Genomic DNA, 57,671 nt, shown 5'->3' on the forward strand with positions numbered 1-57,671 from the left:
CGGGCAGGACCGTTTCAGCCACAGTCGGGCACCCCTGCACAACCCCGATGCGGGGGTGGTCGTCTGGTTGTTCGGCGACCGGGGAGACCTCGATGATGACCTCGAGCACTGGATCGCGGCCGCCGGAGGGCCGACCGTCGCGGAGCGGATGATGGTCGCCCTGAACTTCACCGCACCCGGTGCCCTCGAACGGGCCCGCGCCTCGCTCGCCGGTCTGGGATACGATTCCATGCCGGTCGTCGAGGCCGATCCCCGGAATCCGGAGGACATGGTCCGGCTCGTCACCGCCGCCATTCGACTGACGGAGGAGCACTGATGGCTGAACACGATCGGGCCTCCGGCCCGCGGCACCGCCGGATCCGCGGCCGGGAACTCGGTGCCAATGAGATCGCCCGGGCGGCGCTGCCGTATCTCTCGACGATCCGTGAGGAGGTGAGTGGCGTACGTGCCATCGTCCTCGGCACCGGTGACGGCATCCACGTCTGCTCACTAGGTATGGGTGGCCCCGAGGACGCGGCACGACTCTCGGCCCTGAACTCCTCCATGTTCGGTGTCGCCGGAGCCCAGGTGCAGCTGATGGGGCACCCGGATTCCGCCGGCGGGGAGACCGTCGTCGCCGTCACCATGCCCGGGGAGATACTCATCGTGGTGAGCATTGTCTATGAGCCGGTGGGAAATCTGCTGCTCTGTGTGTCGGCGGAGGACACCCAGCTCGGGATGGCGATCCACCAGACCCGCCATGCCGCCGATGAGCTGGCCGCCTGGCTGTCCGAGGACTGACCGGCCGCCCACTATCCGGGGATCTACAGCATCTTCCCGTGGACGTCCCATCCTTCGGTGAGGACGAGGCCGAGTATGAACAGTGGCCATTCCGTGCGGTTGCGCAGCTTCCTGACGGTCGGTTCGTGGCGGCCGACGGAGGCGTCGCCTGTATCGGGGGAGATGGTCATGGTGTTCCTCTCGCCGACGGTCTCCTGCCGGAGGGGCGGCCACCACGTCGGTGGCAGGAGTTTGGGGTGTGCCGTTCAGGCGGGCCCGGGTTGGGGTGCGTCGCCGTGGCGGTCGCCGGTCGCGGGATGACCAGGGTGAGAAAAAGCCCGTGCCACAGGATGATTCCTGTGGCACGGGCTTCGCACTGCGGAGGATAGGGGATTTGAACCCCTGAGGGATTGCTCCCAACACGCGTTCCAGGCGTGCGACATAGGCCGCTAGTCGAATCCTCCAGACAGATCACGACAGGTTCCCCGTCATGTCTGCGGTGTACTATACCCAAAACCAGTGCGCCGAACAAAACCCGCTCCCGGCTTGGGGCTTCAGCTACTCGTGGGTTACCCTGTGGGAAGGACCCCGTGCGGCGTACATCTTGTGAACTCCCCCAGGGCAGGAATGCAGCAAGGGTCAGCGAGCTCTGACGGGTGCGCGGGGTCCCCTTAAACGTCGCGAAGCGCCGTATCCCTCCCGGGGTGCGGCGCTTCTTTTCGTCTCCGGTCGCCTTCCCGGCGGGTGCTCCAACCGTGGTGTACCCGGACACCGGCGGCTACAGTGGACCCCAAGACACCGCCGTCGGATGAGACGGAGCCCGGGGCCGGTGTCAGGAACGTTTCACATCCATTCACCGCGGAAGGTTGCACCCATGACGTTGCAGGATCTCGATGCGAAGGCTCTCGCTGACTTCACCGAGGAGGTCTCGGCGAAGTACGAGGAACTCAAGGCCCGGAACCTGAAGTTGGATCTGACCCGCGGTAAGCCGTCGGCGGAACAGCTCGACTTCTCCGAGGAGCTCCTCGGCCAGCCCGGTGCGGGAGAACACACCACCGCCGACGGCATCGACGTCCGCAACTACGGGGGACTCACCGGAATCACCGATATCCGCTCGATCTACTCTGAGCTCCTCGGAATCCCTGTCGACCGGATCTGGGCCGGTGACGCGTCCTCCCTGAACATCATGTACGACCTGATCCTCGCGTCCTACGTCTGGGGGAACAATGACTCGGAGGCCCCATGGAAGGACCTCGACAAGGTCCGCTGGATCTGCCCGGTCCCCGGCTACGACCGTCACTTCACCATCACCGAGCACCTCGGCTTCGAGATGGTCACCGTACCCATGACCGACGAGGGCCCCGACATGGACGCCGTTCGGGAACTGGTCAAGGACCCGTCGGTCAAGGGCATGTGGACCGTACCGGTCTTCGGCAACCCGACCGGCATCACCTTCTCCGGGAAGGTCTGCCGCGAACTCGCCGAGATGGAGACCGCGGCGAAGGACTTCCGCATCGTGTGGGACAACGCCTACGCGATCCACACCCTCACCGATGAATTCCCCGTCATCCACAATGTGCTCGAGCTCGCGGAGAAGGCCGGAAACCCGAACCGCTTCTGGTTCATGACGTCGACCTCCAAGATCACCTTCGCAGGCGCCGGCGTGGCCTTCTTCGCCTCATCGAAGGAGAACCTCGACTGGTACGGAACCCACGCCGGTGTGCGTGGTATCGGCCCGAACAAGGTCAACCAGCTCGCCCATGCCCGCTACTTCGGTGACGCCGACGGCGTCCGCGCACTCATGCGGAAACACGCCGCCTCACTGGCGCCGAAGTTCGCGACGGTCCTGGACATCCTCGAGTCCCGGCTCGGGGAGCACGGCGTCGCCACCTGGACGAAGCCCGAGGGCGGCTACTTCATCTCCCTCGACGTCGTTGACGGAACCGCATCTCGGGTGGTCCAGCTCGCGAAGGACGCCGGAATCGCACTGACCGGTGCCGGTTCCTCATTCCCGCTGCACAAGGACCCCGACAACCGGAACATCCGGCTCGCCCCCTCGCTGCCGCCGGTCGAGGAACTCGAGGTCGCGATGGACGGCGTCGCCACCTGCGTACTGTTGGCGGCGGCCGAGAAGTTCGCCGACTGAACCGACCCCTATACTCGTCTCACCGACATGTGACGGTGCGACGAGAAGGGGGAGGACCCGGTGGACCTCAGGGAGACGACCTACTGGATCAACGACCTCATTCCGGGGTCCCTCGAGGTGCACCGCATAGGTGACTTCCACATCGGTTCCGGTCTCCTCGATTCCGGCGAACGCCTAGCCACCACCCTCGACTTCGGGCGGGTGGACACCGGGCTGATCACCGACATGGACAGCATCGCCGAATCTGCGAACGATGATGTCCCGACGGAACCCGGGGATCTGGATGCCCGCCCCGTCGACGTCCGCAGCGAGGTGTTCGCCGTCGCAGCCGGTGGACACGACTGCCTCGACCGCGTCGTCGCCGCGACCGCCGCTTTTCTCCGGGATTCCGCGGGCCGGGTTCCCGCAGCACCGGGACAGCTGCTGCCGGGCGTCGGGGTGCTCGGTGGGCTCGTCGCGGAACAGGACATCACCGTGCGTCACGGGCTCCTCGTCGTCCCCTACGTGTGGGCGAAGGGCGTGCCCCGCATGATGGAGAAAGCCGGTGAGGTCAGTACCGACGGCGACCCGGCCACACAGCCGGCGAACGCACGGCTCACCGTCCTGCTGCAGCTCGTCCTGCTCACCGACGACGAATTCTCCTACGCCAGGACCTACGGCATTCCCGCCCTGCAGCAGGCCATGGTCGAGCAGGACGTCAACCTCCTCGATCTGGGGCGCTGAACTGAGTCATCCCTCCGCCGGTAGGCTGGGGGAGTGGCTCTCTATCGCAAGTACCGTCCCGCAACGTTCTCCGAGGTAATCGGCCAGGAGCACGTCACCGATCCGCTGAGCGTGGCGCTCGACTCCGGTCGAATCAACCACGCCTACCTCTTCTCCGGCCCGCGCGGCTGCGGAAAGACGTCCTCCGCGCGGATCATGGCCCGGTCGCTGAACTGCGCCGAGGGGCCGACCTCCACGCCGTGCGGCACCTGCAACTCATGCGTGTCCCTCGCGCCGGGCGGACCCGGCAACCTCGACGTCACGGAACTCGACGCCGCCAGCCACAACGGCGTCGACGACATGCGCGAGTTGCGCGACCGGGCGCTCTACGCGCCGGCGGAGTCCCGCTACCGGGTGTTCATCATCGACGAGGCGCACATGATCACCACCGCGGGTGCGAACGCCCTGCTGAAGATCGTGGAGGAACCCCCGGCGCACCTCGTGTTCATCTTCGCCACCACGGAGCCCGAGAAAGTCCTCGGCACCATCCGGTCCCGGACCCACCACTACCCGTTCCGGCTCCTCACCCCGCCCGCCATGCGCAGCCTGCTCGAACGCACCTGCGTCGCGGAGGGCGTCGAGGTCGAGGACGCCGTGTACCCGCTCGTCATCCGCGCCGGTGGCGGCTCCCCGCGCGACTCCCTGTCGGTGATGGACCAGCTGCTCGCCGGTGCCGGGCCCGACGGCCTCACCTACGACATGGCCGTGCCCCTGCTCGGTGTCACCGACTCCTCACTCATCGACGCGGCCGTCAACGCCCTCGCTGAAGGTGACCGGGCGACGATGTTCCGCACCGTCGCCGACGTGATTGAAGCCGGGCACGATCCCCGCCGATTCACCTCCGATCTTCTCGACCGGCTCCGCGATCTCATGGTTCTGCAGGCGGTGCCGGACGCCATCGACATGGGACTCGTCGACGTTCCCGCGGCACAGGTGCCGGTGATCACCGAGCAGGCGTCGGCGTTCGGGGGTTCGGCCCTGGCGCGCCTGGCGTCCCTGGCCAACGACGGGCTCGACGAGATGAGGGGGGCCACCGCCCCCCGGCTGCTCCTGGAGATCCTCTGCGCGCGCATGCTGCTTCCCGCCGGCACCGACAGCGTAGCCGGGGTCAGCCAGCGCCTCGATCTCGTCGAACAGGGACTCAACCAGCTCCCCGATGCGCCACCAGCCACCCGGGCGGCGGCGCTCGCCGCCACGAATCAGGAACAGAGCAGGCAGCAGTCCGAGGCCCCCGGATCCGCCGACGCGGAACCGCAGAGCCAGCCCCGGACACCGGTCAGCGAGGGTGCCCGCCGGGCGCGCGAAGCAGCCGAGAGGCTCGCCCGTCGCGGCTCCGGAGGACAGCGTCAGACCCCGCAACCGACCCCTCCGGCCGACGCCACGGCACAGGCTCCCGCCCCGGAGGCGGACCCCAAAAGGAAACCGGAGCCCCGGCACACCGACACCCCTGCCGCCGCCTCGCCGCAGTCCGAACCCGGCCCCGAGATGGATGCCGCGGACGGCGCGGAGCGGCGGGAAGGTCATCCCGATTCCGACCCCGTGGAGAAACAGTCCGGTCCGGCGGAACCGCAGCCTGAATCCGAATCCCGTCCCGGCCCGGCGCACGAGACACCGGCGCGCCAGTCGGAGCAGCGAACCGGATCAGACTCCGGACCCCGGGCGGAGTCACGGCGGACCGCACAGCCGGAGCGGGAGACGCTCTCCCCGCAAGCAGATATTCCCACGCCCGCAGCAGAGCACACCTCGTCCGGTGCCGCGGAAACGGGTGGCGCCGAACGGGACCCGGACATCTCGGACAGCACCCGGGCGAAGGACCCCGTGGAACTCGTGCGGCGCAACTGGGCGCAGCTCCGCGCGGCCATCGGCGCGAGCAACAAGGTCGCCGAGATCATGCTCACCGAGGCCAGGGTTCTCGGTGTCCGTGGTGAAACCCTCGTCATCGGTCACAACACCGGGGCGCTCGCTACACGGCTCAACGCCCCGAGCAACAACGGCGCGATCGTCGCAGCACTGAAGAACGAGCTCCAGCTCGATCTCGAGGTCGAGTGCGAGGTGGGGACCGCCCCTTTTGACCCGGAGTCCCGGGCCCCACGGGATACCTCTGTCCAGAAGCCACCACAATCCCGGTCCGATGCGGGGCCGGAACAGCAGACGCACCCGGAACCGGCACCGGAACCGCGGGAAACCCCGGAACCGGCACCGGAATCGCGGGAAACCCCGGAACCGGCACCGGAACCAGCTGCCGCGCCTCGACCATCCGATGGCGACCGGCCGAGGGACCGGTCACCCCGGACAGATCCCGATACCGGCGGCTGGGGAACACCCGCGCCGCTCGGTGGCCCGGAACCGGAAACCGACGTGGACACCGGCCGCGCGGGAGACCCGGAACCGAAACCGGCGGAACAGGTCCGCCGCCCCCAGGCGGATGCCGGAGAGCGGCCCTGGGAACAGGTGATCAACCGGGTCAGCCAACGCCGGGCGGAGCGCCCCGCACCGCGGGAGGGCACGCACAGCTTCAGCGGTGGAGTGCCGCTGCCACCCGAACCCTTCGACGATGATCCGCCGGTACCCGACGATCCCTACGGCTATCCGCAGGATGAGGGGATGCCGGAGTCCGGGGTCCAGGCACCGCGACAGTCGGCCCCGCCGCGGCAACCCGCCGCCCGTCCGACGGATACACCGATGCCCGGCTCCACCCCGCCCGGAAGTGGGACCGACGAGGAGGAAGAGGACATGCTCCGTGAGGCTGCCGCCGGACCCGGCACCCTCGACCGGCGGACCGCGAGGGACGTAGCGATGGATCTTCTCGCCGACGAGCTCGGCGCCCGCCAGCTCTAGAGCGGATCCGCGCCCGACGGGTAGACTGCGCACGGACGGTCGCCGGATCTCACCGGGGCCCGGGAAAGCGTGCGCAGCGCCGCACACCGACGAACACACCAGGAAGGTCAGCCAATGACTCAGCCCGACATGAACCAGATTCTCCAGCAGGCCCAGGAGATGCAGGCCAAGCTCGAAGCCGCCCAGCAGGAGATCCTCGCCTCCAGCGTCGTCGGTGAGGCCGGCAACGGCCTGGTGAAGGCCACCATGACCGGCAACGGCCAGGTCACCGCCGTCACGATCGACCCCAAGGTCGTCGACCCCGAGGACATTGAGACCCTCCAGGACCTGATCGTCGGCGCCTACGATGACGCCCACCGCAAGGTCGCGCAGATCGCCGAAGAGAAGATGGGCCCGCTGTCCCAGGGATTGGGTGGCGGCGACTTCGGTGGCCTGATGGGCTGACGGTCCACGCTTCACCCGACACCCACGCACCCCGCAGCAGTCGGGGGCGTGGGTGTCGTCGTTCGTCCGGACCCGGCCACGTGCCGGGGCCGCGTGCTTTGGCCGCCGCCTGTGACGGCCGTAGTCTGATCGGGGTGGCCGACCCGCAACCGGGCCTGCCCCTGCCCATGGCCTCCGAGTAGGAAAGAGACGCGCCGGTGTTTGAAGGACCGCTCCAGGACCTCATCGATGAGCTGTCCCGGCTCCCCGGGGTGGGACCGAAGTCGGCGCAGCGCATCGCTTTCCACCTGCTCACCGTCGACCCTGAGGACGTGACCCGACTGCAGAACGCCCTCGGCGCGGTTCGCGACGGGGTGGCGTTCTGTCGTATCTGCTGCAATATCTCCCGGGAGGCGGTGTGCCGGATCTGTGCGGACTCGGGCCGCGACCGCGGACTGATCTGCGTGGTGGAGGAACCGAAGGACATCCAGGTCATCGAGCGCACCGGTGAGTACAACGGGCGGTACCACGTGTTGGGGGGAGCACTGGACCCGTTGGCGAACGTCGGGCCGAAGAATCTGAACATCTCCCCACTGCTGCAGCGCATCGGCGGGGTGCTGCCCGATCGTGAACTGGCGGATTCGACCCCGGAGGAGCCGCAGTTCGACGACGCGCCGGAGATCACCGAGGTGATCCTCGCTACCGACCCGAACACCGAGGGTGAGGCGACGGCGTCGTACCTGGCGCGTCTGCTGCGGGACTTCCCGGGACTGACGGTCTCGCGACTGGCTTCGGGCATGCCGCTGGGCGGGGACCTGGAGTTCGTCGACGAACTGACGTTGTCCAGGGCACTCAGTGGCCGGTTGACGCTCTAGCGAAGACGTTCCGCGCGCAACCTGTCGACGATGTCGAGGTGCAGTGGGGCCAGGTCGATGAGCTCGATCCCGAGAGCCCGGGCGAGGATGAGGTCGGCGAGCTGCGGGTTCCTGGCTAACGCCGGACCGTGCATGTAGGTGGCGATGACGCTGCCCTGCACGGCGCCCTCCGCGCTGGTCTGCGCGTCGGGGTCCTCCGTACCCGCGGCACCCGCTGCGTCGCAGTTTCCCACACCCCGGGTGACGGTTCCCAGGGGGCTGGCGTCGGGCCCCAGGATGGTTGCGCCCATGTGGTTCTCGAAGCCGGTGAGCGGCTGATCGAGCGCCGCCGTGAAACCCGACCCGGTCGGGGTCGAAGAGACCTCGCCGATGGTGCGTTTCGCCAGCGAAGATGTCGTCGCGTCCAGGAGACCGACTCCGTCGACGGTGCGCCCCGCCGCCCGGAAGGACGTGCCCAGGACCTGCAGGCCCGCGCAGATGGCGAGGATCGGGCGTCCGGCGTCCGCCGCGCGGCGTAGGCCACCGTCACGGATGAGGTGCTCCGCCGCGAGGATCTGGGCGGTGTCCTCGCCGCCGCCGAGGCAGTACGCGTCTAGGCTCTCCGGAACAGGCGTGCCGAGGGAGATGGTGTGGATCTCCGCGTCGATGTCGCGCATGCGGGCACGTTGCCTGAGGACGAGGGCGTTGCCGTCGTCCCCGTAGGTGCCCAGAACCTCGGGGAGTATGAGACCGATGGTCAGCTGGGTCATTTCGGGTCCTCCGTGAGTCTGGTCAGGGCGCGGCGCAGGTCGCGGAAGGCGGTGTAGTTCGCCAGCACCTCGACCCTCCCCTCGGGGCAGGCGCGGATCGCGTCGACGGTGTTCTTGACCAGAGTGTGGTCGATGTCCGCGTAGGTGAGCCGGACCGCCAGATCGGTGCCGCGTTCACCGGCGGCGACGACGGAGAGTTCTCCGAAGTCCTCGAAGCGGACGTCCCAGATCCAGGAGAGGTCCTCGCCGTCGGCGACCTGGCCGTTGACGGCGATGACGAGGCCGTCCGCGGAGCGGTCGACCATGCTCAGTGCCTCCTGCCAGCCGGCGGGGTTCTTCGCCAGCAGCATGTGCACGTCGCGACCCTCGAACCGGATGGTGGAATAGCGCCCGGCGACATTGTCCACGGCCTCCACCGCGGGGAGTGCCTCCGCGACGGGGACACCGTAGCGTTCCGTGGCCGCGGCGATGGCCTGGGCGGCGTTGCCGCGGTTCGCCGTACCGGGGAGGGTGAGGTTAACCGGCAGGGTCTCACCGTCCGGACCCGTGAGGCCGTCACCGGTGATCGTCCACGTGGGTGTGGGGCGGCGGAACTCGCGGCCGTCGGCCAGCGGCTTGACCGCGTACCAGTCCTCGCCCTCGCGCACGATGTGTCCGCCGGTGCGCGGGCAGGAGACGGAGTCCCCGTGCCAGCCGTTTCCGGCGGCGACCCAGACGACGTTCGCTGCGTCGTAGGCCACGGAGGTCATCAGTACGTCATCACAGTTGGCGATGACGGTCATGTGCGGATTGTCGGTGACGCACTGACGCAGGGCCCGCTCGATGGAGTTGATCTCCCCGACCCGGTCCAGCTGGTCGCGGGTCAGGTTGAGCAGCACCAGACAGTCGGTGCGGAGTCTGCGCGTCACACCCGGCACGTGCAGCTCGTCGCACTCGAGGACGATGTGGCTCGCGTCGTGGCCGGAGAGCAGTGCCGAGATGATGCCGGCGTCCATGTTGTCGCCGCCCTCGTTGGTGACCACGTCGAACCGGGTCCGGAGCGCGGTGACGAGCATGCGGGTGGTGGTGGATTTGCCGTTGGTGCCGGTGATCAGGGCGACGGGGCGGCCTTTGCCGAGCCCCTCCATGATCGCGGGATCGATGGCGCCGGCGACGAGGCCGCCGATCATGCCGCCTGCACCGCGCCCGGTGGCCCGTGACGCCGCCGTCGCCGCCGTCGCCGCGAGGGTGGCGAGGTTGGTGCGCAACCGTTTCACGGGTGCTGGGAGGTTGAGTTTCATTCTGCCGAGTCTACCGCCCGGCTCACTTCACCCCCGAGTGCCCGGCACGATGTCCCCGGCGACGATCTCAAGGAACGCGGAGTCGCTGATCAGCGGTATGCCCTTTCGCGCGGCGTGCATCGCTTTACCGGAGAGTTCGACCGTCTGGTTGCACACGACGAGGCTCGTGGCCCGGGTCAGCTTCTCGGAGTAGTTGAGGTTCGCTCCGACCGCCGCGGCGATGATCTCGTCCGGGTCGGCCGCGATCTCAGGAGAGACGACGATCTCCATGCCCTCGGTCAGTGGCCTGCCGCGTTGCCAGGGGCCGGGGTTGGCGAAGCGACGTTCGGCGTCGGCGGCATCGACCCGTAGATGGCTGCGCTGCAGGCCGAAACGGTCGCCGTGCAGGTTGCCCGGGTCCAGGCGTGCGAAGGGACTGCCCTCGTCGAGGGCCGCAGGGCCACCGTAGGCGTCGAAGAAGAACTGTGCGATGAGACGGGTGTCGGTACGCGTGTGCTCGGATTCGCGGACATCCGCCCGTTCCACGGACGCCACCGGCGTCGGCGCATCCAGGCCGAGCGTGCGGGCGACACCCCGGATGCGGGTGTCATCGAGCCGGATGGACCGCCGGCGGGCCGTTGCGAGTGTGTCGATGATCGCCACGGGCTTCGGGACGTGACCGGGTCGCCGCTTGCGGCCGCGGGCCCGCCGCCCACGGTTGGTCCGGTTGGTGTTGCTCCGGATGGCGCGACGGGACTCGGACACGATGAAACCCCACACGCGGGGCGCATTGTGCACCAGGAGGGTGCGGCCGTCGATGAGCCTGGTCACCGAGCGCAGGATGTTGTCGAAACGCTGGCCGGCGTCTATCTCCGCGGGGCTGAGTCCGTGGAGATGGAGTGGTCCGGGGTCCGTACCCGGGTCCAGGACCGCGTGGTAGGTGTCGACCTCCTCCCCTGCGGATGTGTAGGTGACGAGATCGATGGCGACGAGACGTGCGGTGCTGGGATGGATGCCCGTGGACTGGATCGCGGCGACGACGTAGGGTGCGGCGGAGATCTCCGCCGCCCGATCGCGCTGGCGCTGCGCACGGTCCCGGTTGCCGCCGGAGCGTTCGTCCGAACTGTCTGGGGTCTCTGGCCTCGTCGTTGTCATTACCTCCATCTTAAGCTGATCGGTGGTGGGGTCGCGCGGGCGGCCGGGGTTCGTGGCTAATCTGGATACCATGACCCCGACGAGTCCCTCCCGCCGACCGGTACGCCGCATCGGTCGCAAAACCGGCCCGAAGCCGAGTTTCACGGTTGATGATGTCGTCGACGCCGCCCTGGAGATCGGTATCGCGCGCTTCACACTGGCTCAGGTGGCGAATCGGATCGGGGTGTCCACCTCCGCGGTGTACCGCCTGTTCGACAGCAGGGACGATCTCGTGCACGCCTGTCTCGCCCGCGGGGCGGCATCGATGGAGTGGCCGAACGGCAGCCCCGATTCCTGGCAGGAGGTTCTGCGCGAGTGGGCCGAGACCTCGTGGGAGGCGTGCGAGCGGTACCCGGGTCTCGATGAGGTGCTGTTCACCTTCCCCGGTGCGTTCCGGCACGTTCAGGGTGTGGCGCGCTCACTGATCAAATCCTTGTGTGGGTTCGGGTTCACCGAACCCCAGGCACTGTTCGCCCTGGACTTCATCGGGGACACCGTCATCTCCACGCATCTCAGTATCTCCACGCTCAGGAATCCGGGGGAGGACGGACGGACCGGGTTCGAACAGATGGTGGCACTCGAGCAGGAGGATGACGTGTTCAAGCCCCAGGAGTCGTGGATCGGTCGGGGGTTCCTGGATGCAAAGCTCGACTTCATCATCGCCGGTCTGGAGGAGCGACGCCCGGAGGTGTAGAAGTTCCGACACGACCTGTGGAATGGGCGACGCCCCGCTTCCGGCTGGTGGCCGGGGCGGGGCGTTTCGTGGCGTGTGGGTGGCGCCGTCGGGTTCTGCAGGGAGCGGTTACGCTCCGGTGAAGGCGGGGTTCTTCGCGTTCGCCCGGTTGACGGCCGAGGTGATGGCCTTCAGGGATGCGTACGTGATGGAGCCGGCGATGCCGACGCCCCAGACGCGGGTGCCGTTGACGTCGGCGTAGACGTAGGCGGCGGCCTCGGCGTCGTCACCGGCGGTGCGGGCGTGCTGGCTGTAGTCCTGCACCTCGACGTCGATACCCAGGGACTCGAGGGCGTTGGCGTACGCCGCGACGGGACCGTTGCCGTGCCCGGTGACGGTCTGCTCCTCACCGTTGTGGATGACGTGCGCGGTCACGGTCGCCTGGTCGTTCTCGGTCTCGGCGGCGTCGACGCGGACGGAGATCTGCTCCAGCGGGGCCTTCCTGTCCAGGTATTCACCGGCGAAGATGTCCCACATGTTCTTGGAGTTGACCTCGCCGCCCTCGGCGTCGGTGACGGCCTGCACTGTCGCGGAGAACTCGACCTGCATGGGGCGTGGCAGCGCGATGCCGTGATCGGTCTTCATGATGTAGGCGACACCGCCCTTGCCCGACTGGCTGTTGACGCGGATGACGGCTTCGTAGGTACGGCCGACGTCGCGGGGATCGATGGGCAGGTACGGAACCTCCCAGACGGATCCGCGCAGTTCCTCGGGAGAGACGTCGGTGTGCGTGGCACCCGCGCGGACACCGGCGGCCATCGCGTCCAGGCCCTTGTTGATGGCGTCCTGGTGAGAACCGGAGAACGCGGTGAACACCAGATCGCCGCCATAGGGGTGACGCTCGGGCACGCGGAGTTGGTTGCAGTACTCCACCGTGCGGCGAATCCGGTCGATGTCCGAGAAGTCGATCTGCGGGTCGACGCCCTGGGTGAACATGTTCAGGCCCAGGGTGACCAGGCAGACGTTGCCGGTGCGCTCACCGTTGCCGAACAGACAGCCCTCGATGCGGTCGGCGCCGGCCATGTACCCCAACTCGGCTGCTGCGACACCCGTACCCCGGTCGTTGTGGGGGTGCAGGGAGAGGATGACGGAATCGCGCTTAGCCAGGTTGCGGTGCATCCACTCGATGGAGTCGGCGTAGACGTTCGGGGTGATCATCTCCACTGTGGAGGGCAGGTTCAGGATCACCGGGTTCTCTGGGGCCCCCTCCAGGACATCGACGACGGCGTCGCACACCTCCTTGGCGTAGGCGACCTCGGTGCCGGAGAAGGACTCGGGGGAGTACTCCCACCGCCAGTTGGTGCCCGGGTAGTCGGCGGCCAGGGACTTGACCAGTTCCGCAGCATCCGTCGCCAGCTTCTTGATCTGCTCCTTATCCTTGCGGAACACCACGCGGCGCTGCAGCTTCGAGGTGGAGTTGTAGAAGTGCACGATGACGTTCTTCGCGCCCTCGCACGCCTCGAACGTGCGGCGGATCAGGTGCTCACGGGCCTGTACCAGTACCTGGATGGTCACGTCATCCGGGATGCGGTCGTTCTCGATGATGTCGCGGACGAAGTCGAAGTCCGTCTGGGAGGCGGAGGGGAAACCGACCTCGATCTCCTTGAAGCCCATCTCGACCAGCAGCTCGAACATGCGGCGCTTGCGTTCGGGGCTCATCGGGTCGATCAGGGCCTGGTTGCCGTCACGCAGATCCACCGCACACCACTGCGGTGCCCTGGTGATCCGCTGGTCCGGCCAGGTACGGTCCGGCAGGCTGATCGGTTCCACCTCCTCGTGGAACGGCTGGTAACGGTGGATCGGCATATCGGAGCCGCGCTGCATGTTCCACGGGGCCTGCCCCTCGGCGCGCGGGCCGGAGGGGGTGTTGATGTCAGCGGGCGCTGCGATGAATGCGTCGGAGGGTGCCATGTGAGTTCAGTCCTTTGCTGGGCCCTTGCGCAGGGCCGGTCGGGTGTGGGTGGAGAAGTCACGACCGGCGGCAGAGCTGTACTCCGCGACGGGGTGCCGGTCGTGTCAGACCTTGTTCCACCCGCCGCGGCGGCTAAGGAGAAGTGCTCGCTGCATGGGGACACGCTACCTCAGAACCGCGAATTTGGGAGGCTTATTCCACCATATGGACATCGGGGTCCTGCCGATGTCGGATACATTCACCGTCTGAATGCTCGTTTTCCCTTTTCCGGACCACTTTCCTGGATCTCGGTAGGGAATCTCCCGGCGGCAGCGCTCAGGCGCGTGGACGGCCTGTAATCCGAATGCGGGTGTGGCGCGGGGGTGGTGTCCTTGAGTGGATGAACAGTGTTCCGCTCGGGTGTGTCTGATTACGGGGCGTTGTAACCGGCGTTAATCAAAACCGGATCGGGAGTCTTGGTGCCTCTGTGGTCCGGGTGGTGAAAAGACAGTGGGGAACAAGATCCTCCGGGGAAACCGGTAGGGAACGGGGAGCGGCGGAAATGGGGACCACGGACGGAAGAAGCCTGCATGGGGAAGGGAATATCTTCGGATGCAGCTGGAATGAAAGGTGGATGATCCCCCGGGCGGGGTTGCCGGGGCCCCGGAATGGATGAGGGCCCGGTCTCAGGCGGATCCGGTGGAGGCCCGGACCCAGTCGATGAGCGCGACATAGGCGTCAATGGCGGCGGATCCGGTGTCACGGAGCCCCTCGACGACGACGGGGATGGGAATCGGGATGAAGATCATGGTTCTCCTAGTGTTCACGGTATCGGTGTACCGGGCCGGCTCCGCTGATCGGTGGCGCCCGGGACGTGTTGACTGTCGATCTGATCCTATCGTCTCCGCACAGTCTCATGTGGCGACCTCATCTTTTCTACCCGACGCCTCGTCTGGACAGTGCGAACGTCGAGACGACCATCGCGAGCAGCGCCAGGCCCATCCATGTCCAGCTGATCCCGGAGACGGCGAACTTCTCCCCGAGGACCGCGTAACCGAGCGCGAACGCGAAAATCGGCTCAGTCACGGTCATCGCGGGCAGGGACTGGCGTAGGGCGCCGGCGTTGAAGGAGGACTGCTGGACAGCTGTCCCGAGTACCGCTCCTCCGAGCAGCGCGTAGGACTCCCAACTGGTCAGGATGCCCACGAAACCCTGGTGGACGAAGATGTCGACGAAGGCCTTGGAGAGTACGGCCACGTATCCCATCACACCCCCCGTGACCATGCCGAGCAGTAGCGCCTTCTGGCGTCGGACACGGGTGTACGCGAGTCTGTCGATAAACAGGAGAAGCACTCCACCGACGGCGAGTGCGGGGAGCCAGCGGTTGAGCGGGGGTTCCAGTAGACCCGGTGTCGGTTTACCGAGGACGACCAGGACAGCGACCGCGACGGTGAGGACGAGCGACCAGAATGTCTCGGCTTTGCTGACACGTCTTCCGTCGTACAGGGCGGACATGGGGAACGTGAACATCAGGGAGAGCACGAGGACCGGTTGGACCACCAGCAGTGTGCCGAAGCCGAGGGCGGCGATCTGCAGTGCGTAGCCGGCCAGCGCGGCGAAGGTGCCGGCCCACCACAGGGGGCGGGAGATGACCGCGATGATCGGGGCGCTCCGGATGGTGGTGCCGTCGCCCGGGGCCTCTTCAGCGATACGGTGCCGGATGACGGTTCCCCAGGCGATGGTCAGTGCGGAGGCGAGGGCGAACAACACTGCGATGACGTTGCTCTGCACCCGTTACACGCTAGCGGAGCCGCTTGCGACAGCATGTATCCCACGGTCCGAGTGTGTGATTTTCGTCGTGGCGGCACTGTTCACCCTGATCGAGGTCGCATGGTTGCCGTGCGCCGGTGGCGGGTCGGTGTGGTGCCGCCTTGTACGATGGTGTTGACTATTTCGTAACAGACATGAAACCCGAGAGGTGACGCGGTGGCACTGGTCGTTCAGAAATATGGTGGTTCCTCGTTGGAGAGCGCCGAGCGCATCCGGCGTGTGGCTGAGCGGATCGTCGCCACGAAGAAGCAGGGGAACGACGTCGTCGTGGTCTGTTCGGCCATGGGGGACACCACGGATGAGTTCCTGGATCTGGCCGCACAGGTCAATCCGGTTCCCCCCGCGCGAGAGATGGACATGCTGCTCACCGCCGGTGAGCGCATCTCCAACGCACTCGTGGCCATGGCCATCGAGTCCTTCGGTGCGAAGGCACAGTCCTTCACCGGGTCACAGGCCGGCGTGCTCACCACCGAGCGTCACGGAAACGCCCGTATCGTCGACGTGACCCCCGGTCGCGTCAGGGAGGCCCTCGATGAGGGCTGGATCTGTCTCGTCGCGGGATTCCAGGGTGTCAACAAGGACACCCGTGACGTGACCACGCTCGGTCGGGGCGGTTCTGACACCACTGCGGTGGCTCTCGCCGCCGCTCTCAACGCCGATGTCTGTGAGATCTATTCAGATGTCGACGGCGTCTACACTGCGGATCCCCGCATCGTGAAGAACGCCCGCAAACTCGATCAGCTGTGCTTCGAGGAGATGCTCGAGCTCGCGGCGGTGGGGTCCAAGATCCTGGTGCTGCGCAGCGTCGAGTACGCCCGTGCATTCGGCGTCCCGATCCGGGTACGCTCGTCCTACAGCAACGACCCCGGCACACTCGTGACCGGCTCAATGGAGGATATTCCCGTGGAAGAAGCAGTTCTCACCGGCGTCGCAACCGACCTCTCCGAGGCAAAGGTCACCGTCCTCGGAATCCCCGACTCCCCGGGAGAGGCCGCCCGGGTGTTCCGCGTACTCGCGGACGCCGAGATCAACATCGACATGGTGCTGCAGAACATCTCCTCCCTGGAGGACAACCGCACCGACATCACCTTCACCTGCCCGCGTGCCGACGGGCCGCGGGCGATGGAGCTGCTGAAGAAGCTCCAGTCCGAGGGCGCCTGCGAGAACGTCCTGTACGACGACCAGATCGGTAAGGTCTCCCTCGTCGGTGCAGGGATGAAGTCCCACCCCGGCGTCACCGCCGTGTTCTGTGAGGCCCTGCGCGACTCCGGCGTCAACCTGGAGCTCATCTCCACCTCGGAGATCCGCATCTCGGTGCTCATCCGCGAGACCGACGTCGAGACCGCGGCACGCGCCCTCCACGACGCGTTCGAACTGGGCGGCGACACCGAAGCCACCGTCTACGCCGGTACCGGGCGCTGAAAAATATCCGCTTCACCGGCCACCGAGGGTCTCCCCGGACCGGCCGTCACCATGTAGCACTAAGGAGTTTCTGATCCCATGACCACCGTCGCCGTCGTCGGCGCAACCGGACAGGTCGGCCGCGTCATGCGCGCCATCCTCGAGGAGCGCGACTTCCCGCTGGACAACGTACGTTTCTTCGCCTCCGCCCGCTCCGCCGGCACCATGCTGCTGTTCCGTGGCGAGGAGATCGAGGTCGAGGACCTCGCCGAAGTGACCGAGGAGTCTCTGAAGGGGATCGACATCGCGCTCTTCTCCGCGGGCGGATCCACCTCGAAGAAGTACGCCCCGGTGTTCGCCGCGGCAGGCGTCACCGTGGTGGACAACTCCTCCGCGTGGCGTAAGGACGACGAGGTCCCGCTGATCGTCTCCGAGGTAAATCCGGAGGCCAAGGAGAACGTGGTCAAGGGAATCATCGCGAACCCGAACTGCACCACGATGGCCGCCATGCCGGTGCTCAAGCCGCTGCACGACGCCGCAGGCCTGAACCGGCTGCACGTCTCCTCATACCAGGCTGTCTCGGGTTCCGGTATCGCCGGGGTGGAGGCTCTGGCCAACCAGGTCGCGGAGGTCGGCTCCCGTTCCACCTCCCTGGCCCTCGACCCATCGGCCGTCGCCCCCGCGGACACCGACCCCTACGTCGCCCCGATCGCGTTCAACGTGGTGGCCCTCGCCGGCAACTACGTCGACGACGGCAGTGGTGAGACCGACGAGGAGCAGAAGCTGCGCAACGAGTCCCGGAAGATCCTGGGTATCCCCGAGCTGAAGGTCTCCGGTACCTGCATCCGTGTCCCGGTCTTCACCGGACACACCCTGACCATCCACGCCGAGTTCGACCGGTCCATCACCCCCGAGGAAGCGACCCGTCTTCTCGAGGGTGCGCCCGGAGTCACGGTCGTCGATGTGCCCACCCCGCTCGCCGCCACAGGTGGCGACGACTCCCTCGTCGGTCGGATCCGTCAGGATCAGACCGTCGACGACAACCGGGGTCTGGTGCTCGTCGTCTCCGGCGACAACCTGCGTAAGGGGGCGGCCCTGAATACCGTCCAGATCGCGGAGCTGCTGGTCTGATCACTCTCTGATCTGAAGCGCCGTTCCTCACCGGAGCGGCGTTTTTCCGTCCGTCGGCATTAATTTAGATGCTGCTGAAAACGGCGCTCCATGAAATGAGTCTCCCGTGCTATCCATATTTTTCTTAATGACACTATTAAGGTTGTCGACGGGGGACAGATTTCGGTGCAGCCGGCGTTTCGAAAGATCGAGTATTTTAACTTCCGCCTAAACATAGAGGTGAAGGGGTTGTGAGAGGTGATTTTCGAATTCTTTCACCAGATGGAATCCGCTTGATATCTCCCGGGTGGATGTAACATCTTGGCGCTGAAGGGGATAGAAGCTATGATAATGCATATAAATTCGTGTCATATCCCCCGGCTGCACATTATGTGTAGCACAGCAATAACATCCGCTAAGCAAAACAAATAGCGGAACAAACACTTTCCGACGGATCTTCTCCGTCCGCAAAGTGCGGGGACAATTGAACGAAAGCAATCGGACCGCCAGTCAGTATCGGCGGACACGTCGAAAGGCACAGAAACTTTGAGTGAGCAACAGGACCGCAACTTTTTTGCGGACGGGGTCACCTTCATGATGAAACGAGCCCTGGTGCTGGTTTCTGTGGTGGCTCTGCTGATCGCTATCGTGGCAGTGCAGATGTCCCCCCGGAACGCCTCCGCGGATGAGGTTCAGGCCTCTGACCGTACCGAGGCGGTGACCGTGGACGTTGAGTCCGGGCATCAGACCCGGGCTTCCGAGGGGAACGACGTGTCTGATGTGCCGCAGGCCGATGACGGGGAAGTTGGAACGGAAACAGGCGATCTCCCTGATAATGAACCGTCGGTCATCGACACCGCGACCGAACTCAACGCGCCGGAGCTGCAGACACCGAAGCCCGCCGAGCGTCTCCCGCAGGAGTACGAGGACGCATTGGCGAACTGGCCGGCGGATGAGGCCTCGGAGTTCCGGGAATACTATCTCGCACACCCGGATGAGCTTGAGTTAATCGATGTGAAGCGTCTCATTCGTGAGGACCAGCCCGTGGTACAGAGATTCGACGTCCGGGCAGCGGGCAATGCCGCGTTACACGACCCCTCCAAGGAATGCGGTCTGAAGATCGCGATCATCACCGACGTCTCCTCGAGTGTCAATGAAAATGATCCGAATGGTATTAGCCAGATTAAACGGGCACACAACGAAGTCATAGATCAGCTGACTGGAACCAACACGACCCTGGGTCTATATAACTTCTCCACTCATGCAGGAACTATTCCCGATGCTCAATTCGGTCCGAAGGAATTGACGGCTGAAAACGCGAAGCTTGCAAAACGATCGGTGAATAATCTCTCCGCGTCCGCCCGAGACAATGGCAACACAAACTGGGAAGAAGGTCTGTCCCAGGTTGAGGGGAAAAGCTACGATGTGATCATCTTCATCACGGATGGCTTGCCCAATGATCCTGGAGCTGGTACCGACGTTCATGCCGATACGTATTCTCTACTCAAAGCCCAGCAAGTTGCGGACAAGCTCGTAAAAGCTGGATCAAACATCATCCCAATATTTGTCGGAAAAAATGATGATAATTTACTTGTCTACCCTGCGTGCAGTGGAAAGATATCTAGGGGTGACTGCACCAGTGTTGGGTGGCCAGGCTATACAGGTGTCAATGATTCCGGAATCAGCGAGCAGTCGGCTTTTCTGGACCCGACCAATCGCCCTGCCGGAGTCGTTTATAAAGAATTCGTTCGCCAATCTGAAGAAGAAGTAAGCATTAGTAGTGTGAGATGTAATTCCGGATGGGCGGGAAACTCAGATTTCGGAAAAGTGTATAAGAGTAATGCCTGCTACAGGGGCTCTTCCAATAACTATGTTGTCACAACTGCTCGTTCTACCCCGGAAAAAATGACGGCATCGTTGTCGCCGAAAAATGAAGCTACCCTGCTGGGGGGATTCGGCGAGCTAACCGCTGCATTGAAGAAGCGTATTCAGGGATGTGACTCGCCGAAGATCGCTTTCGAGAAGTATGTCAAGACAACGGACCCGGATGCTCGGCCGATGGAGGCCGACACCAAAGGTGATGCTGTCGATCTGGGTAACGACAACGACAACGGTAGATTTAGCCAGGATTTCGTGGTCACCAACAAGGGTGCCTCGCCCATCGGGTACTTTGAACTCACCGATAAGCAGCTGGAGGTTCCTTCTTCCGGGAACGACTCACTGTCTCTCGACGGCCTGACCTGTTCCGGCGCCGAGGTGAACCTGTCCTCCGACAAGAAAACCGCGAGGATTACACCGAATAATCCCGTGTCCGAAAACCAGAGTGTCAGGTGCACCCAGACCCTCGACATCGACAGCGTGACGTTCAGGAACGTCGACGACCCCATGGCTGCGAATAAGTTCTTCGGCAATGAGGCAACTGTCACAGCGAAAACCAGTGCTCAATCCACCCAGGCGACGACAGTCAAGGATACGGCTTGGGCTAAGGCGCAGCCGGATCTCCAGATCTTCAAGAGCTACAACCCCGGCACGCCGCGTACCATCACCGGAGAAGTCGGACAGCAGTTCACCGCCGACTACAACATCATCCTCACAAACAACGCCTACGTGGAGGGTAGTTATCCCGCGATCATCGACACTCCCAAGCCGGCCCCCGGTCTGAAAATCGTGTCCATGAAAGCGTTTGACAGGGAAATAGATCAAAATTCGACCGGTAATCTGTCCGCGCAGCAGAAGATCCTCCGGGATGGTTCCGCCGACCTGACGCACGAAAGTGGCAACTCCTGGAAGCTGGCTTCCGGAGATCTCCTTCCGTTCAATCCCAGATCCAAGGGCCAGGTCAGACTCCGGGTCACCTATGAAGTTGCGAGAGTTCTCCAGGGCGAGGAAGCGGAGAAGTACCTCTGCAAGAACGTCCGTGGCGAGGCGAACAACGGCACCGGCCTGAACAACACGTTGGACGTGGAGACCGGACGTGGACTCACACCGGTCGGCGGATCCACCCGAGACGTGTGTTACTCGGTTCTTCGCGCCGATACAACCGTGATCAAGAAGATCAACGGTGCAGGGGACCCGGTCAACCCCGCGTACGGGGTCACCGAACAGAAAGCGGGCAAGACCGTCGACAACCCCGAGAATAAGGACAGCTTCAGTGTCTCCTACGTGATCCGGAACGACAGTCGAAGCGGCCGGAAGTACTCTGCCGCCCGTCCGAATGCTGATCTTCCACCGTCGGACATCGTGTCCGTCAACCTGGCGGATTACGCCTTGGACGACGCGGGCAACCGGACCGACGACAAAGTACAGGTTAATGGACTCAGCTGCGCGGGTGACGGTTCGACGCAGGCGCGCGGAACATACGACGCCGAGAGTGACACCGTCACCTTCGATCCCGCGCTCCCCGCAGGCGAATCCGTCACCTGTACCGGAACGGTCCATCTGCAGGATCTCGGATCACACGTCTACGGTGGGGTCCACGGCGACGAGGTCGCCGTCACACCGACCTACAGACTCAACGTAGGACAGACTCCGGGCGAAATACCGTCCAATGATGACTCGGATGAGATGACCGTGACCGGACCGGAGGAATCGGATAAGGCATGGGTGAAGTTCCCCACCTCTTTCAACATCAAGAAGTACGGGGTCTCCGACTCCGTCGTGATCAAGGGGCAAACGGGGGAGACCTTCGAAGCGACCTACCGTGTCACGGTCGACAACAGATCGGCAGCCCCGGGAACACCGAAGTCGATCATCGAATCACCTTCCCCGATGGAAGGGGTGAGGGTCACATCGATCCACGCCAGGAACACTGACGGTTCCAACAACAAACTGCTCAAAGACACAGGTTCCGTCGAATTCGACGAATTGAATAACGGAACGTACAAGTTGGACTCATCGAACTTCAACAGTGTTCCCGGTAGCGCCGGGGGCAACACGGACACTGGCGCGACGATAGACGTCATCGTTGCATACGAGGTTGCCGCGGATAACGGAATTGTCGCCACATCCGACTATCTCGAGTGCTCCACCGACAATCAGGGCAGCCACGGTCTCGCAAACTCCGTTCAACTCGAAGGTGATCAGACCACAGGCTCCGCATGTATCGATCTGTTGATTCCCCGTATCGAATTGGAGAAACTCATCAACGATGAAGACGCGGACTCGCAGGACACCGCGGCGGCAATCATCCCCGGCGCTCCGACCGTGAAAATATCCTACCGGGTGACCAACGGTGGAAAAGGTACTCTCGTCAAGTTCAGTATCAACGACCGGTACGGCGAAGAGGCTGGTAGCGGTCGAAGCATGAACATGAGGGAAACACTGGAGTGTGACAAGAATGCAGACGTGAGGGTGAGTGGATCCAGCGGCGTCACCGTGCTTCCCACAGCGGCACTCGGTGAAGGTGAATCCATCACCTGCTGGTGGAATGCCGCGAACCCTTCTGCCATGCAATACCGTACTGACGGCTACCACGTGGACACCGCCACCGTGACCGCGACATTCCAGAAGAGTAATCAGCAAGGCGCCATCGACGACATCCAGGCCTCCGACTCCGCCTGGGCCATCCAACTGAAGTCCCTCGACGGAAAACTGCCGAAATCCGGAGGTCTCGGTATCGCACCCTTCGGGTTGGGCGCACTGATCCTCTTCGCCGGAGCACTGTTCATCTCCCGCAGACAGCGAAAGGCCTGATTCCGTGAACGCACCCGTATTCTTCAGGCAACGTGCAGGACCAGATGTTGCCGGAACCGCACTCGAGTTCAGGTAGATTCATCCGGCCCGGTGGTACAAGACCGGTCCAGCAAGACACGAGCGAAACGATCGCAAAAACCCAGCCCATTTGGGCAGGCCCCTCAGGGGCACAGAAAGGCAATATCATGAAGAACAACACCCGCACGCTCCGCGCTGCGACCCAGGCCACCGTCATCGCGCTGGCTTTCGCCACCGCATCCATCGGCGCCCCCGCCGCATTCGCAGACGAGCCTGAGCCCGAGACGAACGTCCCGGCCGCCGCTCCGGTCTCTAGCCTGGACGCCAATCACGATGTGACGTTCACGATCCACAAGCGGGTCAACGCCGACAACCAGCGGAAGCCGGACGGAACCGCCGCTGATGAGAGCAACATCGGTGGCAAGCCGATCGCGGGCGTCGAATTCACGATCCAGAAGATCAACAAGGACATCACCAAGCAGTCCGAGTTCAACGAAGTTGCAGCTATGACCCCGGAGGTGGCCGCGGAAAATGTCACCGGTGACGCCATCAAGAAGACCACCGGAACCGACGGCGTCGCGACCTGGACGAAGTCCGTCGACAACATCGGAGTCGGCGCATACCTGGTCACGGAGACCAAGGCTCCGAAGGGCGTTTCCAAGGCTCGCCCGTTCATCGTGTTCCTCCCGATGACCAACCCCGACGGTTCCGGCTGGAACTACAATGTCGTCGCGTACCCGAAGAACTCGAAGATCGAGGCGAGCAAGTCTCTCGCAGACAAGAATGCGGAGAGGGCCAACGCCGGAGACACCTTCGACTACCAGATCGACACCGCACGCCCCACGGCGGACACCGCGAAGAAGAATCAGTACATCAGCTACTTCGCTGTCGAGGACACTCTCCCCGAAGAGGTCGTCCTCGCGGATGGCACTACGGCCGAGAAGAAGGTCCGCGTCACGGTCGGTGACACCGACTACACGATCGACGACGATTTTAAGGTCCAGAAGGAAGGCGCCAAGGTGACGGTCGTCTTCACCAACGCAGGTCTGAAGAAGCTCATGGCAGCTGCCCCGGACTCAAAGGTCAAGGTCCTCATTCCGGTCACCGTGCAGAAGGTCGGCGCGACCGACGGCAAGGCATTCAACACTGCCAGCGTCGTGTTCGATGTCAAGGACATCACCGATCCCGCCAACCCGGACAGCGACGACGACAACCCGAAGAACCCGGGCAAGGATGACGGAGATGTGCCGACCAAGCCCGAAGACCCCGGAACAGGAACCACCAATGAGGTTCCCGCCCGCTGGGCGAACCTCGTGATCAAGAAGGTTGGCGAGGACGATAAAGTCCTTCCCGGAGCCACCTTCAATGTGTACCGCTGCACCGATGCCAGCAGCCTCATCGGGGAGAAGCTGACCATCGATGGTAAGGACGCATGGACCACAAATGATCAGGGTGTCGCCACCGTGGAATCCGTCCGGGTTCCCGATAACCAGGAAGGCGGCGGAGTGGACTTCAAGTACTGCCTCGTCGAGACCCAGGCGCCGGAGGGCTACGAGCTTCTGGTCAACCCCGTCGTCGTTGAGATGACGGCAACGTCCGTTGACAAGGACGAGGACAAGACCTCTCAGGAGGCGGAGGTCGTTAACCTCAAGTCCACGTCCTCGAAGCTGCCCTCCACCGGTGGCGCCGGTGTGGGCCTGCTGATGGCACTCGGTGCCTCGATCCTCGGGCTCGGTGCGTTCGCCGCGAAGCGCGCATCCCGCAAGTCCTAGTGACCCTGCGTCACTGAACCCTCGGTTCCGCCGGTCTCGGTGGAACCGAGGGCCCGTGGGTACCGCTATCTCGCCGTACCCACGGGAGAAGGCTCGTGGGGAGCCTCTGATCCCCACCACTTTTAGTTGGTTCACTGATCTGGAGTAGTTGATGGCGCAAGAAGTACTTACCGAAGTCTCGGCCGGAGAGAACTCCGCGGACAAGCCCGGGAGAAAACTTTCCGCGATCCTGCTCCCGATTCTCCTGGTCATCGCGGGTGTGGCCATCCTGATCTACCCGGTCGTGTCCACACAATGGAACAACTATCGCCAGGCGGACGTCGCGAGACGCTACTCGGAGGTCATCCAGGAGCAGAGCCCCGAGAAACTCAGCGAACAGGTTGAGCGTGCCCGCCAGTACAACAACGAGCACATCAACGGACCGATCCTGGATCCCTGGCTCGCCCGAGTGAGCGAAGACAACGCTGCGTATCAGGAATATCTGGATCAGTTGAACACAGATTTCGCGATGGCGCAGATCGTCGTCCCCAAAGCCGAGATCAATCTTCCGGTCTATCACGGTTCCGACGACCGGACCCTCGAGAAGGGCGTGGGGCACCTCTTCGGTTCCGCCCTGCCCGTCGGCGGAGAGGGGACCCACGCGGTTCTCACCGGCCACACCGGATTGACCAACGCCACCCTCTTCGACAACCTCACCAGGCTGAAGGAAGGGGACGCCTTCTACCTGAATACCTTCGGTGAGCGGATGAAATACCAGGTGGACCAGATCAAGGTCGTTCTGCCGGAGGAGGTCGACGATCTGCGCGCGGTCCCGGGCCGGGATCTCGTCACCCTGGTCACCTGCACCCCCTACGGGATCAACTCGCACCGACTCCTGGTCCGCGGGACACGGGTCCCCCTTGATCCGGCCGAAGAGCACGAAGCCTTCCGGGAGACCGGAGGCATCGTGTGGCAGTGGTGGATGATCGCGGCCATCGCCGCAGCAGCGCTCGCGCTGATCTTCCTCTTCGTCTGGCTCTGGAGGGCATTGTTCGGCTCGAGGGCCACGACCCGCGGTAGGCACGCCGCTTCACGTAATGACGACAAAGAACCGGTGAAACAGTGAAATCTGCATCGACGATGAAAACACGTACGGCCGCCGTCCTCCTGGCTGCGACACTCTCGGCGGCAATGGTCCCCTCGGCACACGCGGAGGTCGTCACCGGCAACGACGCGGGACTGTCGGTTGACGGCATCCAGGCCGGACGCTCCGTCCAGCTGACCATCCACAAGGCGGCCCCCAACCCGTTCAACGATGTTCCCCCCGGAGAGCTCCCACCGGGCGGAGTCGCCGGCGCCACCTTCACCCTGGAACGCCTCGGCGGCTACTCACTGGGAGACCCGCTGGTGTGGGACAGTTTCAGGACGCTCAGTGTCGAAGACACAGAGTCCGCGGAGGTTCTCGACCGTTTCTCCGCTGTGACGGACACCGACGGGAACGCCGTATTCAGCGATCTCCCCCAGGGGCTCTATCGGGTACGGGAGACGCCACCCGCCGATCCGTCGAAGGAATTCCGGATCTCGGCACCGTTCCTCATCACTCTTCCGGTCGCGGATGCGGAGGGCAGTTCCTGGGCCTACGAGGTCACCATCACGCCGAAGAACAAGCCCCACGAGCCGATTCCGGGATCGTCAGGAAGTTCGTCCGGTGGGATCATACCCATCCCCGTACCGATCCCCGTTCCCGGCCCCGGAGGTTCATCGTCCGGCAGCACCGACACCTCCTCCGACGGCCCCTCCTCCACCACGGAGCCCGGTGGCGGCCCCGCGGTGGATGAGACGGGCCCGTCGAAAGGTATCGCGAGTTATCTCCCCAACACCGGAGCGGACGTTCTGGCGATCTCCCTGATCGGTATCCTGTCGATGGTCCTCGGTTTCTTCCTGCTCCGCCGCAGGCGGACCTCCGGAGAATAGGTGGGTGAGTCCCCCGCGGACTCACCGGTCAATCGACCGCGCGGGCACATCCCATCGGACGTACTTGCGCGGTCGCTCCATCGGCGGTCGCAGCATCGGTACGCCGGTGGTGACGGTCAGTTCACGTGCTCGGTGACCGTGGCCGAATCATCGTCATCCAGCACCGCAGCGGCTATGTCCGCGCGCGCCCGAGCGACCCGGGAACGGATCGTGCCCGTACGGACGCCGGCGATCTTCGCGGCCTCCTCGTAGGTGTAGCCGAGCACCTGGGTGAGGATCAGAGCCTCACGGCGATCCTCGGGGAGGGCGTCGATCAGCATGCGCGCGTCGACCCACTCGGTCCACGAATCAGAGCTCGCCGCCCCCGCGGCCGCGTCCTGATACTCGACCGCGGACTTCCGGGGGCGGGCCATGTCGTGGCGGATGTTGTCCACCCAGACGCGACGCGCCAGAGAGAGGATCCAGGTACGGGCCGAGGACCGCGCGGCGAACCGGGGGAGTGCGCCCATGACACGGAGATAGGTCTCCTGGGTGAGATCGTCGGCGATGTCGGGGCCGCCGAGGTGTGCGAGCAGGCGCCAGACGTCGCCCTGGGTGGCGGAGACGAACTCGGCCAGGGCGGTGCGGTCGCCGCGGCCGGCCCTGAGGGCCAGCTCGGTGACCTGCGCGTCCCGCTGCGCCCGATCGCTCTCACCTGATGACTTCACATCCCGGAATATACCAGCGCACAGGTGCGTCTCAATGTCTCCGGGCGCCCCGATCGAGTGTGGCGGAAGCGTGCATCCTCCGAAAGTTGGTATTTGGTCATATCTCTGGCGCGCCGTAATTAAATGGCATAGACTTTGAGTCAGAAGCGACCGATAGGTAAATCTAAGGGTTGCTTGACCTATCCCTCACCCCAGCCCAGTCGAGGAGACACACCCGCATGACCAACCAGAACGGCAACACCCCCGAGCCGACCGTCGACGACATCGTGTCCGCCGGACAGTGCCCGGTCGCCCACGGTTCCACGACGAGCCTCGCCGGAGCCCCCGTGCCCAGTGAGAACCACTCCGTGACCCAGGGACGACAGGGGAGCATCGACCTGCGCGACTTCCACCTCGTGGAAAAACTCGCCCACTTCAACCGTGAGCGCGTCCCGGAGCGCGTCGTCCACGCCAAGGGATCCGGCGCTTTCGGTGAGCTCACCGTCACCGAGGATGTCTCGAAGTACACCTGCGCCGCCCTCTTCCAGCCCGGTACCGTCACCCCGATGCTGGCCCGTTTCTCGACGGTCGCGGGCGAGCAGGGTTCCGCTGACGCACTGCGTGACGTTCGCGGATTCTCGCTGAAGTTCTACACCACCGAGGGCAACTACGACCTCGTCGGAAACAACACCCCCGTCTTCTTCATCCGCGACGGCATCAAGTTCCCCGACTTCATCCACTCCCAGAAGCGCATGCCCGGCAGCGGACTGCAGGACTGGAACATGCGGTGGGACTTCTGGACCCGCACCCCGGAATCCGCCCACCAGGTCACCTACCTGATGGGTGACCGCGGTATCCCGAAGGACTTCCGCCACATGGACGGATTCGGGTCCCACACCTACCAGTGGGTCAACGAGGCCGGTGAGCGCTTCTGGGTGAAGTACCACTTCAAGACCCGGCAGGGATGGGAGACCCTCACCGACGCAGAGGCCGCGGAGACCGTCGCCGCCAATCCGGACTCCTCCCGCGAGGACCTCTACAACGCGATCGAGAACGGCGACTACCCGACCTGGGACGTCAAGGTGCAGATCATGCCGGTCGATGAGGCGGAGAGCTACCGCTTCAACCCCTTCGACCTCACCAAGACCTGGTCCCAGAAGGACTACCCGCTCATCCACGTCGGCCACTTCACGCTCAACCGCAACCCGCGCAACTTCTTCGCCCAGATCGAGCAGGCCGCATTCGCTCCCTCAAACCTGGTCCGCGGCATCGGGTTCTCCCCGGACAAGATGCTCATCGCCCGCGGCTTCGCCTACGCGGACGCCCACCGTTACCGCGTCGGTGCGAACAGTGAGCAGCTGCCGGTCAACCGGCCCGTCTGCCCGGTCAACAGCTACTCCAAGGACGGCGCGATGACCTACGAGTTCGACGCTCCGGAGCAGCCCGTCTACAGCCCGAACCAGACGGAGCGGCAGGCAGGGTATCTGGACGACGGTGGGGAGACCTCCGGTTCGGGAGTCACCGTCGGAACCGCAGGTGACCTCGGCCTGTGGGACAACACCCACGGCACCGACTTCACCCGTGGCGCCTACGTCCGGCATCCCGAGGACGACGACTTCGTCCAGGCCGGCACCCTCGTCCGCGAGGTCATGGACGACGCCGCCCGTGAGCGTCTCGCGGGCAACATCGCCCGCACGATGGACGGCATCACCAGCGAGGTCGAGAAGCAGGTCTACGAGTACTGGACCAATGTCGACGGATGGCTCGGCAACCGCGTGCGTGAGTTGCGTTCCGACGCCTCCAGCTAGTTTTGGCGTATCGGGAACGGCCCCCCGACCCCGGTCGCGGGGCCGTTCCCCGTGAGGGGGAAAGAAAACCCGCGCATCCGGGAATGTGGACGCGTCATCTATGGTTGCAGTGGATATGCCCCTGAAAAACAGTTCCGACAGAAAACCCGTCTACATCGCCCTGGTCGCCCTGATTCTCGTGATCGCCATCGGCGTCGCCCTGGCACTCACCCAGCCGTGGCGTGCCTTCACCTCCTCCACCGTCGACGAGGCGTTCCCGGCCCCCGGAGGAACCGTCGCCACCGCTTCCCGGGACGAGACGGCCACCACCGGGAAAGACATGGATCCGACCGACGCGGACACGGCGGAACCCGCTCAACCGGTCGAGGTGAAGCGGGGACAGTTCATTTCCGTAGATCACGAGACCTCCGGTACCGCTCTCATCGCGGAGCTCCCGGACGGCTCCCGTGTCCTGCGACTGGAGGATCTGGCGAGTCTCGACGGTCCGGACCTCAGGGTCGTCCTCACCACGGCCTCCGGCGACTACTCCGCTCTGGGGGACGCGGGATACGTGACCCTCGGGGCACTCAAGGCCACGCACGGCAACCAGAACTACGCCATCCCCGCCGATCTCGATCTGGGTACAGCGAACAGCGTGGTCATCTGGTGCGAGCGCTTCAGCTCGGCGTTCGGTGCCGCGGAGCTCTCCACGGTCTGACCGCAACCACCGGAACAACGCGAGACTCCCCCACCGGAAAACCCTGGTGGGGGAGTTTGCTTTCGTCGTCCTAGGCTGATGGATCCGGGGAATCCCCGTCAGTTCCGGCGGGATCCGTCCCCCGCTTTCCGTGGTCACCCGTGCGCAGGGCCTCGACGGTGATCACCTCCGGGTTCTCCACGGCGAAGATGGAACGTCCCATGTAGAACGTGGATACGCTGGCGATGACGAGCAGTCCGGTGATCGCGACACAGGCGCGCAGCAGATCCGTGGCGACGAAACCGCTCGTCGACCAGTCGTGCAGCAGGTGTGCGGCGATGATCAGCGGCAGCGCGACACCGATGGTCGGGCCCAGGAGATTCGCCCGCGTCAGGGCGTCCGGGGCACGCCACAGCGCGGCGGCGGTGACCAGCGTCATCGACGCGGCGAACAGGAGGACCAGGCTGATGATGATCTCGGTGAAGGTCATTATCGTCGTCCCTTCGACAGGATCCGGGCAAAGGACACGGTGGTCAGCAGACCGAGCAGGCCGGCGAGCAGCGGGATCTCGTAGGAGATCGACGTCGGGTTGATGATCGTCCACGTCACGAAGATCGCGATCATCGTGTAGAAGACCTTGTCCGCGAGTACCGCCCGGGTCGCGTCCCCGCCGTCCTTCAGCAGCAGTGCCAGGCTGGACATCAGTGCCAGGGACATCATCACGATGCACACCACGACGACGATGGTCAGTGCACTCATCGGTTCTCCTCTCCGGCGCCCTGACCGGGCGCACCGTGGTCGATGCCCCTGACGGAGGGCACCATCCGTTCCTCCATGTCCGCCAGGCCGGCGAACACCTCGGCCGGGTCCGCCCCGTAGACGGCCTGCACGAGGAGGATCTCGGGACCGTCCCCGTCGGCGTCAGGACGCAGCCCGACGGACAGGGTTCCCGGGGTCATGGTGATGCAGGTCGACAGGGCGGCGATCTGCCAATCCTTGGTCACCCGCAGTGGGTAGGCCACCACGATGGGGTGCATGTGTGAGTGCCGGCGCACCACGTCGCGGGCGACGGTGAGCGCTCCCGCGAACACCTGACCGATCAGCCAGACCCCGAACCGGATCACGTGGAACATCAGCGGACCTCCTCTGGGACGTCAGTGCTCGGCAGGGGAACGTCTCCGGTGTCGACGACTCCCACCGCGGTCGAGAAGTCGCCGAGGACGGCCTGCCGGTAGCCGTCGATGTCGAGCAGCCCCTCCGCGGCGGTCGTGGTCACGGATGTGAGGACCCCGGCCCCGAAGAACATCGCGACGCTGAGTACGGCGAGGGCTGCGCCGGGGACCAGTTTCGATCCGGAGACCAGCAGCGTCGCCGGGAACTCCTTCTCCTTCATGTCCTTGCCCCAGAACACCGCACGCCACAGCCGCAGCATGGACAGCAGGGCACCGAAGCTCGCGATTATGATCACGGCGATGACCAGCCACGCCTTCAGGTCACCCTCCCGGGCGACGGCGAGGGTGACGTAGAGCTTGCCCCACACGCCGGAGAACGGGGGGAATCCGACGACCGAGAATGCGCCCATGACGAACACCGCGGACACGAGCGGTTCGCGGCGCATCAGGCCGGACAAGCGCGTCAGCATGCCCGTGCCGTAGGTCTCCTCCACGGCCCCCACGGTGAGCACCAGGGAGCCGACGGTGATCATGTGGTGCAGGGCGTAGAGGATGCCGGCCGCGAGTGCGCGGACCGGGTCGAGTGTCGCGAACGCCAGCACGACCAGGATGAACGGCATTCCGTTGACCATCTGGTAGGCGATGACGCGGCGCATGGTGTGCTCGGCGAGGCCCGCGAAGCCACCGACCAGCATGGAGATCATGCAGACGACGGCGATGAGCCAGGACCAGCGTTCATCCAGGGCGAAGACGACGGTGTAGATGCGGAACAGCGCGTACACCGCGACCTTCGTGTGCAGGCCCGAGAACAGGCCCATCACCGACGGGGAGGTGCCCGGGTAGGTGCGGGGAAGCCAGGTGTGCACGGGGAAGACACCGGCCTTCACGCAGAGTGCGATGACGACGACGCCCATCGCCACGGTGAGCGGGCCGTTGCCCGCCGCCGCGCCGGCGAGTGCCGCCATGTTCACCGTGCCCGCCACGCCGTAGACGAGCGCCACACCGATGAGCAGGACCGTGGACGTGGTCAGGTTCACCAGGACGAACATCCGGCCACCCGCGAGGCGCGACCAGGTTCCGGTCATGGCGATCAGGCCGTAGGACGGCAGGAGCATGACCTCGATGAACACGAAGAGGTTGAACAGGTCGGCGGTGAGCAGGGCACCGTTGACACCCGCGGTGAGCATCAGGGCGAGTCCCGGGTAGAACCGGGCGCGGGTCTCACCGGCGACGAGGGCGAACAGGTTCGATGCGAGCGCCACGATGCAGGTGGTCAGGATCATCACCGCGGCGAACGGATCCGCGGCGAAGGGGATCGCGATACCACCGTCGTAGAGTCCGACCGAGTGCGCCACGGTGCCGGTTGCCTCGGTGTGGGCGAACAGCCACCCGCCCGCGACGATGCCGACACCGGGAACCAGGACCATGAGGGTGTCACGCACGGCGCGCCACGGCAGGATCACCGCGAGTGCGGCGGTCGCCAGCGGTACGGCGACGAAGAGGGGGAGGGCCCAGGAAAGATCGTTGTTCACTGTCTACTTCTCCTCCTTGGCCAGCCGGTCGGCCACGCGGGCCGCACGGTGGGAACCGGGGCGGACCGGGGCGGCCGTCCGGCCACGGGTCTCCAGCGGGGACTCCTCGTCGGGGTCTTCTGCGGAGCGGGTGTCGTCGGAACGACCGAGTGCGGCGAGCGCCAGCATGAAGGCGGTGGTCGCCATGGTGATGACGATGGCGGTCAGGACGAAAGCCTGCGGCAGGGGATCCGCGGCCTCGTCGAGGGGGGTGCGCCCGCCGAACGGTTCGCCGCGCCAGGCGCCGATGCCGGTCGCGAGGATGATGAGGTTCGCGGCATGGCTCACCAGGCCCATGCCGAACACGATGCGCACCATGCCCCGCTGCATGATCAGGTAGACGCCGCCGCCCAGCAGGAACGCGATGGTCAGTGCGAGAATCACTGCTTCTCTTCCTTCCGCCCGCCGGTGTCCCCGCCACTGGCGGCGGTGGAGGGCTGGTCGTGGTCGGTCGCGCGGGCCGCGCTGAATGCCACGGCCGCGGAACCGCCCGAGTTCTCCGGTTGCTGCGGATCATCCAGCTTCGGATCGGGCCGCACGTCGGGGGTGTCCGGCAGCGGGTGCTCACCGCCGCGGTGAAACGGCAGGAGCTTCTTGTCCGCGCCGGGCCGCAGGTACCCGCCGAGCGCGTTGATCGCGAGGGTGAGCATGCCGAGGACCGCGAGGAACACGCCGATGTCGAAGATCATCGAGGTGCTGACGTGCTCCGGGCCGATGTGGCCGTGCAGCGGGTAGAGGAAGGAGCCCTCGAAGAAACCGAGGAACCCGGACCCGATGGCGGTCAGCACACCGATGCCCGTGAGCAGGAACGGGGTGTTCGGGCGGGCGACCGGCTTGTCGGTGCCGAACGCGAGGTAGACGACCATGATCGCCCCACCCACGACCAGGGCGGCGATGAAGCCGCCGCCGGGGGAGTTGTGTCCGCGCATGAAGATGAGGAAGGCCAGGATTCCGAGCACCGGCACGAGGTACCTCTGCAGCTGCTCCAGGGGGAGCGCGTTCCGGATCGAATCCGGGAGGAACAGCGGGCGGGTACCGCGCTGGAACGGGTGCCTCGGGACGGAGCCGGCGACCGCGGCGATGACGACGCCCGCCATGCCGAGCACGGCGAGCTCGCCCAGGGTATCGAAGGCACGGAACTCGACGAGGATCGTGTTGACGATGTTGTCGCCGCCGGTGATCTCCGGGCCGTTGTTGAGGTAGTACAGGGCGATGTCCGAGCGCTCGTGCCGGCCGAGCAGACCCATTACGGCCGCGAACGCGGCGGTACCGGTCGCGATGCCGAGGATCGCGGAGGAGGTGCGTCGGCGTGCGGAGGTCTTGTGGAACTCCTCCGGCTGCTGCCGGATCACCATCATGATGATGACGACGACGAGGGTCTCGACGAGGAACTGCGTCAGCGCCACGTCCGGGGCGCCGAGCGCCAGGATCTGCAGGGTGACGCCTACGCCCGTGGTGCCGAGCAGGACCGCACCCGACAGTCGGGTCCGCGCCCGGGCGAGACCGAAGACGGACACCACGATGATGAGCAGCGGAACGAGGTCGATCGGGTCGTCGATGCCTTCGATCCGGGGCTCGGGGGTAACGCCGTCGATGCCCGGCATGAACAGCACGATCGCAGCGAACCCGATCAACACCAGCAGCGGGTACAGCAGGTGGCGGGCCGGCGAGTAGGAGTCCGCCATCCGGCCGGCGGTACGGCCCCAGCGGCCGCACAGTTCGAAGAAGTGGCGCAGCGCGATGTTGCCCGTGAACGGCAGCAGGGCACGCCCGTCGAAGGACGGGAGGATCCGCTTGCGCGCGAGCACGCCCAGCACACCGACGACGAGGACAACGACGGAGATCCCGAGCGGAACGGTGATTCCGTGCCAGAGACCCAGGTGCAGGTGCGGGGCGGTGGTGATCGACCCGACGACGGCGTCGAGCGGTTCATCGAGCGATGCGGCGACGAACGCCAGCGGCAGCGAGACCAGGCCGGGCAGTGCGGCGGGCAGCCACAGCTGGACCGGGGCCTCGTGGACCTCCGACATGTCACGCGGGCCGTCGACGAAGGCGCCGAGCACCAGTCGGGCCGAGTAGGTGAACGTGAAGACGGCACCCACGCCGGCGGCACCCAGCAGCAACCACACACCGGCGGTGTCCAGGGGCGCCTCGGTGAACGCCTCCAGCATGCTCTCCTTGGAGATGAAACCCATCAACGGTGGGACGGCCGCCATGGACAGGGAACCTACGAGCACACCGGTGAAGGTGAACGGCATCCGGTTCCACAGGGGGCCGAGACGGCGCACGTCACGGGAACCCGCCTCGTGGTCCACGACGCCGATGAGCATGAACAGCGAGGACTTGAACAGGGCGTGGGTCAGGGTGTGGAGGACGGCGGCGGCCAGCGCAAAAGGAGTGCCGATGCCGATCGTCGCGACGATCCAACCCAGGTGGGACACCGTCGAGTACGCGGTCAGACGCTTCAGGTCGGTCTTCTGGATCGCGAACAGGGACGCCATCACGGCGGTGAACATGCCGACGGTGATGAGCAGGAGGTTCCACACGTGGTTGTCGTGCATCACGGTGGAGAAGCGCAGCAGCAGGTAGATACCGGCCTTGACTACGGCTGCGGCGTGCAGGAACGCGGACACCGGTGTCGCGGCGGCCATCGCCTCCGGCAGCCAGAAGTGGAAGGGGAACTGCGCGGACTTCGTGAACGCGGAGATCGCGATCAGCACACCCACCGCAGTGCCGAGCCGTGGATCCTCGGTCCAGAAATCGGAGGCCAGGATGTCGGTGAGGTTCGTCGTGCCGGCCTGCGTCGCGGCGATGGTCAGTGCGGCGAGGAGCGTCAGACCGCCGGTGAACGTCAGGATCAGTGTGCGGACGGATCCGGCTTCGCCCGCCGAGCCAGCCCGTGCGATGAGCAGGAAGGATCCGATGGACACCAGTTCCCAGGAGATGAACATCAGCACGACGTCGTCCGAGAGGACCAGCAGGAGGACCGCGAGCATGAACGCGGACATGATGACGTAGAAGCTGCCGTTGGACTGCTTGTTGTGCAGGTAGGACGCCGAATAGATGAAGACGATCGCGCCGATGACGAGAGCGAGCAGCGCGAAGAACACACTCAACGGGTCGCCCCGGAGCGCGAAGTCGGTGTCCCGTCCCGGAGCGATGAAGTCCCGGGCCCAGACGTGTCGGTAGGTGATCACCTCCCCGTCCATCAGTCGGGGGATGTGTCGCGCCAGAAGACCTGCGGCGATCAGGAAGATCGCCGCCAGCGGCCAGCCGGCGCGACGGTCGAACAGACGGACCGCGAAGGGGGCGAGCCCGAGGGCGAGCGCCGCCAACGCGAGGACGATGAACAGCGTCACTTGGGCATCACACCTGCGTTCCTTGATGAGTGTAGTGAGGAGATTCGTACCGTGCTGGGGTCAGACATACCCTTCTAAACGATACCAGCCGGTCATGACCGTCCGACGCGGCCGGTGACCCGCCTCCGGGAGGTACGGTCCGCCTGTTCCGTGCGGCCGGGGGTCCGTTCCATCCCCTTTCCCCGGCGTTTGCCCGGTGTGGCGCATCACCATTCCCGGCATCGGCGCTAGATTCCACAGTATGAGCCGATCCGCAGCAACCGTCACTCGTTTCCTGCTGGCCCTGTTGCTGTTCCTGCCGGTGGCGGCGGGGGCGGTCTACACGGTAGTCACCGGGATGGATCTCACATCTGCGTCGGTGGTGGGCGACGGGGACGATCCCTCCTCTACCGGTGCCGATCTCCGGGGAGCCCGTGGCGGTGCTGATCTCGTGGCGGCCCGCCGTGCCGCGGGGGAGGCCGACACCCAGGCGGGATTCCTCGTCACCGGCACCGGTGAACTCAGTGACGGTGCCGGTGAACTCGCGGAGGGGAGCAGGCGACTGTCCGAGGGGGCGGCGGACGCTGTCAACGGTTCGCAGCAGCTCACCGACGGGTTGATCCAGCTCCAGGCGGGGACCGGTGAGCTGGGGCAGGGCGCGACCCGGGTGGCCGACGGGGTGTCTCAGGCGGTGGACCAGATCGAGGCGATGCCGGGGGCCCGCGACGAGCTGCTCAAGGTCCTTGATGACGTCGACGCCACCCTCGCGAAATCGAGCCACCCGGAGGCGCCGAAGCTCCGGATGGAGCTGGTCAAACTCCGGGTCGAGGTGGTCAACTTCCGCATCGCCCCCGAGATGATCAGTCAACTCCATGAACTGCGGGACGGTTCCCGCGAGGTCGCGAACCAGCTCTCCGCCCCGGGGCAGCCCTTCCATGACGGGGTCTACAGCGCGGTCACCGGTTCGCGTTCCCTGACCAGTGGTCTCCGCGAGCTGAATGAGGGCACGCAGACGCTGCAGAGCGGTGCCGACGAGATCCGCGACGGCGCTGAACGCATCCGCGCCATGGCGGAGGTCAACGAGCAGAAGGTCGACGCCATCCAGGCGGGCCTGCCCGTGAGGGGAGCCGCCGGTACTGCCCCGGCGACCACGGAACAGGTGTCAGTCCAGGCGGGTACCGGTGTCGGGCCGGGGCTGATGAACGCCCTGTTCGCCGCGCTTCTGGTCTGGTTCGCGGCCACCGCTCTGTGGCTGGTGGGCCGGTCCCCGTCGAGCCGGCCCAGCGCTCGCGCCGGCGAATCGGCCAGGACGTTCGCCGCTCCCGGTGCCGCTGTAGCCGGTATCGCGGTCATCGGCGCGGTGTTCGTGGCCACCGTCGCCCGGCCGACAGGGTCCGTCGCGCTCGCCGGATCCATCCTCGTGGTCGCGTTGACCGCTGTCGCCGCCGCGGTATCGGGTCGCGCGGTGATCAGTCTGCTCGGCGGGACCGTCGGACGTACCGCACTGGTGCTGGGCCTGATGGTCCAGGTCGGGGTGCTGGGCCACGTGTTCTCCGGTGCGGCGGCAGGGGAGGAGGCGTCGTCGTTCTGGAGGTTGCTCACTGCGGTGATGCCCGCGGCGTACCCGGCCGGGGCGGTGGCTGAACTCGGCACCGGTGGCGACGGCCCGGTCCTGTGGGTGGCCGTCGCCGTACTCGGTGCCCTGGTTGTGCTGGGGACGCTCATCGGGCGCTTCGCCCCGACCGTTGACGGGGATCCGGAGATCACGTCGGGAGATCCGGGGGAAGTCCACGACGATCCGGCTCCCGTGACCACCGGACACCGGCCCTCCGATGACCCCACCGCGACGATCCCCGTCGTCGACGACTCCACGGAGCGCTGACGCAGCTACAGGGAGGTTCGGAAACGAAAAAACCCGGGGCGGTGGACTTCAATGAGTCCGCCGCCCCGGGCGATGGTCGGGATAACAGGATTTGAACCTGCGACCTCCTCGTCCCGAACGAGGCACGCTACCAAGCTGCGCCATATCCCGGTGTGCAGGCACCGCCTGCTACCCGGAATACTCTAGCCTACGTGGCTGCACCGGGCAAAACCGCAGCTGGAACCGTGTCCGGCCGTCACGCGGAGGGTAGTTCCGTGACCCGTAGGAGCGTCGCTGCGGGAGGGCAGAACAGGCGCAGTGGTGCATAGCGGGAGGTGCCCAGCCCCTCGGAGACGTGGAGGTGCATCGGCCCGAAGCGACTCAGCCCCTTCGCCCGCCGCGCGTTTATGCCGCAGTTCGTCACGATCGCGTGTCCACCGGGCAGGCAGAGCTGTCCGCCGTGGGTGTGTCCGCACAGGGCCAGCTGGTAGCCGTCATCGGCGAACTGCTGCAGGATCCGCGGCTCGGGCGCGTGGGAGAGCGCGATCGCGAGATCGCAGTCCCGGTGCGGTGGCCCGGCGATGGTGTCGTAGTCGTCCAGGTCATGGTGTGGATCGTCGACCCCGGCCGCCGCGATCCGGACGTGGCCCGCCTTGAACTCGCGGCGTGCGTGCGTGGCGTCCTGCCAGCCCCTCTCGACGAAGGCTGCGCGGAGGTCCCGCCACGGCAGTTCTACGTCACTGACCGGTCGTTTTCTGCCGGCCAGGTAGCCGAGCGGATTGACCGGGCGTGGGGCCCAGTAGTCGTTGCTGCCGAAGACGAAGAGGCCCGGGCGACTCAGCAGTGGCCCGAGTGCGCGGAGGACCTCGGGGACGGTCTTCGCGTCCCCGAGATTGTCCCCGGTGTTGACGACGAGATCCGGGTCCGTGTCGATGAGGGAGGCGACCCACTCGCACTTCGTGTCCTGCCCGGGCAGCATGTGCAGATCGCTGAGGTGCAGGATCCGGAAATCCGTGGCCTCCCCGCGCAGGGTTCCCGGCGCGAGCAGCGGAATCGTGACCTCGTGGAGCCGGAAGTTCTCGAGCTCCCGGTTGCCCCATGCGGTGAGTGCGGTACCGCCTGTGAGGGCGGCACCGGTGGCGGCCAGGGCGGCCCGGCGGATCAGGTTCGTGTTCAGTCGCACCTGTCCAGCGTATCGTGGACCGCATGAGTACGCTGACCGACGCCGTCCGTGCGGATCTGACCGCAGCCATGAAGGCCCGTGACGAGGACACCAAGCGCACACTGCGCAGTCTCCTCGCGGCCATCCAGACCGAGGCCGTCACCGGTGCCAAGCACGAGGTCGGGGACGATGACGTCCTTCGGCTGATCGCCCGGGAGATCAAGAAACGCCGCGAGTCGGCGGAGATCTACCGGGAGGCGGGAAGAGAAGAGCTCGCCGCCGCCGAAGAGACTGAGGCCGACATCCTGGCGCGTTACCAGCCCACCCAGCTGGATGACGCCGATCTCGCTGCGGTCGTTGACAGGGCGGTCGCCGAGGTTGCCGAGCAGACCGGGGAACCGGTGTCGATGAAACAGATGGGCCAGGTCATGAAGGCCGCACAGGCCGCGGCTGCGGGCCGTGCCGACGGCAAGCGGATCTCCACCGCGGTCAGGGAGCGGCTGCAGCGCCCCTGACCGGTAGGTCTCATCAGAATCCGTTGTCCCGCAGAATGTCGTTGAGCGCGTTCTGCAGGCTCTCCACGGTCTCCGCGGGATCCGGCGCCTGTCTGCGGTTCCGCTCCGCAGTGGGGGCCGCCTCCGGGACCGGGGGAACGGGGACCGGGCGCGAGCCGTCGGACAGTTGGAGGATGACCTCCTCGCCCTTGAGCAGCGGCTGCTTCGCGGGCACCACGTTCACCGCGCGTCCGAGCGGAATCCCGTTTCCGGGTACGTACTGGCTGCGCACCGTGTAACCCGCGTCCGCGATCTTCTTCCGGGCGTCATCCTCGCTCATGCCGGATACCTTCGGCAGGCCGGCGACCGCCGTGCCCTGCTTGAAACGGTCGTCGAACGGGCCGAGTTTGCCTCCGGTCGCCGCGGGGATCCGGTTGGCCGCACCGAACCAGGTGCGCGCCGCTTCCATGCCGCCGTAGAGGTTTCCCTCGGGGCACTGCCGGAGCGGGCTGGTGCACAGCGGGGAAACGGTGGTGCCGTCGTTGTAGATGTACGGGGCCGCGGCGAAACCACTGTTGAAGCCCATGAACGCGGCGGACTGGTGGGACTCCGTCGTACCGGTCTTCGCGGCCGTGGGGGCGGACCAGCCCGCGGCACGGGCGGAGTCCGCGGCCGTACCGGACACGACATCCTGCGACAGACCGTTCTCGAGGGCGTAGGCGACGCCCTCATCGAGGACCCGCTCGCAGTCGGGCTGGTCCAGCGAAACCGGGCGACCGTGGCGATCGGTCACCCGCACGATCGGATTCGGCTCGCACCAGACACCACCGGAAGCGACCGTCGCGGCCACATTCGTGAGCTCCAGGGGGTTGACCGCCGTCGGTCCGAGCGTGAAGGAGCCGAGGTTGTTCTTCTTCATGTAGTCCGCGATGGAGGACTCGCCGTCGAAACTCCCCGGTTCGGCGTAGTCCCGGAGCCCGAGCTTCACGGCCATGTCCACGGTCGGGGTCACACCCACGGTCTCGATGAGCTTGACGAAGGTCGTGTTAGGGGAGTGTGCGAGCGCATCCTTGAGGGTCATCTTCGGCTTGTAGACGCCGGCGTTCTCGACGCAGTAGGTGTTCGGGGGACAGTTCCTCGCCCCGCCGGTGCCGAGGTTCTTCGCCTCATACCGGGTGGGCACGTCGAGTACGGTGTCAACGCCCATGCCCTTCTCGAGGGCCGCGGCGGCGGTGAAGATCTTGAACACCGAGCCGGCACCGCTGCCGACCCTCGTCGAGGTCTGGGGCAGGACAGTCTCACCCGCCTCGAGGTTCAGCCCGTAGTTGCGGGAGGAGACCATGGCCCTGATGGGACGATCCTCAGCCCCGGGTTCGATGACGTCCATCACCTCGGCGACCCCCTGCGCCATGGGATCCACCTGGGCGGTGACGGAATCGTGGGCGATGTCCTGGATGACCGGGTCGAGGGTCGTCTCCACCGTGTAGGCGCCCGTCTCGAGCTCGTCGAGACTGATTCCCTTGTCTCCCAGGTAGCGCAGGACGTGGTCGCAGAAGAAGCCACGGTTGCCCGCTGCGATGCAGCCGCGTGGCAGCTCATCGGGGGCCGGGAGCACACCGAGGGGCTGCTGCTTGATCGCGGCACCCTCCTCCGGGGTTATCGATCCGGTGGCGATCATGGTGTCCAGCACGGTGTTGCGGCGCTGCATGACCCCCGCCTCATTGGTGTACGGGTTGAGTACGGAGGAGGACTGGACGATGCCTGCGAGCATCGCGGCCTGCGCCACATTCAGCTCGATCGCCGGAATCCCGAAGTACGTCCGGGCCGCAGCTTCGACGCCGTAGGCGCCGTTGCCGAACGGCACGATGTTGAGGTAGCGGGTGAGGATCTCGTCCTTGGTCAGCAGCTGCTCCAGATCGGAGGCCATTCGCATCTCCCGCAGCTTGCGGGCGTAGCTCGTCTCGGTCGCGGCCGCCTGCTCCGCCTCGTCCTCGGCATCGACGAGCAGAAGGTAGTTCTTCACGTACTGCTGGTCGAGGGTGGACGCACCCTGCTGCACCGAGCCGGAGAAGATGTTCGTCGCCATCGCGCGGATGGTGCCCTGCCAGTCGACGCCGTCATGCTCGTAGAAACGCCTGTCCTCCACGCTGACGATGGCCTGCTTCATCGCCGGGGAGATCTGGTCGCCGGTGACCTCGAACCTGCGCTGCTTGTAAAGCCAGGCCATCGGATTGCCGTGGGCGTCCAGGATCGTCGTCACCCCGGGCGCCTCGCCGTCCGTCAGATCGGCGAGGTTGGATTCCATCGCTTCCTGGGTCCGGGCGACGGCGAGCCCGGAGATTCCGGCCACCGGGGCGACGACGGCCGCGCCGAGGACCCCGACGGCGACGATGGCACCGGCGGTCTTGGACAGGGATTTCACGAGAGACACCCCTTTACCCTACGTAACAAATCGACGCCCCGGAAACGGTCGGCTCCACCCGCAGGTGTGACGCATTCGACATATGGTGCATGGTGTGAATACACTTACATGCGTCAACGAAGGCATGCAGTAGGAGAGATCAGCGATGACCGCATCACTTATCCAGGATCCACGTAAGAACCCCTACTTCGCCCGCAACTCCCGCAGCACCTCCACCGACGCCACCCCTCCGGGTCGCGGTGAGTGGGTTACCCGGGCCAAGTGCCGGGAAGGTGACCCGGATGCCCTCTTCGTCCGCGGTGCCGCCCAACGCAAGGCCGCCGCGATCTGTCGCCGTTGCCCGGTACTCACCGAATGCCGTGCCGATGCCCTGGACAACCGGGTCGAGTTCGGCGTGTGGGGTGGCCTCACCGAACGTCAGCGGCGGGCACTGCTGCGCAAGAACCCCCACATCAGCAACTGGGCGGAGTATCTCGCCGCAGGCGGCGAGTTGATCGGCATCTAGCCACCGATCAACTATCGACGGACCCTGGGAGAAGCCGCCCGCATCTGGTGCCATCGCTGTGAACCCGACATCTCCCGATTCCACAGACCCCTCCCAACGCTCTGTGCGACGGCACAATCCCACCCCCCGCGTCCGAACCGCCCCGACGTGGTGCGCATCGCGCTGCCGTGGACCGGCGACAACTGCGGGCCGTGAACCAGCCCACGCCCGCTCATTGATGCCGGTCCGCTGGGACTCGCATAAGGTGTGAGGCATGACTAACACCACCTGGGAATACGCGACCGTTCCACTGCTCACACACGCGACCAAGCAGATCCTCGACACCTGGGGTGAGGACGGCTGGGAGCTCGTCACCGTCGTACCGGGCCCCAACCCCGAGAACGTCGTCGCCTACATGAAGCGCCCGAAGGACTGACATGGGAAACTCGCAGCGCCTCCGCGAACTCGGGATTACACTGCCCGCCGTAGCCGCCCCCGCCGGCTCCTACCAGCCGGCGATCCGGGTCGGTGACCAGGTGTGGACCTCCGGCCAGCTTCCCCTCGTCGACGGTGCGCTCGCCGCGACGGGCAAGGTAGGTGCGGACGTCAGCGTCGATGCCGCCGCGCAGCTGGCCCGCACCTGCGCGCTCAACGCGCTGGCCGCGATTGACTCGCTCGTCGGCATCGACAAGGTCTCCCGTGTCCTCAAGGTCACCGGGTTCGTTGCCTCCGCCGAGGGGTTCAACGCCCAGGCTGCGGTCCTCAACGGCGCGTCTGACGCTCTCGCCGAGATCTTCGGGGACGCCGGACGGCACGCCCGATCCGCCGTCGGGGTGTACGAACTTCCCCTCGGCTCACCCGTTGAGGTGGAGATTGTGGTGGAAATCAAGGAGTAACGCCGTGCGCGGATGCCGCTGGCGGTTAAGCTGGTGGGCATGGAGCACCCCGCCTACAGTCAGCTGCGTCCGGTAACGCCGTCAGCTGCAGTTGTCCTCAGTCCGAATCCGTCCTACGCGTCCCTCGAGGGAACCAACTCCTGGGTGATCCGGGCGGAGGGCGATCCACGGAGCATCGTCATCGACCCGGGGCCGGAGGATGAGGGCCACCTCAACGTCCTCAACAGCAAGGCCAGTGAGGTCGCCCTGATCCTGATCACCCACCGGCACCACGACCATGCCGACTCCACCGGCCGGTTCCGCCAGCTCACCGGCGCGCCCGTCCGTGCCTTCGACAAGACCTACTGCCGCGAAGGCGACCCCCTGGAGGACCGGGAGATCATCTCCCTCGAGGGTGTGACCCCGCAGATCGAGGTCCGCCACACTCCGGGGCACACCTCGGATTCCGCATGCTTCTTCATCTGGAGCGGCGTCCCCCACGAGTCCACCCTGGAGGGCATCGTCACCGGTGACACGATCGCCGGCCGGCACACCACCATGATCTCAGAGACCGACGGTGACCTCGGCCTCTACCTCGACACCCTCCACATGCTGGAGAAAGATGGCGACGGCATCCACATGTTGCCCGCCCACGGTCCCGACCTGCCCGACACCGCGCAGATGGCCCGCAAGTACATCGACCGTCGTGAGCAGCGACTCGAGCAGGTCCGCGAGGTCCGCGCCCGCCTGGGCAAGGACATCCCCCTGAAGACCCTGGTCGACGAGATCTACACCGACGTCGATCCCGTACTCCGGGGAGCAGCCGAACAGTCCACCCGCGTCACCCTCCGCTACCTGGAGAGCAACGGCGAGTAGAAAGCGGCCTCCACCGCGGTTGAACGAACGGCGAAGCCCCATCCCCTTGGGTAGGGGGTGGGGCTTCGCCGTGGATACGTTCAGGGGGCCTACATTGGTTCATTCCTGATCGGGGGCTACAGCTCCTCAGGAGAAGGTGAATACGGCATCGGAACCATCCTCGTCAGCCCGCTGGATGACAGGGTCTTCCGGAGACACGTTCGTGCCCTCCAGATCGATGGTCGCGTGGGACGTGAGCACCGACTCCGGAACCGTTGTGATCGGATTGGCGTTGAGGTGGACATTCACCAGGGAATCGTCGTTCTCCCTGCCCTGCCCGAGCCGGTGGTTGAGGAAAGCAGGCGTCCGGGTGAGATTGTTGTTCCCCAGGGTGATCGCCTCGAGGAGCTGAATCTGACTGATGTCCTCGGGAAGGCCATCGTTCAGCTGGTTGTCGGAGAGGAGAAGGAATCGGAGACCCACCGCCCCGCCCCAACCGGACGGCAGGGCGGCCAGTTGGTTCTCACTCAGATCCAGGTAATACAGCGACGGCAGCGTCGTGATACTCGTGGGCAGCGTCGTGATGCTGTTACCCGAAGCTACGAAGCTCCCCAGTTTGCCCAGCGACCCGATGGAATCGGGAAGCGTCGCGATCTCGTTGTGGGAGACGTCGACGAGCCTCAACGAGGGTGTATTCCAGAGTGTCGAGGGAAGTCCGGTGAGACCGGTGCGGACCACGTTGAGGGTGTCCAGAGCCGGTGCCTCGAACAATGAGGAAGGCAGTGACGAGAGCTCAGGTGACCAGGAAATGTCCACCCGGGTGAGGTTGGTCAAGGTGGCGAGCCCCTCGGGAATGCGGGACAACTGAGAGTTTTTCTTCAACGTGATCGATTCGACAGGTGTCACACCGCTGAGGGTGTCAGGCAGCTCTGTGATGGCGGTGCCTGAGATGGTGACGCTGCGGAAGACGGGACGCTGCCCGAGATTCGCAGGCAGTGTGGTGAATTTCTCGGCGTTCTCGATCGTCAGCTGCGTGGAGACGCTGCTGCCCGGAACCTTGCCGATCGGGGAGAACATCGCCGCGGGGAAGTCGATGAGGTCGCCACACTCGATGATGATCGAGTGCAGTGCGGGGAAGGAACCGGTGGGTTCAGGGAGATGCTCACCGTTGTATTTCGTCAGGTGCAGGCTCTCCAGGTGGGGGAGGTTCGACAGATCTGGAAGATTGACGGGCCACGGCTCGTAGACGTCGAGCGTCCGCAGACTCGTCAGATGCTCGAGGCCACTCAGGTCCTCGACGAGGTAGTGCTCCTCACCGACAAATGACCAGGTGTTGACCGTGAGTTCCCGGATCGGATTCTCGTCGATGTCACGCAGAGTCACATCGGCCAGCGGGTTCTCGGTGTGACCCATCGCCTGATTGATCGCAATGCGAAGACCGTCGTCGGGAATGACGTTGCCGGTTTCTACCGGCGGCTGTGTCGTGGTTGTTGTCGGCTGTGCGGTACTTGTTGTGGGGGCCGGGGTTGTTGTTTCGGTGGTACCTGTCGCCGTTGTGGTTGTCGGCGCGGCGGTGCTGGTGGCCACCGTTGTGGTTGTCGGCTGTGCGGTGCTGGTGGCTGCCGTTGTGGTCGGTTGTGACGTGCTGGTCGTCTTGGTGCTGCTGGTGGGCGCCGGGGTTGTTGTTTTGGTTGTGCTTGTTGCCGTTGTCGTCTTTGTGGTTGTCGGCTCGGTGATGATTGTAGGAGCCGTGGTGGACGGTTCCGTGGTGGGAGACGTGGTGCTCGGGTTGGAGCCTTGGCCTCCACTGCTGCCGGAGTTGAAACTCTTGGAGAAGATCCCGATGAGAACAACCCCGAGAGCGGCAATGAGACCGAAAATACCTGCGAGGAACTGCATCTGATGGGGTGGTACCTGTGGCAGAGCGAAGTTCGGTAGGCCCACAGGTACAGCTACCGGGCCGAGATCGGACTATTCAGCGGCGGTGTTCGTGCTGTGAGTTTCGAGAGCGGCGGCGTGTGTCCCATCGAAAGAGTGGGTATCCGCAGTGGCGTTGGGGGTGAATGAAGTGGTCAGTGCAGCGCATAAAATGCCTGCGAGGAGAGTTCTTCTGAACGTGTGAGGTCGCACGGTGGGCCATTCCTATGGTCGACGGAGAAGGAGATGGGTGCGCGGACATGGTGCTGTACGGGCTGCGCAGCCGGATGTGCTGACCTCTTGGACACTATCCAGGGATCGACAGAAATAGATACGTCCCTAAATGAAAACTATGTGAATGTTTGAATAACTGCTTTCAGAAAACCGTTTCCGCGTGAAAACCAGATCCGGCCACGTCTGCCCGGGGTCTGGATGAGTGGATGGCGGTGAGAACTACAGTCCTGCCGGACATGAAAAACCCGCCCACGGCTGTGTGTGGGAGGGTTCTGGGGGTGTTGGTGTCAGCGTGCGCGTTTGGCGAGGTGTTCGGTGTCGCAGATCAGCACGCTTTTGCCTTCTAGGCGGATCCAGCCGCGGTGGGCGAAGGTGGCCAGTGCCTTGTTCACGGTTTCGCGGGATGCGCCGACGAGTTGGGCGATTTCTTCCTGGGTGAGGTCGTGGTTGACGCGTAGGGCGCCGCCTTCCTGGGTGCCGAAGCGGTTGGCGAGCTGCAGCAGGGTTTTGGCGACGCGTCCGGGGACGTCGGTGAAGATGAGGTCGGCGAGGGAGGCGTTGGTTCGCCGTAGACGCCGGGCGAGGACGCGGAGGAGTTGTTCGGAGATCTCCGGGTGGTCGTTGATCCACTTGTGGAGCATCTCGGAATTCATCGTCGCGGCGTGGACCTCGGTCACGCACACCGCTGACGAGGTACGCGGGCCGGGGTCGAAGATGGAGAGTTCGCCGAACATGTCCGAGGGGCCCATGACGGTGAGTAGGTTCTCACGCCCGTCTGCGGCGTGCCGGGCGAGCTTCACCTTGCCTGCGGTGATGATGTAGAGCCGGTCACCGGGCTCGCCCTCGTCGAAGATTGTCGTGCCGCGCGGATAGCGCACGGTCTCGAGCTCCTGGATGAGGTTGTTGACGGCGACGGGATCGACGCCCTGAAAGATTCCTGCGCGGGACAGAATCTCCTGTACGGCTTCCACTCATTTCTCCTAATCAGATGAAGCAGGTCCGCATGTAGGGGACAGGCTGGTCCGCAGATTCTCCAGCTCACTAACTCCGCCCCCGCAGGGGCATCCTGTGACGGAAAAACGTGTGCGGTTAACAAGTAACGTTGTTCCCCAACACTCTACTATGTTATGTGTCACGAACGCACCCCCATTGTGACCGTTTTAGGGTTAGCTGGGTTTTATCGGGGGTGGTTTCCTGGGCAATCGTGTCTCGGAGGCGCTCGTATCCCCTGTGCAGCAGAAACATGAGAAACCCGTGTCGTGATCCGCCACTCCGGCGCGGAGTGGACTTTGTGGTGCTAGTTCGTGGGGCCCGCGGTGACCGGCTCGGTGGTGCAGCGTGTGCAGTAGGTCTCGAACCGTTCCATCTGCATCGCGAACACCGCGATGATCACCGGGACGAAGATGGCTGCGAGAACGGTCATGCCACCGCATTCTAGTCCCCCTCCGGTGTTCCGTGACGGACACGTCACCCCCTCCGGTGGAACCCCGGTGCCCGGGGAATCGCCGTTCCGACGCCCGGGACGTCGCCGACTACAGTGGGGGCCATGTCCGCACCGCCCGTCACCCTCACCAACCCGTCCCGCCCCCGGGTCGGTGCACACCCGGCCGCGTCCGGAAGGGAAACGGACCTGGGGCGAAAACGCCGGGCCCGGAGAATCAACCGGACACTCGCCGTCGGATACCCCGACGCACGCTGTGACCTGGAGTTCTCATCCCCGCTCGAACTCCTCGTCGCCACCGTCCTCAGCGCACAGACCACCGATGTCCGCGTCAACCAGGTGACCCCGCACCTGTTCGCCGCATTTCCGGCGGCAGACGACTACGCCGGCGCGGAACCGGAACGGATCGAGGAGATCATCCGACCGACCGGGTTCTTCCGCGCCAAGACGCGCAGCCTCATCGGGCTGGGACAGGCGCTCGTAGACAACCACGACGGCGAGGTTCCCGACACGCTCGAGGAACTCGTGAAACTCCCCGGGGTGGGGAGGAAAACCGCGAACGTGGTGCTCGGTGACGCTTTCGGGGTACCCGGAATCACGGTGGACACCCACCTCGGTCGCCTGGCTCGCAGGATGATGATGACCACCAACGAGGACCCGGTGAAGGTCGAGAGTGACCTCGCCGAACTCATCGAGCGTCGCGAATGGACGGTGTTCTCCCACCGGATGATCTGGCACGGACGCCGGGTCTGCCACTCCCGCAAACCCGCGTGCGGAGCCTGTTTCCTCGCCGCGGACTGCCCCTCTTTCGGTGCTGCTGGGCCGACCGAGCCCGACGTCGCCGCGCGCCTGATCAGCAGCGAGAACCGTGAACACCTGCTGGACCTCGCGGGGGTCGGCGAATGAGCCGCCGCACGATGTGGGGGATGGTGGCAGGCATCATCCTCACCCTGCTCGTGGTGCTCGCTGTTCCGGTCATGCTCCGTGCCGTCAACGACCCCGTCGGGGACACCCCCGCGACCGGGACCGGCGACAATCCCACGGCCACGCAGGCGACCGTCGATCCCGACACCCTCGCCGGACGAACAGCCTGCCCCGGGCCGACCGTCGCCGGGGTCGATCTCGACTGCCTCGGGGACACCGGCCCCGCACCCGCCGAGACCCGACCGACGGTCGCCGTCGTCTGGGCCTGGTGGTGTGCTCCCTGCAGGGACGAGATGCCACTGTTCGAGACCTTCGCGGAACAGCACCCCGACTACACCGTCGCCGGAATTCATGCCGACAGCGCGCCCGCCGCCGGCGTCGCCAAGCTGGATGAGTGGGGGATCGGACTGCCCAGCTACACTGACCCCCACGGGACCTTCGCCGGCAGCCTCGGATTACCGGGGGTCGTACCGGTGACCGTGGTCACCGACGCCACCGGCTCCGTCCGTGGCACCTTCCCCCGGACGTTCACCAGCGTCCGCGAGATCAACGACGCAGTGGAAGAGGCACTCTCTTGAGCGATCGCACCGCCGCCGACCGCGGGGCGCGGAACCCTCAGATACCGACCGTCCCTGACCGGCCCGGCACCAACACCGACCTGATGCCGCACGCCGCTCCCGTCTGGATGCGCAGACTGGTCGACGGCGTCACCTCCGGCGAGCTCCACCGGGGGCTACCGGACAGCTCCCGCTCCGGCGGAGACCACGACCGTCGCGCCGCGGTCCTCATGCTCTTCTCCGGTGCCGAGACCTCGGCCGAACTACCCAACGACGCGGCGATACTCCTGACCCACAGGTCCCCGACGATGCGCTCCCACTCGGGCCAGATAGCCTTCCCCGGCGGCAGGGTCGACCCCGGTGACGTCAACGCCGTGGACTGTGCCCTCCGTGAGGCCTGGGAGGAAACCGGGCTCGACCGCACGAGCACGACCCCGCTCGCCCAACTCGACGACGTCCACATCCGTGCCTCCGGATACCCCGTCCATCCCATCGTCGCCCACTGGCACACGCGCACACCGGTGGGTGTGGTCAGCCCCGACGAAGCGGACGAGGTGTTCGAGGTGCCCCTCATGCACCTCACCGATCCGGCGAACCGGCTCACCGTCGGCTGGAGGAACTGGCGGGGGCCCGCGTTCACCGTCGACGGATTCCTCGTCTGGGGATTCACCGCGGGCCTGCTCAACGCCTCCCTCCACCAGGCCGGGTGGGACAACCCCTGGGACCGCGACACGGTACACGACCTCCACGACGCACTCGCGCGCTCACGCAATAATGAGAGGCTGCTGTAGCCGACACCCGTTCCAGCCAGTAGCCAGTCCAGTACCACCCCGCCACCCCACCCGGGGAACCAACCAAGGAAGAACCCGCGAAGTGACAGAGTCCCCGCAGCTTGTCGTTGACGGCATACTCGTCACCCTCGTGATCATCTCGCTCTGGGGCGGATGGCGTCAGGGTGCGTTCGCATCGGTCCTCTCCACCGTCGGCGTGTTCGCAGGCCTCATCTGCGGTGCCGCCCTCGCTCCCGTCGTGATGAGCTACACCGACTCCACCGCGCTCCGGTACCTCTACGCCCTCGGCACGGTGCTCGTGCTCGTCGCCCTCGGGAATCTCGTCGGCGGCGTCACCGGTTCGGCCCTCCGCGAATCCGCCCGCTTCCGGCACACCCTGGTCATCGACTCGATCATCGGCGCGATCTTCCAGGTCATCGCCACGCTCATCGTGACCTGGCTCGTCGCCAGCACCCTGGCGACGGGAATCACCGGGCCCATCGCCCGGGGCCTGCGGAACTCGGTCGTCCTCAACATCGTCGACCGCTCCACCCCGGACGCCCTCGACACCCTGCCGGACAAGATCTCCGCGATGCTCAACGACACGGGACTTCCGCCGATGATCTCCCCGTTCGAGGGACGGGTGAAACACGTCGATGCACCGGCACCCGAGGTCAGCGATCCGGCGCTCGTGGCGGATCTGCAACCCAGCGTCATCCACGTGTTGGGCGATGCCCACCAGTGTCGCCGCCGCCTCATGGGCTCGGGATTCGTGGCGGCCCCCGACCTCGTCATCACCAACGCGCACGTCGTCGCGGGAACCGATGCGGTGCTCCTTGACACCGCGCTCGGTGTCAAGGAGGCCCGCGTCGTCTTCTACGACCCCGCCGAGGACATCGCGGTACTGCGCGCCGACAACCTCGATCTCCCTCCGCTGCGGTGGGCGAGCGAGCCCGCGGTCAGCGGGGAGGAGACGATCGTGATGGGATACCCGGAGTCGGGCCCCTTCGAGGCGGCCCCAGCCCGTGTCCGGGAGCGCCTCACCATCAACGGTCCGGACATCTACGCCACGGGGCGCGTCGAGCGCGAGGCGTACACCGTCCGCGGCACGATCCGTCAGGGAAACTCGGGCGGCCCCATGGTCAACAACCGGGGAGAGGTCCTCGGCGTCGTGTTCGGTGCCGCCACGGAGACCACCGACGTCGGTTACACCCTGACCGCCGAGGAGGTCCGCGGCAGAATCGGCGACATCACCCGGCTGACTGAGCCGGTGGACACCCGGGAATGCGTGGTCCGCTGACCGGGCGGATCATGTCTGCCGCGGGTACCGTCGATCCGTTGAGCACCCGGTAGTGCACCGGGGTGATGCGGGGTCCGCTACCGCGCGTCGCCCGGGTCGCGCAGGAAGTCGAGGACGACGCGGGTGAAACCGGCCGGGTCCTCGATGTGGGGGAGGTTCTTTGTCCCCGGGACAGTGACCTGCGTCCAGGCGCCATCCGTCCGGCGGGAGTTCCGGGTCGCCAGGGCCCGCCACGTCCCGTTGAACGCGCTGATCCACAGCACAGGTGCCTCAACCCTGGTGGAGACCCATTTCGGGGGAAGCTGCGCCATCTCGAGACGGGCGTTACGCATCATCGCGGGCCCCGTGTTGTCGATGCGTGCCGCCTGGGTACGCAGCTCGAGGTACTCGGCGAAGCGCTGCGTGCGGTGGAAGGATGCGGAGGTGTCCGCCGCGAGATCGAACCGGGCCAGATCCACGGGATCGGGAGCCAGCCGGGCAGGAAAACGTACGGCGATTCCCCTGGTCAGGGGTACCGTGTGCTGCCAGAACCTCGCTGCGATGACCCGGTTCATCTCGATGGGGTGTGACGCCGAGACCGAGACGAGCGCGTTGACGCACTGGGGGTAGTTGGCGGCCAGTGTCCAGGCGACGGCACCGCCGGTCCCGGAACCGACGACGATCGCGCCGGAGTCGCTGAGCGAATCGATGACGTCGGAGATGTCGCCGACGGCGTAGCGGAGTTCGTATTCGCGGGGTGGTTTATCGGACATTCCGTACCCGCGCATGTCGACGGCCGCGACCCGGTAGCCGGCGTCGGCGAGTGGCTGCATGACCTCGCGCCACTCGAACCAGCCGCCGAAGGCGCCGTGCAGCAGGATCATCAGCGGGGCGCCCGGATCACCGAGCGTCGCCACGTGGAAACGCATGCCGCGGGCGTAGACCCGGCCGTGCGTCCACGGGCCGTCGAGGGCTACCACCGACGGCGGATTCGGCTTCCCCTTCTTCCGGAACAAGCGATTCACGTCCTCTCCGTCGGCGACGACTGGCGATGTGGCTGGAAAAACGAGCCCGCCCCGGTGAAGTCCGGGGCGGGAGTGTTCGACCGTCACGCGCAGGCGGCGGTCGGAATGAACGGGAGCGTTCCCTAGGTGAGAAGGCCCTGCCGTGAGGAGGCATCGAGATTCTTCTCGGCCTGTCCCGGGACGAGGGTCTTGAGCTTCTGCACCGAGTCGATCGTCTGCTTCGGGGCCCCGATCTTCTTCACCTTCTTGTAGCCGATGAAGGCGACCACGGCCGCGATGACGACCATGAGAAGGAATACGATGAGGTAAGCGGCCCAGCGGTCGAGCCAGATGTTGAGTACCTCGGCGAGGAAGAAGAAAAAGAAGAAGGAGCTGTAGAGTGCGACGACACCGGCGACCGCGAACATGCCGCCGCCGATCGCGCCCTTCTTGGCTTCCTGCGCGAGTTCCGTCTTGGCGAGTTCGATTTCACCGCGGATCAGGGTGGACATCTGCGCGGTGGCATCGGAGACCAGGTCACCGATGGAACCCTGGCCGGCTGCACGGGTATCGACATCGGACAGAGGGATGCTGCTCACCTTGGGGGTGAAAGCGTCGTTTCCGTCTGTGAAAAGGCCGTCAGAGTTGCTCACGGTAGGTAGTCCTCCACGTGGGTGAAATATGGGGTGTGCGACGGTGCCGACCGGGTGCACGGGGGTGAACGCTTCTGGCACTGTCAGTTCAGTTACCGCCAATCGTGCCACGAACACGGGCTTTGTGCGAACTCCGCACTCGGCGCGTCCCCGCGGAAGATGGGGCGTGGCCGCCGCCGGATCGTCGCTCCGCGGTGGTGGCCCGTGTCCGACGGCTAACCTTGTGTGGTGACCGAAAGACCTGATCCACTGGCCCCGCTCCGCCAGCTTCCCGGGGTCGGGGAATCCACGGTGCGGGCCCGGGAAGCCCTCGCCGCCGTCCACCGTAGGCCCGTCAACCTGCGCCGACCGGAGATAACCGGGGCCGAGGGGGTGCTCCGGGGCGCCCGCGCGGGGGCGATGATCGACGGTGCCGGTGTGGTTCGTGGGGACCGGGGGGAGGAATCGGAGGTCCTCGCCCGGCACATCGACGTCTACAGCGTCCTCGCCCCGGAGTTCGTCCAGGACACCGCGCGCGTATTCCTCCGGTCGCCACTCCAGGTGCTGGCGCGGATGGATGTGCTCGCCGGGGGAACCGGTCGCCCGGAACGCGCTGTCGGGGAGCTTTCGGTCCTGGCGGCCACTGTGACCTCCGGGGCTGATCCGGACCTCCTTCCGGGGATCGTCCACGGCCAGCTGCTGTCGACCTCGGCATTCGGTGCACGTACCGGTGTCGTCGCGAGGGCGGCCTCCCGACTCGCCGCGGTCGCGGGTGGTTTTGATCCCCGTGGACTGGCGGTGCCGGAACCGTGGCTCAACCGGCACCGGGCGGAGTACCTGGCGGCCGGGGAATCATTCGGATCCGGGGCCGGGGGCGTCGGACGCTTCCTCGTCCTGCACATGCGGTCCTATCAGGCGGGGGCCGAGGAGGCGGAGGGTATCGCTGCGGCATTGTGAGCCGGTGCGTGCGGGGGAGTGCGGCGAAACGCGGGATCGACGGCCCGCGGTGGTGCGGTTCAGGCGCGGGCGCGACGGGCGAGCCAGAATCCGCCCACCGTGACCGCGGCGATGCCGGCTGCGATGCCGGTCCCGATCCCGACGTCACGGGTGCTCGGCATCTGGAAGAGGGGCTCGGGGTTCTTGAAGCTGCGGATCTCCCAACCACGCTGCAGTGCCGCCTTCTTCAGGGGACGGTCGGGGTTGACCGCGACCGCGTTCCCGACCGACTCCAGCATGGGGATGTCCGTGGCGGAATCGGAGTAGGCGAAACTCCGGTCCAGATCGTAGGAGTGCTCGCGGGCGAGTTCCTGGAGGGCCCTGCGCTTCGCGTCACCCTTGCAGTAGAACAGGACCTCACCGGTGAACTTGCCGTTCTCCGTACCCAACCGGGTGGTGACGATCTTCTGCACCCCCAGCTCACGGGCGATCGGTTCGACGAGTTCCGCCGCTGACGCCGAGATGATGATGACGTCGTGGCCGAGGGCACGGTGATGCCCGATGAGCTCCCGGGCCTCGGCGTAGATGGCCGGGGTGACCACCGAGTGGAGGGTGTCCTCGACGATGGAGCGGACCTGTTCGACGTCCCATCCGGCGACCATCGCGGCGAGCTGATCCCGGGTGGAGTCCATCTGTTCGGAGGAGTGCCCGGCGACCATGTAGGTGGACTGGGCCAGTGTCATCCGGAGGGCCTCCGCCGGGGTGATCAGGCCGTTGTTCATGAATTCGCGGCCGTATGCGTAGGCCGATGAGGTCGCGATGACCGTCTTGTCCAGATCGAAGAATGCCGCCACCGGGGACGCGGCGGCGTTCGGGGTCGGGCTCTGCTCAGGCACGGGGACCAGTCTAGCTTCATCATGGGTGGAAGAACCACAGCTGAGCTGTGACTGCTGGGGCTGGTGTGAATTTAGGGGGTAGATGTGGCTCTCCTTCCGCGATCCGGTCCGGCGCGGTCCGATGCCGCGTTCCCTGTGCCGTCTATCGCCCGGGAACCCGGGGCGGTTACATGTCCCCGGTCCGGGATCCGACGGTGTTGAACCCGGTCAATGTCTGTGTCATACTTGCCTGTGCTGGGCCCCGATATACTGTGCGGCCCGCCCCGGTCACACCCCCCCGAGACCGGGTTACGACGGCCCGCGTAACACCCCCCGATACGCGGGCCGTCCCCATGTCTCCACCCGGCTGACCCAAGTGTCCGGTGTTGTCGGCAGCTGTTGAATTCCCCTCCGGGGTGAGTCGTTGTCCACAGCGGCCCCGGGGTACCGTGGTCGTGCTCCGTACGGGCGGGTGAAGCTCACCGGTATGAGCGCAACCGACAGCCCCATCCTCGTGGCGGTCTCCGACCCCGTCCTCCACCCGGAGGCCGTCCACGTCGCCACCGTCACGGGTCGGCCTGTGATCGACACGCTCGATCCGAAGGAGATCGCCAGGCACACACCAAGGGTCGGGGCGGTGCTCGTCGACGCCGGAGGGTCCGTCCATTTCCGTACCGGACCAAGGCATCCGCATCTCTATCTGGTGGCCCCGGACCCGGGGCCCGTCGATTGGCGGGCGGCGATGGCATGCCACGCGGAAGCCGCCCTGCTTCTCCCCGCGCAATCCCCCGAACTCCTCACCGCGCTCGGCCGGGAGAATGAGACCTCATCCAGCGGCCGGGTGCTCGGCATTCTCGGCGCGGTCGGTGGTTCCGGAGCGAGCACACTCGCGGCGGCGGTGGCACGGGAACTCGCCGATGACGCCCCGGTCCTCGTCGATGCGGTCGACAGATCCGGCGGACTGGATCTTCTCCTCTGTCTGGAGGACGTGTCCGGGGTGAGATGGCCGGAGATCGATCTCGGCCGCGGTCACGTCGAACTCGCCGAACTGCGGCGGGCGCTGCCCCGCACACCCGACGGAATCGCGGTTCTCTCCGCGGCGCGCAGCCGGATCGGGGATCCGTTCGTTCTCGATCCTGAGCGGTTGGCCGGAGTGCTGGACTGCATCCGTTCCGGTACCGGAACAGCCGTCGTCGATCTACCGGCGGGAGCGGTCGGCGCCCGGTGGGCATCCAACCTCTGCGATCTCGTGATACTGGTGGTTCCGGCTGAGGTCCGGGCGGTGGCCGCAGCGGCCGCACTGACGGCTGATCTCGCCGCGCACCGCACCCCCTGTCACACGGTGCTCCGGCACCGCAGCTGGTCCGGGATGGGCGTCGACGACATGGAACGCCTCACGTCGACGGACTGCATCGCGGAATTCGGTCAGGTCGCGGGTCTGCCGAAATCCTGTGAATTACACGGACTCCCGGGACGGACACCCCGGGTGCTCGCGACAGTGGCCCGGGCGGTCGCCGCGGAACTCCGGGAGCAACCGTGAGCCGCGGACGGGATGACCTCGTGGAACGGGTCCGACGCCGAATGGCGGAGCTCCCCGAGTGTGCGGTCGATGGTCGGGGACAGGCTGAAACGGCCCGGATCATCCGGGAGGAGGCCGGCGTGATCAGTGACGTCCAGGTACTCGAGGTGCTCCGGCGGCTCCGACACGAGTCCACGGGAGTCGGTCCGCTCGAACACCTCCTGGCCATCGACGGCGTCACCGATGTAGTGGTCAACGGTTCGGGAGCGGTCTGGTTCGATACCGGAGACGGCATGCACCGTGCGGACGAAACCTTCACCTCCGACGCGGAGGTCCGGACTCTGGCCACACGGCTCGCGGCGCTCTGCGGCCGACGCCTCGACGATGCGCACCCGTTCGCCGACGGGCGGATGTGCCGCGCCGACGGCACCGCGGTCCGGGTTCACGCTCTACTCTCCCCGCCCGCGGAGGAGGGGACCTGCATCAGCCTGCGGGTGCTGCGACAGGCGACGCTGGGCCTCGACGCACTCGCGGCACGCGGAGCGGTGTCCCCGGAGATCGCCGAACTCCTGCGGAGCATCGTCAGATCACGTCGCTCCCTGCTGGTGGTCGGCGGCACCGGCTCCGGAAAAACCACCCTGCTGTCCGCGTTGCTCGCCGAGGTGCCCCACCGGGAACGCATCGTGTGCATCGAGGACACCGCCGAGCTGCACCCGCCGCACCCCCACGTGATCAACCTCGTCGCGAGGCAGGCGAACGCCGAGGGAATCGGCGAGATCACCATGTCGGACCTGCTCAGACAGGCGCTGCGGATGCGTCCCGACCGGATAGTCGTCGGGGAGATCCGCGGGGCCGAGGTCGTTGACCTCCTCACCGCACTGAACACCGGCCACGACGGTGGAGCGGGCACGGTGCACGCCAACAGCCTGGCCGAGCTTCCCGCGCGGTTCGAGGCGCTCGGGGCGCTCGGCGGACTGGGGCGGACCGCCCTGCACTCCCAGCTCGCCGCCGCGCTCCGCGTGGTGGTGTCCGTGCGCCGGTCCCCGAGCGGTCAGCGGCGTGTCCACCAGATCGGCGTCCTGGAGGGGAACCCGGTGACCGTCGTGCCCGTCTGGGACGCCGGATCAGGTGAACTCGGTGGCTTCGGGGCACTCCGGGAGTCGGTGGGCGCATGATTCCGCTCATTCTTCTCGCCGCGGCCTGCCTGATCGTCCCGCAGTCACCGGCCACCCGGATCTTCTCCGCACCGTCGGGAGCCGCTACCCACTCCATTCCCCGGATCGTGCCCCTGCTCCTCGGGATCCCGTTGCTGGTTATCGTGCCGCCGACCGTGCTGCTCTCCGGGATCGCGGTGGCCGCGACATGCGCATGGTGGGTCCGGGATGTCCGGCGTCGGCGGTGCACTGTGCGGACAGCCGACGCCACCGCCGACATGCTCGGTCGCATCGTGGCCGACCTCCACTCGGGAGCGGGAATGGCGGACGCCGTGCGTTCGGCCGTCGAGATCCAGAGGGAGGACGGAACCGCCCCCGCCGGACTCATCCGACTGGTGGACGCCGCCGCACGTCGTGCCGCGGACGGCCCCGGGGCGGGGCTGGTACTGGCGGAAGCTGACGGTGAAGCTCCCGATCTGGCCGCAGCCGGTCGACTCTGGCACCTGTCCGAACGGCACGGTATTCCGCTGGCGACGGTCCTCGAGCACGCCCAGCACCGCGTGGATGCCCGGATCCGGCACCGGGACCGCACCCGGGCCGCCCTTCAGGGGCCCCAGGCC

Annotated in this window: 53 protein-coding genes, 2 tRNA genes and 1 other RNA gene (2 of these 56 running past the window's edge); 32 read left to right on the forward strand and 24 right to left on the reverse strand. The window is 65.8% G+C overall.

Annotated features, from left to right (window positions below):
* Together JDV75_RS08850 and JDV75_RS08855 are read left to right on the forward strand one after the other, a co-directional pair.
* On the forward strand, positions 1-316 hold the 3' portion of the coding sequence (locus tag JDV75_RS08850; RefSeq protein WP_198738888.1) for a hypothetical protein. It extends 287 nt beyond the left edge of the window; the window shows 316 of its 603 coding nt (coding positions 288-603); its start codon lies beyond the left edge, outside the window; it ends in the stop codon at positions 314-316.
* Positions 316-780 (forward strand): roadblock/LC7 domain-containing protein, encoded by a 465-nt coding sequence (locus JDV75_RS08855; protein ID WP_198738889.1) that lies wholly within the window; start codon positions 316-318, stop codon positions 778-780. Before JDV75_RS08850 ends, JDV75_RS08855 begins: the two co-directional genes overlap by 1 nt.
* Positions 781-803: 23 nt before the next feature.
* Here the strand turns inward: JDV75_RS08855 and JDV75_RS08860 are convergent, their stop codons facing one another.
* Together JDV75_RS08860 and JDV75_RS08865 are read right to left on the reverse strand one after the other, a co-directional pair.
* Complete coding sequence (locus JDV75_RS08860; RefSeq protein WP_198738890.1) at positions 804-950, reverse strand: hypothetical protein; 147 nt, start codon at positions 948-950, stop codon at positions 804-806.
* Positions 951-1,138: 188 nt separating this feature from the next.
* A tRNA-Ser gene (locus JDV75_RS08865) sits at positions 1,139-1,223 on the reverse strand.
* A gap of 115 nt (positions 1,224-1,338) precedes the next feature.
* Here JDV75_RS08865 and ffs point away from each other — a divergent pair.
* From ffs to JDV75_RS08895, 6 genes are all read left to right on the forward strand, one after another.
* Positions 1,339-1,435: signal recognition particle sRNA small type (gene ffs / locus JDV75_RS08870), an RNA gene on the forward strand.
* A gap of 198 nt (positions 1,436-1,633) precedes the next feature.
* Entirely contained in the window at positions 1,634-2,905 is a 1,272-nt protein-coding gene (locus tag JDV75_RS08875) for an aspartate aminotransferase type Ic (protein ID WP_198738891.1), read from the forward strand.
* 60 nt (positions 2,906-2,965) lie between these two features.
* The gene (locus JDV75_RS08880; protein WP_198738892.1) at positions 2,966-3,628 is read left to right on the forward strand and encodes a suppressor of fused domain protein; all 663 of its coding nucleotides are present in this window, start codon (positions 2,966-2,968) and stop codon (positions 3,626-3,628) included.
* Positions 3,629-3,661: 33 nt separating this feature from the next.
* Positions 3,662-6,505: a DNA polymerase III subunit gamma and tau gene (locus JDV75_RS08885; RefSeq protein WP_198738893.1), complete on the forward strand. Its 2,844-nt coding sequence runs from the start codon at positions 3,662-3,664 to the stop codon at positions 6,503-6,505.
* A 114-nt stretch (positions 6,506-6,619) separates the two neighbouring features.
* Entirely contained in the window at positions 6,620-6,949 is a 330-nt protein-coding gene (locus JDV75_RS08890; protein ID WP_198738894.1) for a YbaB/EbfC family nucleoid-associated protein, read from the forward strand.
* Between the two features lie 197 nt (positions 6,950-7,146).
* Positions 7,147-7,803, forward strand: a complete 657-nt coding sequence (locus tag JDV75_RS08895) for a toprim domain-containing protein (protein ID WP_198738895.1) — start codon at positions 7,147-7,149, stop codon at positions 7,801-7,803.
* Here JDV75_RS08895 and JDV75_RS08900 read toward each other — a convergent pair.
* The 3 genes from JDV75_RS08900 to JDV75_RS08910 are packed head-to-tail and all read right to left on the reverse strand — an operon-like array spanning position 7,800 to position 10,975.
* Positions 7,800-8,552, reverse strand: a complete 753-nt coding sequence (locus JDV75_RS08900; protein ID WP_198738896.1) for a type 1 glutamine amidotransferase — start codon at positions 8,550-8,552, stop codon at positions 7,800-7,802. The genes JDV75_RS08895 and JDV75_RS08900 overlap by 4 nt on opposite strands.
* Complete coding sequence (locus tag JDV75_RS08905; protein ID WP_198738897.1) at positions 8,549-9,832, reverse strand: MurT ligase domain-containing protein; 1,284 nt, start codon at positions 9,830-9,832, stop codon at positions 8,549-8,551. Before JDV75_RS08905 ends, JDV75_RS08900 begins: the two co-directional genes overlap by 4 nt.
* A 27-nt stretch (positions 9,833-9,859) precedes the next feature.
* Entirely contained in the window at positions 9,860-10,975 is a 1,116-nt protein-coding gene (locus JDV75_RS08910; RefSeq protein WP_418884394.1) for a DNA polymerase III subunit epsilon, read from the reverse strand.
* A 61-nt stretch (positions 10,976-11,036) separates the two neighbouring features.
* On the opposite strand from JDV75_RS08910, the gene JDV75_RS08915 reads away from it, so the two are divergent.
* Positions 11,037-11,699, forward strand: a complete 663-nt coding sequence (locus JDV75_RS08915; protein WP_198738899.1) for a TetR/AcrR family transcriptional regulator — start codon at positions 11,037-11,039, stop codon at positions 11,697-11,699.
* A gap of 108 nt (positions 11,700-11,807) precedes the next feature.
* Here JDV75_RS08915 and leuA read toward each other — a convergent pair whose 3' ends face one another.
* The 3 genes from leuA to JDV75_RS08930 form a co-directional block, all read right to left on the reverse strand.
* A complete protein-coding gene (leuA, locus tag JDV75_RS08920; protein WP_198738900.1) occupies positions 11,808-13,649 on the reverse strand; it encodes a 2-isopropylmalate synthase in 1,842 nt (613 codons plus the stop codon).
* Positions 13,650-14,315: 666 nt separating this feature from the next.
* Positions 14,316-14,456, reverse strand: coding sequence for a hypothetical protein (locus JDV75_RS08925; RefSeq protein WP_198738901.1), 141 nt, complete (start codon positions 14,454-14,456; stop codon positions 14,316-14,318).
* A 109-nt stretch (positions 14,457-14,565) separates the two neighbouring features.
* Positions 14,566-15,420: a DMT family transporter gene (locus JDV75_RS08930; protein WP_198738902.1), complete on the reverse strand. Its 855-nt coding sequence runs from the start codon at positions 15,418-15,420 to the stop codon at positions 14,566-14,568.
* Between the two features lie 195 nt (positions 15,421-15,615).
* Between JDV75_RS08930 and JDV75_RS08935 the strand changes: the two genes are divergently transcribed.
* From JDV75_RS08935 to JDV75_RS08960, 6 genes are all read left to right on the forward strand, one after another.
* Positions 15,616-16,881, forward strand: coding sequence for an aspartate kinase (locus tag JDV75_RS08935; protein WP_198738903.1), 1,266 nt, complete (start codon positions 15,616-15,618; stop codon positions 16,879-16,881).
* Between the two features lie 78 nt (positions 16,882-16,959).
* Positions 16,960-17,991, forward strand: a complete 1,032-nt coding sequence (locus JDV75_RS08940; protein ID WP_198738904.1) for an aspartate-semialdehyde dehydrogenase — start codon at positions 16,960-16,962, stop codon at positions 17,989-17,991.
* Between the two features lie 525 nt (positions 17,992-18,516).
* Positions 18,517-22,662, forward strand: coding sequence for a vWA domain-containing protein (locus JDV75_RS08945; protein ID WP_198738905.1), 4,146 nt, complete (start codon positions 18,517-18,519; stop codon positions 22,660-22,662).
* A gap of 185 nt (positions 22,663-22,847) precedes the next feature.
* Positions 22,848-24,452, forward strand: coding sequence for a SpaH/EbpB family LPXTG-anchored major pilin (locus JDV75_RS08950; protein ID WP_198738906.1), 1,605 nt, complete (start codon positions 22,848-22,850; stop codon positions 24,450-24,452).
* A gap of 151 nt (positions 24,453-24,603) precedes the next feature.
* Complete coding sequence (locus tag JDV75_RS08955) at positions 24,604-25,557, forward strand: class C sortase (RefSeq protein WP_198738907.1); 954 nt, start codon at positions 24,604-24,606, stop codon at positions 25,555-25,557.
* A gap of 14 nt (positions 25,558-25,571) precedes the next feature.
* A complete protein-coding gene (locus JDV75_RS08960) occupies positions 25,572-26,405 on the forward strand; it encodes a pilin N-terminal domain-containing protein (RefSeq protein WP_198739100.1) in 834 nt (277 codons plus the stop codon).
* 116 nt (positions 26,406-26,521) lie between these two features.
* On the opposite strand, the gene JDV75_RS08965 is transcribed toward JDV75_RS08960, so the two are convergent.
* The gene (locus JDV75_RS08965) at positions 26,522-27,112 is read right to left on the reverse strand and encodes an RNA polymerase sigma factor (protein ID WP_198738908.1); all 591 of its coding nucleotides are present in this window, start codon (positions 27,110-27,112) and stop codon (positions 26,522-26,524) included.
* 218 nt (positions 27,113-27,330) lie between these two features.
* Here JDV75_RS08965 and JDV75_RS08970 point away from each other — a divergent pair, with 218 nt between their 5' ends.
* Together JDV75_RS08970 and JDV75_RS08975 are read left to right on the forward strand one after the other, a co-directional pair.
* Entirely contained in the window at positions 27,331-28,899 is a 1,569-nt protein-coding gene (locus tag JDV75_RS08970; protein ID WP_198738909.1) for a catalase, read from the forward strand.
* Between the two features lie 115 nt (positions 28,900-29,014).
* Positions 29,015-29,596, forward strand: coding sequence for a DM13 domain-containing protein (locus JDV75_RS08975; protein ID WP_198738910.1), 582 nt, complete (start codon positions 29,015-29,017; stop codon positions 29,594-29,596).
* A gap of 70 nt (positions 29,597-29,666) precedes the next feature.
* Here the strand turns inward: JDV75_RS08975 and JDV75_RS08980 are convergent, their stop codons facing one another.
* From JDV75_RS08980 to JDV75_RS09005, 6 genes are read right to left on the reverse strand one after another with little or no spacing between them, the layout of a single operon-like run.
* Positions 29,667-30,065: a Na+/H+ antiporter subunit G gene (locus JDV75_RS08980; RefSeq protein ID WP_198738911.1), complete on the reverse strand. Its 399-nt coding sequence runs from the start codon at positions 30,063-30,065 to the stop codon at positions 29,667-29,669.
* Positions 30,065-30,334 carry a cation:proton antiporter gene (locus JDV75_RS08985; RefSeq protein WP_198738912.1) on the reverse strand — a complete coding sequence of 90 codons (270 nt, stop codon included), beginning with the start codon at positions 30,332-30,334 and terminating at the stop codon, positions 30,065-30,067. Before JDV75_RS08985 ends, JDV75_RS08980 begins: the two co-directional genes overlap by 1 nt.
* On the reverse strand, positions 30,331-30,708 hold the full coding sequence (locus JDV75_RS08990) for a monovalent cation/H+ antiporter subunit E (RefSeq protein WP_198738913.1): 378 nt from the start codon (positions 30,706-30,708) through the stop codon (positions 30,331-30,333). The genes JDV75_RS08985 and JDV75_RS08990 overlap by 4 nt, the downstream gene beginning before the upstream one ends.
* Positions 30,708-32,279: a proton-conducting transporter transmembrane domain-containing protein gene (locus JDV75_RS08995; RefSeq protein ID WP_198738914.1), complete on the reverse strand. Its 1,572-nt coding sequence runs from the start codon at positions 32,277-32,279 to the stop codon at positions 30,708-30,710. Before JDV75_RS08995 ends, JDV75_RS08990 begins: the two co-directional genes overlap by 1 nt.
* Before the next feature lie 3 nt (positions 32,280-32,282).
* Complete coding sequence (locus JDV75_RS09000; protein WP_198738915.1) at positions 32,283-32,702, reverse strand: cation:proton antiporter subunit C; 420 nt, start codon at positions 32,700-32,702, stop codon at positions 32,283-32,285.
* Entirely contained in the window at positions 32,699-35,677 is a 2,979-nt protein-coding gene (locus JDV75_RS09005) for a DUF4040 family protein (RefSeq protein ID WP_198738916.1), read from the reverse strand. Before JDV75_RS09005 ends, JDV75_RS09000 begins: the two co-directional genes overlap by 4 nt.
* 241 nt (positions 35,678-35,918) lie before the next feature.
* Here JDV75_RS09005 and JDV75_RS09010 point away from each other — a divergent pair, with 241 nt between their 5' ends.
* Entirely contained in the window at positions 35,919-37,538 is a 1,620-nt protein-coding gene (locus JDV75_RS09010; RefSeq protein WP_198738917.1) for a hypothetical protein, read from the forward strand.
* A 73-nt stretch (positions 37,539-37,611) separates the two neighbouring features.
* Here the strand turns inward: JDV75_RS09010 and JDV75_RS09015 are convergent.
* Both JDV75_RS09015 and JDV75_RS09020 read right to left on the reverse strand, forming a co-directional pair.
* A tRNA-Pro gene (locus tag JDV75_RS09015) sits at positions 37,612-37,688 on the reverse strand.
* A gap of 85 nt (positions 37,689-37,773) precedes the next feature.
* Entirely contained in the window at positions 37,774-38,682 is a 909-nt protein-coding gene (locus tag JDV75_RS09020) for a metallophosphoesterase (protein ID WP_198739101.1), read from the reverse strand.
* 41 nt (positions 38,683-38,723) lie between these two features.
* Here JDV75_RS09020 and JDV75_RS09025 point away from each other — a divergent pair, with 41 nt between their 5' ends.
* Positions 38,724-39,194 carry a GatB/YqeY domain-containing protein gene (locus JDV75_RS09025; protein WP_198738918.1) on the forward strand — a complete coding sequence of 157 codons (471 nt, stop codon included), beginning with the start codon at positions 38,724-38,726 and terminating at the stop codon, positions 39,192-39,194.
* Positions 39,195-39,207: 13 nt separating this feature from the next.
* Here JDV75_RS09025 and JDV75_RS09030 read toward each other — a convergent pair whose 3' ends face one another.
* A complete protein-coding gene (locus JDV75_RS09030) occupies positions 39,208-41,604 on the reverse strand; it encodes a transglycosylase domain-containing protein (RefSeq protein WP_198738919.1) in 2,397 nt (798 codons plus the stop codon).
* A gap of 136 nt (positions 41,605-41,740) precedes the next feature.
* Here JDV75_RS09030 and JDV75_RS09035 point away from each other — a divergent pair, with 136 nt between their 5' ends.
* From JDV75_RS09035 to JDV75_RS09050, 4 genes are all read left to right on the forward strand, one after another.
* Complete coding sequence (locus tag JDV75_RS09035) at positions 41,741-42,100, forward strand: WhiB family transcriptional regulator (protein WP_198738920.1); 360 nt, start codon at positions 41,741-41,743, stop codon at positions 42,098-42,100.
* Between the two features lie 253 nt (positions 42,101-42,353).
* On the forward strand, positions 42,354-42,515 hold the full coding sequence (locus tag JDV75_RS09040; RefSeq protein ID WP_198738921.1) for a DUF4177 domain-containing protein: 162 nt from the start codon (positions 42,354-42,356) through the stop codon (positions 42,513-42,515).
* A 1-nt stretch (position 42,516) separates the two neighbouring features.
* Positions 42,517-42,975 carry a RidA family protein gene (locus JDV75_RS09045; protein ID WP_198738922.1) on the forward strand — a complete coding sequence of 153 codons (459 nt, stop codon included), beginning with the start codon at positions 42,517-42,519 and terminating at the stop codon, positions 42,973-42,975.
* Between the two features lie 12 nt (positions 42,976-42,987).
* Positions 42,988-43,830, forward strand: a complete 843-nt coding sequence (locus JDV75_RS09050; RefSeq protein WP_418884391.1) for an MBL fold metallo-hydrolase — start codon at positions 42,988-42,990, stop codon at positions 43,828-43,830.
* A 126-nt stretch (positions 43,831-43,956) separates the two neighbouring features.
* On the opposite strand, the gene JDV75_RS09055 is transcribed toward JDV75_RS09050, so the two are convergent.
* Complete coding sequence (locus tag JDV75_RS09055; protein ID WP_198738924.1) at positions 43,957-45,222, reverse strand: leucine-rich repeat domain-containing protein; 1,266 nt, start codon at positions 45,220-45,222, stop codon at positions 43,957-43,959.
* Positions 45,223-45,259: 37 nt separating this feature from the next.
* Here JDV75_RS09055 and JDV75_RS09060 point away from each other — a divergent pair, with 37 nt between their 5' ends.
* A complete protein-coding gene (locus tag JDV75_RS09060) occupies positions 45,260-45,712 on the forward strand; it encodes a hypothetical protein (RefSeq protein WP_198738925.1) in 453 nt (150 codons plus the stop codon).
* A gap of 535 nt (positions 45,713-46,247) precedes the next feature.
* Here the strand turns inward: JDV75_RS09060 and glxR are convergent.
* Together glxR and JDV75_RS12120 are read right to left on the reverse strand one after the other, a co-directional pair.
* The gene (gene glxR, locus JDV75_RS09065) at positions 46,248-46,931 is read right to left on the reverse strand and encodes a CRP-like cAMP-activated global transcriptional regulator GlxR (protein ID WP_198738926.1); all 684 of its coding nucleotides are present in this window, start codon (positions 46,929-46,931) and stop codon (positions 46,248-46,250) included.
* A gap of 326 nt (positions 46,932-47,257) precedes the next feature.
* Positions 47,258-47,383 (reverse strand): hypothetical protein, encoded by a 126-nt coding sequence (locus JDV75_RS12120; RefSeq protein ID WP_255520530.1) that lies wholly within the window; start codon positions 47,381-47,383, stop codon positions 47,258-47,260.
* A gap of 123 nt (positions 47,384-47,506) precedes the next feature.
* Between JDV75_RS12120 and nth the strand changes: the two genes are divergently transcribed.
* The 4 genes from nth (at position 47,507) to JDV75_RS09085 (ending at position 50,952) form a co-directional block, all read left to right on the forward strand.
* Complete coding sequence (nth, locus tag JDV75_RS09070) at positions 47,507-48,307, forward strand: endonuclease III (protein ID WP_198738927.1); 801 nt, start codon at positions 47,507-47,509, stop codon at positions 48,305-48,307.
* Positions 48,304-48,903 (forward strand): TlpA family protein disulfide reductase, encoded by a 600-nt coding sequence (locus JDV75_RS09075; RefSeq protein ID WP_198738928.1) that lies wholly within the window; start codon positions 48,304-48,306, stop codon positions 48,901-48,903. Before nth ends, JDV75_RS09075 begins: the two co-directional genes overlap by 4 nt.
* Before the next feature lie 83 nt (positions 48,904-48,986).
* On the forward strand, positions 48,987-49,673 hold the full coding sequence (locus JDV75_RS09080) for an NUDIX hydrolase (protein ID WP_198739102.1): 687 nt from the start codon (positions 48,987-48,989) through the stop codon (positions 49,671-49,673).
* Positions 49,674-49,755: 82 nt separating this feature from the next.
* Positions 49,756-50,952, forward strand: coding sequence for a MarP family serine protease (locus JDV75_RS09085; RefSeq protein ID WP_336244317.1), 1,197 nt, complete (start codon positions 49,756-49,758; stop codon positions 50,950-50,952).
* A gap of 77 nt (positions 50,953-51,029) precedes the next feature.
* Here JDV75_RS09085 and JDV75_RS09090 read toward each other — a convergent pair whose 3' ends face one another.
* Entirely contained in the window at positions 51,030-51,956 is a 927-nt protein-coding gene (locus JDV75_RS09090; protein ID WP_248096262.1) for an alpha/beta fold hydrolase, read from the reverse strand.
* Between the two features lie 122 nt (positions 51,957-52,078).
* On the reverse strand, positions 52,079-52,588 hold the full coding sequence (locus JDV75_RS09095; protein WP_198738930.1) for a phage holin family protein: 510 nt from the start codon (positions 52,586-52,588) through the stop codon (positions 52,079-52,081).
* 228 nt (positions 52,589-52,816) lie between these two features.
* On the opposite strand from JDV75_RS09095, the gene JDV75_RS09100 reads away from it, so the two are divergent.
* Positions 52,817-53,524, forward strand: coding sequence for a hypothetical protein (locus tag JDV75_RS09100; protein WP_248096259.1), 708 nt, complete (start codon positions 52,817-52,819; stop codon positions 53,522-53,524).
* A gap of 59 nt (positions 53,525-53,583) precedes the next feature.
* Here the strand turns inward: JDV75_RS09100 and JDV75_RS09105 are convergent, their stop codons facing one another.
* Entirely contained in the window at positions 53,584-54,408 is an 825-nt protein-coding gene (locus tag JDV75_RS09105) for an HAD family hydrolase (RefSeq protein WP_198739105.1), read from the reverse strand.
* A 457-nt stretch (positions 54,409-54,865) separates the two neighbouring features.
* On the opposite strand from JDV75_RS09105, the gene ssd reads away from it, so the two are divergent.
* The 3 genes in view from ssd to JDV75_RS09120 are tightly spaced (each overlapping or abutting the next) and all read left to right on the forward strand, a layout consistent with a single transcriptional unit that may run on beyond the window.
* The gene (gene ssd, locus JDV75_RS09110) at positions 54,866-55,918 is read left to right on the forward strand and encodes a septum site-determining protein Ssd (RefSeq protein WP_198738931.1); all 1,053 of its coding nucleotides are present in this window, start codon (positions 54,866-54,868) and stop codon (positions 55,916-55,918) included.
* The gene (locus JDV75_RS09115) at positions 55,915-57,072 is read left to right on the forward strand and encodes a TadA family conjugal transfer-associated ATPase (RefSeq protein ID WP_336244318.1); all 1,158 of its coding nucleotides are present in this window, start codon (positions 55,915-55,917) and stop codon (positions 57,070-57,072) included. Before ssd ends, JDV75_RS09115 begins: the two co-directional genes overlap by 4 nt.
* Positions 57,069-57,671: the 5' portion of a type II secretion system F family protein gene (locus JDV75_RS09120; protein ID WP_198738932.1), read on the forward strand. 192 nt of this gene lie beyond the right edge of the window; only the first 603 of its 795 coding nucleotides appear in the window; its start codon is at positions 57,069-57,071; its stop codon lies beyond the right edge, outside the window. Before JDV75_RS09115 ends, JDV75_RS09120 begins: the two co-directional genes overlap by 4 nt.

Source organism: Corynebacterium meridianum (genome assembly GCF_016342265.1).
In the GTDB taxonomy this organism is placed as follows: domain Bacteria; phylum Actinomycetota; class Actinomycetes; order Mycobacteriales; family Mycobacteriaceae; genus Corynebacterium; species Corynebacterium meridianum.

Excerpts from the sequence above, each read along its gene's own strand:
- JDV75_RS08855 (WP_198738889.1), top strand. The coding sequence starts at position 316 with ATGGCTGAACACGATCGGGCCTCCGGCCCGCGGCACCGCCGGATCCGC.
- JDV75_RS08860 (WP_198738890.1), bottom strand. The coding sequence starts at position 950 with ATGACCATCTCCCCCGATACAGGCGACGCCTCCGTCGGCCGCCACGAA.
- JDV75_RS08875 (WP_198738891.1), top strand. The coding sequence starts at position 1,634 with ATGACGTTGCAGGATCTCGATGCGAAGGCTCTCGCTGACTTCACCGAG.
- JDV75_RS08890 (WP_198738894.1), top strand. The coding sequence starts at position 6,620 with ATGACTCAGCCCGACATGAACCAGATTCTCCAGCAGGCCCAGGAGATG.
- JDV75_RS08900 (WP_198738896.1), bottom strand. The coding sequence starts at position 8,552 with ATGACCCAGCTGACCATCGGTCTCATACTCCCCGAGGTTCTGGGCACC.
- JDV75_RS08905 (WP_198738897.1), bottom strand. The coding sequence starts at position 9,832 with ATGAAACTCAACCTCCCAGCACCCGTGAAACGGTTGCGCACCAACCTC.
- JDV75_RS08910 (WP_418884394.1), bottom strand. The coding sequence starts at position 10,975 with ATGGAGGTAATGACAACGACGAGGCCAGAGACCCCAGACAGTTCGGAC.
- JDV75_RS08915 (WP_198738899.1), top strand. The coding sequence starts at position 11,037 with ATGACCCCGACGAGTCCCTCCCGCCGACCGGTACGCCGCATCGGTCGC.
- leuA (WP_198738900.1), bottom strand. The coding sequence starts at position 13,649 with ATGGCACCCTCCGACGCATTCATCGCAGCGCCCGCTGACATCAACACC.
- JDV75_RS08940 (WP_198738904.1), top strand. The coding sequence starts at position 16,960 with ATGACCACCGTCGCCGTCGTCGGCGCAACCGGACAGGTCGGCCGCGTC.
- JDV75_RS08950 (WP_198738906.1), top strand. The coding sequence starts at position 22,848 with ATGAAGAACAACACCCGCACGCTCCGCGCTGCGACCCAGGCCACCGTC.
- JDV75_RS08955 (WP_198738907.1), top strand. The coding sequence starts at position 24,604 with ATGGCGCAAGAAGTACTTACCGAAGTCTCGGCCGGAGAGAACTCCGCG.
- JDV75_RS08960 (WP_198739100.1), top strand. The coding sequence starts at position 25,572 with ATGAAAACACGTACGGCCGCCGTCCTCCTGGCTGCGACACTCTCGGCG.
- JDV75_RS08970 (WP_198738909.1), top strand. The coding sequence starts at position 27,331 with ATGACCAACCAGAACGGCAACACCCCCGAGCCGACCGTCGACGACATC.
- JDV75_RS08975 (WP_198738910.1), top strand. The coding sequence starts at position 29,015 with ATGCCCCTGAAAAACAGTTCCGACAGAAAACCCGTCTACATCGCCCTG.
- JDV75_RS08980 (WP_198738911.1), bottom strand. The coding sequence starts at position 30,065 with ATGACCTTCACCGAGATCATCATCAGCCTGGTCCTCCTGTTCGCCGCG.
- JDV75_RS08985 (WP_198738912.1), bottom strand. The coding sequence starts at position 30,334 with ATGAGTGCACTGACCATCGTCGTCGTGGTGTGCATCGTGATGATGTCC.
- JDV75_RS08990 (WP_198738913.1), bottom strand. The coding sequence starts at position 30,708 with ATGTTCCACGTGATCCGGTTCGGGGTCTGGCTGATCGGTCAGGTGTTC.
- JDV75_RS09010 (WP_198738917.1), top strand. The coding sequence starts at position 35,919 with ATGAGCCGATCCGCAGCAACCGTCACTCGTTTCCTGCTGGCCCTGTTG.
- JDV75_RS09025 (WP_198738918.1), top strand. The coding sequence starts at position 38,724 with ATGAGTACGCTGACCGACGCCGTCCGTGCGGATCTGACCGCAGCCATG.
- JDV75_RS09035 (WP_198738920.1), top strand. The coding sequence starts at position 41,741 with ATGACCGCATCACTTATCCAGGATCCACGTAAGAACCCCTACTTCGCC.
- JDV75_RS09040 (WP_198738921.1), top strand. The coding sequence starts at position 42,354 with ATGACTAACACCACCTGGGAATACGCGACCGTTCCACTGCTCACACAC.
- JDV75_RS09045 (WP_198738922.1), top strand. The coding sequence starts at position 42,517 with ATGGGAAACTCGCAGCGCCTCCGCGAACTCGGGATTACACTGCCCGCC.
- JDV75_RS09050 (WP_418884391.1), top strand. The coding sequence starts at position 42,988 with ATGCCGCTGGCGGTTAAGCTGGTGGGCATGGAGCACCCCGCCTACAGT.
- JDV75_RS09055 (WP_198738924.1), bottom strand. The coding sequence starts at position 45,222 with ATGGGTCACACCGAGAACCCGCTGGCCGATGTGACTCTGCGTGACATC.
- JDV75_RS09060 (WP_198738925.1), top strand. The coding sequence starts at position 45,260 with ATGACGTTGCCGGTTTCTACCGGCGGCTGTGTCGTGGTTGTTGTCGGC.
- JDV75_RS12120 (WP_255520530.1), bottom strand. The coding sequence starts at position 47,383 with ATGACCGTTCTCGCAGCCATCTTCGTCCCGGTGATCATCGCGGTGTTC.
- nth (WP_198738927.1), top strand. The coding sequence starts at position 47,507 with ATGTCCGCACCGCCCGTCACCCTCACCAACCCGTCCCGCCCCCGGGTC.
- JDV75_RS09075 (WP_198738928.1), top strand. The coding sequence starts at position 48,304 with ATGAGCCGCCGCACGATGTGGGGGATGGTGGCAGGCATCATCCTCACC.
- JDV75_RS09080 (WP_198739102.1), top strand. The coding sequence starts at position 48,987 with ATGCCGCACGCCGCTCCCGTCTGGATGCGCAGACTGGTCGACGGCGTC.
- ssd (WP_198738931.1), top strand. The coding sequence starts at position 54,866 with ATGAGCGCAACCGACAGCCCCATCCTCGTGGCGGTCTCCGACCCCGTC.